This window comes from Streptomyces sp. NPDC057253 (genome assembly GCF_042669125.1).
Lineage (GTDB): Bacteria > Actinomycetota > Actinomycetes > Streptomycetales > Streptomycetaceae > Streptomyces.
In genome coordinates this window covers 1-54,827 of the sequence record NZ_JBHUXV010000031.1, presented here as the reverse complement: position 1 = coordinate 54,827, position 54,827 = coordinate 1, and the positions used below count along the sequence as shown (strand labels likewise).

Genomic DNA, 54,827 nt, shown 5'->3' with positions numbered 1-54,827 from the left:
CTGGATCCCGTACGCCCTGGAACGCGCCGACGACGTCTGGGAGGAGCACCGGGCCTGGGGCGGGGTCAGGGACCTGATCCCGGAGCCGCCGTCGACGTACTACTACCGGCAGATCTTCTGCTGCTTCTTCCGCGACCGGCACGGCATCGAGGCCATCGAGACCGTCGGCGTGGACAACGCGACCTTCGAGACCGACTACCCGCACGTCGACTCGACCTGGCCGCACACCAAGAAGGTCGCCGAGGAACACGTGGCCGGCCTCCCGGACGACGTGGTCTACAAACTGATGCGCGGCAACGCGATCCGCATGCTGGACCTGGACTTCGACCGCTAGCCGGGCACCACAGCACATCGAGACAAACGCTCACCGCACACACGCCGCGGGGGCGCGGGACGGTACCCCCAGCCCCCAGCCCCAGCCCCCAGACACCCGCACCCCCTCACCGGCTCCAGTCCAACGCAGCCAACGCCCGAGCCCGCGCCTCCGTCACCGCCACCCGTGCCTCCAGTTCCACCGAGTCCACATGCGCCGGCTGCCCCGTCACCTGGCCCTCCCACTTGCGGTACAGGAGGCCGGGCTCGGCGGTGAACCAGCCGGGGCTGACCGCGTCCAGGGCCAGCAGCAGGCCGGTGTCCTCGGAGGCGGGCAGGGCCATCCAGCCGCCGAGGGCGAGCAGCAGCTCACGGCGGACGAAGAGGGTCCCCGGCACGACCCGCGGAAGGGCGTGCGCCTTCCAGTGCGCGAGCAGCGCGCCGGGCTCCAGGGGACCCTCGTCGGGGTCTCCGGGCAAGGCGACGGTGGAGCCGTCGGGGAGCCGGTCCAGCGCGCGGGAGGTCACCCAGCCGAGCGCGGGATCGGCCTCCAGCACGGCCAGGTCACGGGCGAGCGCGCCCGGGGTGAGCAGGTCGTCGGCGTCCAGGACCTTCACGTACGGCCCCGTCGCGTGCGCGAGTGCAATCGTGCGGGCGACGCCCGGCCCGCCGGGGCGCCCCTGACGGAAGGTCACGCGCGGGTCGTCGGGGACGTACGGGTGCACCTCGTCGGTCCGGCCGTCCTCCTGTAAGACCCAGCGCCACTCCCACCCTTCGGGCAGTTGCTGTGCGCACAGTGAGTCGTAGGCCTCCGGCAGGAAGCGGGCGGAGGGGGCGTGGACGGCGGTGATGATCGTTATGTGCACCGGCACAGCCTAGAACTTGGGCCATGCACGAAAAGACCCGACCGCTGGCGACGGGGGATGCACCAGCGGTCGGGCTGTGGCCAAGACTAACAAGGCAAATGGAACAGCGGGAGCGGACTGCTGAGCCGGGGGGAGAAGTTGTGAGCGGGATCACGTAATGCGCTTCAGTCGCACGGAGGATCGTACGAGAGCCGCGGCAGGTACTCCTTCCACTCCTGGCGCGTCAGGACATTCCCGGTGGTGGCACAGATGTGGCGAATCGCGTCGTCGACGTCGAGGTCCCACAGCCGGATCGTGTCGGAGCCGCTGGACACCCCGAGCATGCGGCTGTTGGGGCTGAAGGAGAGGAAGTTGCCGGTCTTGGCGTTGGGGCTCATCGACCGCCCGATGGGGCCGGCCGCGGACGGATCGGCCACGTCCCACAGCCGGACCGTGTTGTCGTTGCCGCCGCTGGCCAGCCTCGCGCCGTCGCGGCTGTACGTCAGCGACACGACCGCCTCGGTGTGCCCGGTGAGGGCGGCGCCCGCCCGCTCGGCGTGCGCGGGGTCGGTCACGTCCCACAACCTGACCGTGTCGTCGTCGCTGCCGCTGGCCAGCGTGTGCCCGTCCGGGCTGAAGACGAGCACGTTGACGGGCCCGACGTGCCCGGTGAGCGGCGCGCCGAGCGAGGCCGTACGGGCCGGGTCCGTCACCTTCCACAGCCGGATCGTGCCGTCCGCGCTGCCGCTGGCCAGCGTCCGGCCGTCCGGGCTGAAGGTGAGGCTGTCGATGTACCCCTTGTGCCCGGCGATCGGGCCGTGGGAGACCGGGTGGGCCGGGTCGGTGACGTCCCACAGCTGGAGGTTGCGGCTGTCGTAGGCGGTGGCCAGGGTGCGTCCGTCCGGGCTGAACGCCAGCGCGTCCGGGCCCATGAACCGGGAGCGCAGGACGAGCGCGGGGCCGTAGGGGACGGGGTGGGCGGGGTCGGTGACGTTCCACAGGTGGACCCGGCCGGTGGCGAGCACCGCGAGGATGCGGCCGTCGGGGGAGAACTGCACCTGGGAGTCCGGGTCGCGCACCTCGGGGGTGAACGGCTCGCCCAGGGCCACCGGCCGGTCCGGGTCCGTCACCTTCCACAGCCGGATCCGTCCGTCCCGCCCGGCCGTGGCGAGCACCTTGCCGTCCCGCCGGAACGCCCCGCTGCCGCCCACCATGTCTCCCTGCGGGATCGACCACAGCCGCACCTTGCTGTCGCCGCTGCCGGTCGCGAGCGTACGGCCGTCCGGGCTGAAGCCCAGCGCGTACATCTCCCCGCTGCTCCCGGCGAGCGGCTCGCCGACCTGCGAGGGGTACGCCGGGTCGCTCACGTTCCACAGGCTCGCCGTGCTGTCCGCGCTGGCCGCGGCGAGCGTGCCCCCGTCGGGGCTGAAGGCCACGGACCAGATGGGACCGGTGTGGCCGGTCAGGGGCGGGCCGACGGGACCCGCCCGGGACGGGTCGGCCACGTCCCACAGCCGGACGGTGTCGTCCGAGCTGCCGCTCGCGAGCTCGGTGCCGTCCGGGCTGAAGGCGACCGAGTGCACCAGACCGGAGTGCCCCGCGAGGGCCCTGTCGTAGGCCTTCGGGTGCCGCGGATCCGCGGTGTTCCACAGGCGGATCGTTTTGTCATCGCCCCCGGCCGCCAGCGTGCGCCCGTCGGGGCTCCACGCCACCGACCGCACGGCCGCCCCGGCACCGGTCAGTGTGTCGAGCGGCTCGGGCCGCGCCGCGTCGCGCATGTCCCACAGGCGTACGGTCGTGTCCTCGCCGGCGGAGGCCAGCGTGCGCCCGTCGGGGCTGAACGCGATCAGGTAGATGGTGCCGTCGTGGCCGGTCAGGGGAGTGCCGAGGGACTTCGGGTGCCGGGGGTCCCGGACATCCCACAGGCGGATCCTCCCGTCGTCCCCGGCACCGGCCAGGGTGGTGCCGTCGGGGCTGAAGACGGCGCTGCTCATCCAGCTCGTGCCCCCGGCGAGCGGCTCGCCGAGCGCCTTGGGGTGCCGGCGGTCGCTCACGTCCCACAGCCGCACGGTCCGGTCGTAGCTGGCGGTGGCCAGGAGCTTGCCGTCCGGGCTGAAGGAGGTGAGGTACACGGCACCGGTGTGGCCGGTGAGCGGGGTGGCGAGCGGCGCGTTGACGATGGAGATCAGCCGGGTGTTGGTGCCCTCGTCGTCGGGTCGCAGGGCGTGCGCGACCAGGTCGATCCGGGCCGACAGCGAGGGATCCGTGTACTGGACGCGGTCCGCCTCCGCGACCACCTGCTCGAACACGGCGTCGTTGCGCTGCTGCCAGGCCACCACCGCCGAACCCACGGCCACCATCGCGAGCACCACCAGGGCCGACACCGCGCCCCGGGCGATCAGGACGGTACGCCGGCGCAGCCGCACCGAGGCTGCCAGGAACTCCACCGCGCTGCGGGTCAGATAGGTGTCCCCGGCGGACTTCGCCCAGGTGCGGGCCTGCTCCAGCCGCGAGCCCCGGTACAGCAGCGAGGAGTCGCGGTTCGAGCCCTCCCAGGAGCGGCCGTCCTCCTCGATGCGCTGGCGCAGCAGATGGTCGCTGCGGTCCTCGTCGATCCACTCGCGCAGCCGCGGCCACGCCGTCAGCAGGGCCTCGTGGGTGATCTCCACGGTCTCCGCGTCCAGCGTCACCAGCCGGGCGCGCACCAGCGCCTCCAGCGACTCCTCGGTCTTGCCCGGGTCCGTCGACTCCGCGGCCAGCTGACGCCGGGTGCCGCGCCGGCGGGTGGCCTGGGTGTCCTCGCCGAGCCGCACCAGACGCAGCAGCAGCAACCGGGCCGCCGTACGCGCCGCCGGGTCCAGAGCGGACCAGGCCCGCTCGGCCGTCGCCGCGACCGCGCCCTGGATCCCACCGGCCGCGCGATAGCCGGCCACGGTCAGCCGGCCGCCCCTGCGGCGCTGCCAGGTCGCGAGCAGGGCGTGCGAGAGCAGCGGCAGCACGCCCGCGTCATGGGCCCCGCGCGGACCGTCGGCACTCACCTCGCGCACGATCAGCTCCGCGAGCCCCGGCTCCAGCTCCAGCCCCACGGCCCGGGCCGGACCGGTCACGGCCTCGCGCAGCTCGCCGCCGGTCAGCGGCCCGAGCACCATGTGCCGGTGCTGGAGCGCGTCCGCCAGCTCGGGGTGGTCGAGACAGCGCTCGTAGAAGTCGGCGCGGATGCCGAGGAGCACCAGGGCGGGGGCCTCGGCGTCCGGCCCCGCGGGCGTGCAGGCCGCGTGCAGCAGCCGCACGAAGGTGCGCCGGGCGCTCTCGTCCGAGCAGAGGGTGAACGCCTCCTCGAACTGGTCCACGATCACCACGGGCCGGGCGGCGGTGCCCTCGTGCTGAGCCCACGAGGCGATCGCTTTCCGGGTGGCGGCGGCGAGGTCGGGAGGGGGGTCCGTGGTGTGGCCGGAGGCTGTGGCGGTATCGGCCGTACGGCTGTCGGCTGCACCGTCACGGGCTGTACCGCCGTCGGCTCCACGGCCGTCCGACGCGCCGCTATCGGCTCTACGGCCGTCGGACGCGCCGCTATCGGCTCTACGGCCGGTATGGGCCCCGGCGACGACCGGCGCCAGCTCGGGTATACGGCGGGTCAGTTCCGCGAGCGGATCGGCGCCCGGCACCAGGTGCAGGACGGGCCGGTGCCGCGGGACGGCCCCGCCGCTGAGCTCCCCGTCCAGCGCGCCATCCTCCAGCGCGGTCACGAGACCGGCGTTGAGCAGCGAGGACTTGCCCGCGCCCGAGGCGCCCACGAGCATCACCAGACCGCCCGTGCCGGTCTCGGTGGCCGAGCGGAGCAGCTTGACGAGCGCCTCAGTGCTGCGCTCCCGGCCGAAGAACCAGCGGGCGTCCTCCTGCCGGTAGGAGGCCAGACCGCGGTAGGGGCAGACGCCGGCCGGCGCCTCCGCCTGCTGCGGACCCTCGTCCTCCTCGGGCGCCACCGCCCGCTCCCACAGCCGCTGCCACTGGCCGAGGTCGTACAGCCCGGCCGAGACGGGGGTGGGACTGATCCGCCGCGCTTCGGGAATGAGGATGTGCAGCACGGCCGCGAGCGCGGTGAACTGAGCGGGTACGTTACGGGCCCGCCGCCAGTCGCTGATGCGCTGCGCGGACACCCGCACGGGCCGCCCGCGCTCGTCGACCCGCTGGAGCCGGCCGACTCCCTCGGACACCCGCTTGAGGGGCGGATTCCCTGCCTCTCGGTACAGCAGGGCGAGACGCTCCGCGAAGGCCGTGCGTGCCCCTGAGTCGGAACTCAAGGTCTTCCACCCCTTACTTCCCTCGCGGTTGAATCCGGACCGGAAAACTCACCCTATACGGCTGACCTGCGCTAACGCACTGCCTCCAGCACCGGAACCTCCTCTTCGCGCCCCTTCGCTGGCAGGATCATGACCTCGCGGCCCAGCCATCGGCGACGCCATGACAGGCCACCATTCCGACGCCCCGCGCGCCAACCAGCGCGCCGGAAGACCTCGGACGCATTCCCCCCACGGTCACCGCTTCCTCCGGTACCGGTCCCCACGAGGGGAGGGACCGGTACCGGACGAAGCGGGACGATCACTGTGCCGCGCCTACACTTGGGCAGCGCTGGTGAGTACCGGTGGGTGCGGTGGTCGGTGCGCGGTGCGCGGTGCGCGGTGCTCGGTGGTCGGTGTGGTCGTGCGGGAGGACGGGAGCGGGCTGTGGCGAAGGGCGTCGGGATCGTCGGCGGAGTCGTCGGCGGAATTCAGGACCCCTCGGCGGAGGTGCTCACGGAGGCGGCCGCCGCGTTCGGACTCCTCGCCTCCTCGGCCCGGCTGCACCTCATGTGGGCGCTGTCCCAGGGCGAGAGCGATGTCACCCACCTCGCCGACCGGGTGGGCGGCGCGCTCCCCGCGGTCAGCCAGCACCTGGCGAAACTGAAGCTCGCCGGGCTGGTCCGTTCCCGCCGTGAGGGCCGCCGACAGGTCTACTACGTCGACGACCCCGACATCGTGACCGTCGTCCGCGTCATGCTCGGCCAACTGACCGCCCGCGAAACCGCCACCCCGACCCCGCCCCGACTCCACGAGGCCGGTGTCTGACCACCCGAAGGCCGGCCCCGCCCCCACACCGAAGCCCCGGCCTGAAGACACGGTCCCCGGGCGGAAGCCTGGGCCGGGGGTGCCTGGTGAGACGGGTCGGGTGGGGGCGTTGAGCCCCCCTCCGGACTCCGCTCCACCCACCTCTCCGGCGCTTCGCGTTCTCCCCGCTGCGGGCGGAACCGCAACGGACGCCGATCCGGCCGACCCCCCTTCCGGACCCGCCCCCGAACTCGCCCTCTCCGCGCCCCTCACCGCAACGCTCCTCGAAACCTTCCGTCGTCTCGACACCGGCCCCCGAGGTCTGACCGAGGCCCAGGCCGAGTCGCGGCTGGCCCGGTTCGGGGAGAACCAGGTGCCGGACGCCCGGGACCCGTCCTGGGCCCGGCTGTTCGCCCGGAGCGCGCGTGACCCCTTCACCGCGGTACTGCTCTGCCTGGGACTGGTGTCGGCCGCCGTCTACGCCTGGGGCACCGCCGCGGTGATCCTCCTGCTGGTCGTCGTCAGCTGTGTCCTGCGCGCCTCCGGCGAACACCGCGCCGACCGCTCCACCGCGGCCCTGCGCCACCTGGTGGCCACCACGGCGACCGTCCAGCGCCGGACCGACGAGGACGCCGCCCCCGCAACCCGCGAGATCCCGGTCGAGGAACTCGTCCCCGGCGACGTCGTACGGCTGGGCCCGGGCGACCTGGTCCCCGCGGACGTACGACTGCTGCGCTCGGCCGGACTCACCGTCCACCAGGCCGCCCTGACCGGAGAGTCGGCCCCGGTGCCGAAGTCCGCCGCGGAGCACGACCCCGCTGACCCCGAGCCGGCCGAGCCGGCCGGGCCCACCGAGCCCGACGGGTCCGAACTCAAGGGCACCGCCGCCTTCCACCACCCCCACCTCTGCTTCCAGGGCACCAGCGTCGCCGCAGGCAGCGCCACCGCCGTCGTCACCGCGACCGGCGCCGACACCCGTTTTGCCGCGGCGCACCGCCGCACCGGAAAACCCCCGGCGACCACCTTCGAACGCTCCGTCCAGGGCGTCTCCTGGATCCTGATCCGCTTCGCCCTGCTGACCCCGCCCCTCGTCCTCATGGCGAACGCCGCCCTCCGCGGCCGGGGCCTGGAGACCCTCCCCTTCGCCGTCGCGGTGGCGGTGGGCCTGACCCCCGAGATGCTCCCGGTCCTGGTCACGACCTGCCTGGCCCGCGGCGCCGCCCTGCTCGCCCGCAGCCACGACGTGATCGTCCGACGGCTCCCCGCCCTGCATGACATCGGCGCCATGGACGTCCTGTGCGTCGACAAGACCGGCACCCTCACCCAGGACCGCCCGGTCGTCCACCGCGCGCTCGACGCCGAGGGCCACGACGACCCCGAGGTACTGCGCTGGGCCGCGGCCGCCGCCTGGTGGTCCCTCCAACTCGCCGACCTCCCCGCCCCCGACGCCCTGGACGAGGCCCTCCTCACCGCCGCCGACGAGGCCGCCCTCATGGAGTACGACGGCGTCACGGCCCTCCCCTTCGACCCGGCCCGCCGCCTGGCCACCGTCGTCGTCCGCACCCCCGGCCGGCTCGGCACGCACACCCTGATCACCAAGGGCGCCGCGGAGGCCGTACTGCAACGCTGTTCCCTCTCCGACGACGAACGCTCCCGCCTGCGCGCCCTGGCCGAGGCCCAGGCCGCCGACGGACTGCGCGTCCTCGCCGTCGCCACCGCCGAACGCCCCGCAGGGACCCGACCCCACGAACACGGCCTCACCTTCCGCGGCCTGATCACCCTCCGGGACGACCTCGCCCCCACCGCCGCCGAGGCCCTCGCCGGACTCGCCGCCCGGGGCGTCACCGTCAAGGTCCTCACCGGCGACCACCCGGGCACCGCGGTCCGCGCCTGCCGTGACCTGGGAATCCCGGTGACCGGCGTCCTCACCGCCGACCACCTCGACACCCTCACCGACGCCGAACTGACCGAACTCGCCTGCCGTACGACCGTCTTCGCCCGCTGCACCCCCGAACACAAGACCCGGATCACCCGGGCCCTCCAGGCCGGCGGCCACACGGTCGGCTTCCTCGGCGACGGCGTCAACGACCTGCCCGCCCTGCGCACCGCCGACGTAGGCCTCGCCCCCCGCGACGCGGCCGGGGTGACCAGGGACAACGCCGACCTGGTCCTCGCCGGGAAGGACCTCACCGCGATCGGCCACGCGGTCGCCGCCGGCCGTCACGCGGGCGGCAACATCGCCTCGTACCTGCGCATCACGCTCTCCTCCAACCTCGGCAACGTGATCGCGATGCTCTCCGCGGGCCTCCTCCTGCCCTTCCTGCCGATGCTCCCGGCCCAGGTCCTCGTCCAGAACCTGTGCTTCGACGCGGCCCAACTGGCCTTCGCCTACGACCGCCCCGCCCCGTCCGCCCTGCGCCGCCCCACCGTCCTGGACCCCAGGGCGCTGCTCCGCTTCATCGTCGGCTTCGGCGCCCTGAACGCCGTGGCGGACCTGGCGACCTTCGGCGTACTGGCCTTCGCCCTGCGAGGCCCGGGCGACGACGAATCACTGTTCCACTCGGGCTGGTTCACGGAGAACCTGCTGACCCAGGCCGTGGTGATGGTCCTGCTGTCCCTGGGCGCACGCGGCACGAGCGGCCGGCGCCCGGGCCCGGTCACCTGGTCCGCGGCGACCCTGGCCGCGACCGGCCTGTTCCTGCCCATGTCGGCGCTGGGCCCCCCGCTCGGCCTGAGCCCCCTGCCAGGCGTCTACTACGGCCTCCTGGCGGCGGTCCTCACCCTGTACGCCGCGGCCCTCATGACGGCAAGAACCCACCAGGACCGCCGTTTGCGCAACCCGAGGACTGAATCGCAGGAGACGTCCGACTGAGGTCAGGGACAGGCGATGTCGAACCCGTACCGCAGAGGTTCCTCGCCCACCCCGTGATCGAGCCGATAGACATAAACCGCCTCGACCCGCACCCCGGCCTCCGCCCCCTCGGCCCGGCAGGGATACGTCACCTGCACCACCCGAGGCCGATCAGCGACCTTCACCCGCATCCCGTCAGCCGGCCCACCATCGAGCACGGCAACTTCCCACCCGCTCACGCCACCCGACCCCACTGTCTCCGCTGCGTCCACGCCGACAGTTTAAAGCTTGCGCAATCTTCCGATCGGCGGACTCCGCGACTCATCAGTGCGGGACGCGCGGGACGTGCGGGACGGCATCAGGGTGCGCGTCGGGGGCTCCGGGCCGGCGGTCGGTCCGTAGATGTCCGCCCTTAAATTCTGTGTCAGTGAGGCATTGGTTCCGATGAGCGGGCGAGATCTTCGATTCTCAGGCACCGCATATTCAATCTTATCGAGATCTAAGGCTGGATGGCCTTTCCGGCGACAGGAATGCCGTAGTGTTTTCCATGTCGACAGCGAACGACGCAAACGCAAAGGAGAACACGATGAGCTTCCACAAGATCGCCCCGGTGAAGAAGACCCGCAAGGCCGCTCCGGCCCCGAAGAAGGCCCAGCCGAAGAAGCCCACTCCGAAGCGCCGCCCCATCGGCCACAAGTAACCATCGCGGTAAGCGCTGCCTAAAACCTGCGAAAACTCTCCGAACGAAGGACGTGACCATGAGCTTCCACAAGATTGCCCCCGTCAAGAAGGCCGCCAAGCCCGCCCCGGCGCCGAAGAAGAAGCCCGCGAAGAAGGCCGCCCCGAAGCGCCGCCCGGTCTCCTGTAAGGGCTGACAAAGAATTCACTGAAGTAAATCACATTCATTCATAAGTAGTTGCAGCAGATCGGTAGAGGAACTGTTGCAGAACCAGGACAGTGAGGGATTCAGACATGAGCTTCCACAAGATCGCCCCCGTCAAGAAGGCCGCCAAGCCCGCCCCGGCGCCGAAGAAGAAGCCGGCGAAGAAGGCCGCCCCGAAGCGCCGCCCGATCGCTCACAAGGGCTGAGGCACCAAGTCACGAGGCGGAGCCACCGGTGAGCGAGCGGGTCTCGCACCGGGGGCCCGCCTCCGCCCTGTCCGCCCGCCCGCCGCGACCGCCGTACCCGAGAGCCTGAGAGCCTGAGAGGGAGTCGTCATGAGGGAAGTCCGTGAGGCCTTCCGCCGTTTCTGGCCGCTGACCCGCGGCGACCGCAGGTGGCTGGCGGCGATCGTCGCGTGCGTGGTGGTGTCCGCGCTCGCCGAGACCGCCGCGATCCTGCTGTTCGCGGAACTCACCGACACCGCCCTGAAGGCCGGTTCCCTGTCCGCCTTCTGGGGCCCGGCCGGCGCCTGGCTCGGGGTCGCCGTGCTCGGCGCGGTCGTCGGCTACCTCGGCAACTCGCTGGCCACCTGGACCGCGGAGAGATTCGTCCTGCGACTGCGCGCCAAGGTCTTCCGGCACATCCAGGACCTGCCCCCGCACTTCTTCCAGCAGCACCGCCGGGGCGACCTGGTCGAACGCCTCACCGGTGACGTCGAGGCCATCGAGCAGATGGTCGTGTCCGGTGTCGTCGGCACCGTCGCCGCCGCCTTCTCAGCCGTCTTCTACTCGGCGGCCGCCCTGTACCTGCGCTGGGACCTGGCCCTGGCCACCTTCGTCCTCGCGCCCCTGTTCCTGTTCGCCGCACGCCGTTTCTCCGGCCGCGTCAAGGAGGCCTCGCAGGACGAGCGGCTCGCCGACGGCGCCATCACCTCGGTGGTGGAGGAGTCACTCGGCAACGTCGTGCTCACCCAGGCGTACAACCGCCGCCGGGACGAGGAGAAGCGCCTGGACCGCGAGGCCCGCGCCTGGATGAGGGCCAGCGTCCGGGGTGCCCGCCTCAGCGAGATGTACGAGCAGTTCGTCGAGGTCGTCGAGACGCTGTGCGTGCTCGCCGTGATCGGCCTGGGCGTCTGGGAGATCTCGGCCGACCGTATGACCCTCGGCCAACTCCTCGCCTTCGCCGCCTTCATCGGCTACCTGTACCCGCCCGTGCGCAACCTCGGCCAGCTGGGGCTGACCCTCACGGCCGCCACCGCGGGCGCCCAGCGCCTGAACGAGATCCTGGACGTGCGACCGTCGGTCATCGACCCGGCCGAACCCGTCCCCGCCTGGCCGGTCCGCGGCTGGATCGGCTTCCACGACGTGGGCTTCCGCTACCCGACCGCGCACCGCGACTCACTCACCGACGTGTCCTTCTCGGCCGCGCCCGGCGAGCTGGTGATCATCACGGGCCCGAGCGGCGCCGGCAAGTCCACCCTGTCCAAGCTCGCGACCCGCTTCTACGACCCCTCCTCGGGCGTGATCACCCTGGACGGCGTCCCGCTCACGCACCTGAACCTGGAGTTCCTGCGCGAACAGGTCGCCCTGCTCCCCCAGGAGACGCTGATCCTCAACGGCACGATCCGCGAGAACATCGGGGCGGGCCGCCCGGGAGCGAGTGACGAGGAGATCGAGCAGGCGGCCCGCGCCGCAGCGGCCCACGACTTCGTCGCCGCGCTCCCCGAGGGCTACGACACCGAGATCGCCCCCGGCACCGCGGCCCTGTCCGGCGGCCAGCTCAAGCGGATCACCATCGCCCGCGCGATGCTCCGGGCCGCACCCGTCCTGATCCTCGACGAACCCACCGCGGGCCTCGACTCGGTCTCCGCCCGCCAGGTCGTCCAGCCCCTGCGCCGCCTGATGTCCGGCCGTACGACCATCATGATCACCCACGATCTGAGCCTGGCCCCGGACGCGGACCGGATCCTGGTCGTCGACGGCGGCCGCCTCGTCGAGACGGGCACCCACGCCGAACTGGTCACCCACCGAGGCACCTACGCCCAGCTGCTCGGCCCGCTCCCGGAAAACACGATGGTGCTGCGCAGGCTGTAACCCGCCCAGCTCTCTGCACAGGTACATCACATACACGTCGAGGGTGTCGAAGGCGGCCTCAAACCCGAAGCCCCAGACCACGCGCAACAGATGGGCACGCCCGAGCAGGCTGCGGAGGCCGACGAAGAGGGAGGCGTGGTGGCCTGATCGAATTCGTTCGGCCCCCAAGCACGACAGAGACCACATACGGAAATCCGTACGTGGCCTCTGCACAGAGTCGGGGTGGCGGGATTTGAACCCACGACCTCTTCGTCCCGAAGCAACTTGGGTGGGGGCTGTGCCTTGGGTTGGGACCCCTCTCACCTGTGCTGATGGTCCGCAGACGTTCGCGCTCGTCCGCCGCTGTTCGTCGGCGTTGTCACGCAGTTAGACACTCACTGCGCTAGGCCCATCAAGCTCAGAGTTGGTGCTGGATCGCGTACAGCAAAGCCTGGACGGCGATGGTGCCCAGTGCGCTGCAAGCCCCTCCGACGATCTTGATCGTCAGGAAGCGACGGTAACGGGCAAGGAGTCGTGGCTGATCGAGCCTCACAGCCTTAGAGTCGAACTGCATAGAACTACCTCCTCTGAAGGTCGGTTCGTGTGTGGGCACCCCGCAGGCCTGGCCAGCAAGCTTCTGGCCTGCGGGGTTGCTTTCTGTCTTAGACGTTAGTGAGGAGCGCGCCTCCGCGTCTGCTTCTGGTGGACCGCGCTTGGCATGGATCCGATGTAATTTCTGAGCGTGGAGCAGCCATGGGAGACGGTGACCGGGCCGGGCACCCTTGAGGACATGGTCGAAGACGCACGCGCAGCTGGCTTCGACATCCAGAAGCGCACTGTTACTGACTGGATCGCGCGGGGACTTTTAGACCGTCCCTGTCGGCGTGGAGCTGGGCGGGGCTCACGCCCAGGGCGTCACTCCAAGAATCAGCGCAAGCTCTTCCTGCTCCTGCTGACCAAGCGTGAGGAGACGCCGAAGCTGCCGGCGCTCGCGCTGATTCCGCTGACCATCTGGTTGTGGTGGGGCGACGATTGGGTTCCACGCCGACAAGCACTCAAGGCATTGATGACCTGGTTCGGGGACGGTGCCCGAAGTAAGGAGGTGTGTCATGAGGCAGCCCGGGGGCTACTTCAGCAGCTCGACCACCCGATGGCCTCGGGTACCGCTCGAAGCCGACTGCTTCGGACCTTCGCCGACATCAGCTACCGGGGAGGGATGAACGACACTGTCCGTACGGAACTTGAGACTGCCGTGCGGGCGGTGTTTGAGCCACCGAGTGTCTTCAGGATCACGGGGATGGCGCGGGCGGTTGGTCCTCACACTCTGCCTCTCACCATTGAGGCGGTTCTGGGGAGGGCGTCAGCCTTGGCCTCAGCCGTGCAAGCGCTGAGGGGCAATCACGTGACGGAAGAACTGCTTGGTCGCGCGAAGGCGCTGTACCAGCAGTCCAAGCGAGAGTATGCGGAGCTTCGCCCCGTCCTCGCAGCGCACACGGATGGTCCGCTATCGGGGCTCTTCTCTGAGCGTACGGTGGAAGAAGAGGTCAACAGCGTAGGGAACGATCTGGTCCTCAGTATCGGGTTGCTGCTGACTAGCCCACGAGCACAGGCGGAGTTCGCTAGCGCTCTGTGATGGGCCGGGGCCCAATCTCGCACCGGTGTGAGCGCCATCAGCTTGGGAAGCTGCGGGCATTTGCGGTTGGTTAGACCGCTGAACTGGGCAAACGGCAGGGGTGAGTCCTGGCTCGGCTGCGTTGCTTTCCGTGATTCCCCGCTGTTCCCAGCCTGATCTGGTGCACTTGTGGTGCAGGGCGAACGGCAGCTCATCGTCATGGGTCCTGCCCAACCTGCCCTTAGCTCACCGAAGGAACGGCAGACGGCGACGATCGGCACCAGTAGCCCGGCTACGTAGGTCCGCGTAGCGGGTCACTGATGTCTGGCTGGCGGTTCGCACCCAGACAGGAGCCCCAACCAGAATTCGCTGTGCCCCGCTCATGCTGCCTCTGAGGCGCCAGCGATCCTCGGTCAGCACAACGTCGGTGTAGATCTGGGCGAACCACTCGCTGTCATCGGTATGCCCGAGCGTGTAACCACGCGTCCAGGGCTGGCCGTCCTGCTCTCCTTGATCACCGGAGCTCCCCTGGTATAGCGCTACCTTCAGGGCTTCGACAGACAGCGACTCTGGATCGTCCCACTGCGAGGTGTTCTCTCTACCTCGACTCTCCAGCAACTCGGCAATGGCGTACCAGGCGGACGAGAACCAACCCGTCTCAGGCGCATCTTCTGGACGAAGTACTCGGCCAAGGAAGTTGTCCATGCTGCCGAAGAGCACGAGATCGACCTGCTGGCCTCTGACACTGGCCGTCCTGATGTGGAAAAGTGCTCCCTTGTCGCGCTCGGGTCCCGCCGTGAACCTGGCCATGTGGACCTGTCCAACACCCTTTGCGAAGCGGGCACGTGGCGGTGCGTCGAAGGCAACGACGGCTTGAGAACCGAGGGCTTTCTCGATCTTGCGCGCCGTTTCGAAGCGCGATTGGTCTCCACGGTCCTTGTTGCTGACCTCTGCCCCAACACCCTGCGGGGCGGCCTTGACCGCCCAGTTAAACCGACCTTTGAAGTTGATGCCGTTGTCAGATGCAATCGCAGCCACACGGCGATCTGACCAGTACAAGTAGCTGCCCACACCGTCTCCGCGCACCGCTAACTCTCCCTGCGTCATTGTTCACGTCCACCGGGCTGGCTCGGACACATACGTACTATCCCAGTAAGGAGCTGTAGTTGCGGCGTCCTTGGTCAAGACGCTCTCTGACTGGCATGGTCCAAAACCGCTTTAGGAGAGAGGCTGGGGTGTCGTGCCGGTTACCTGGGGCTTCGCTGACTGGTGAGGTGTCTGCAACTCAACCGCGAGCCACCCTCGTCGACCGTGGCTGACCGCGGCATCTGGCACGACAGTGGCACGAACCTCAGCCGACGACAGTCAGCCACGGCGGCGGGTGCCGCCGAACGACTAGGCGCGCGTATGCCTCGCTGTATCCCCACCGGCCTTAGCCACGCTATCGAGGCTTGTCGTCACTGACAGACAGCAAGTTGCTCCGGCTGGCCCGCGACAACGGCGTGATCCCTCATCTCGGGAATGGGCGACCATTCGCGACAGTCAGGCGCTGACCTGGTCGAACGAAGAAGGCAGTGGCTTCGTGGGACAAGGCTGCCACCCGCTGTGGCCCATTCGATTTGGTGCTCTCAGGTGTGAGGCTGACTCTGGCTCGAGCCAACAAGTCAACTGTCATTACCTGCAGTTACTAGCATCAGAATTTTCCTGGATTCTTTATCTCCCTTTTCTGCACCCTTCTGGAACCAATCTTTTGCCGACTGCCAGTCATGCTGACGTAGGTACAACATGCCGAGTCTAGACGCCGCCTCGAAGTCCCCAGAAGCAAAGGCTTGTTGGTACAGCTCTTTGGCTTTGTCTATGTCGCGACGCTGTTCGAAGATCATGCCCAGATGGAGGTAGGCGTGAGCATCTCCCGCCTCTGCGGCGACCCTGTAATAAGGTGTCGCCTTCTTTGGCTCACCGCGCCTTTCGTAAATATACCCTAGGCGGATTCCGGCATTCTTGTCCCCCAAGTCCACCGCTTTCCGGAGCCAGAGGATAGCCAAATTTGTTCTACCAAGATCCTCTTGCACGCGCCCCATCTCCTTGAAAGCGGCTGCGTTCCCTTCGCGAATGGGATCATGAAGAATGCTGATCGCTTTAGAGAAACGTCCCATTCCTCGATATAGGTGCGCCAGGCCACCGGGTGCCTTGGAATCACCCTTCGTGATTGCGGTACTATAAAGCTCTTCTGCCTCCTCTGTGCGCTCACTGTCCGACAGCAAATTAGCAAGATTCGTCATTGCCTTTACATCGTCCAGGTCAACCGCCTTCCGGTAATTGAGTTCTGCCTCCTCCAAGTTGCCAATTCTCTGGAGATAGAAGGCGAGGTTAAAGTAACCGGTGGAGTCTTCTGGGTGCACATTTACGTAGCGTCTAGTAACCGATGCCGCTTCCTCGTAGTCGTTCAGTTCTGAGTAGCACCGAGCCATGCTAATAAGCGCCCCGTGATCGCCCCCCGTGAGAGCCGTTTCGAATTGAGATATAGCTTCCCTGTATTTCTCCCTCTCCATATTAACCAGGCCTAGTCCCATGGCCACCTTGTGCGGGAACTTATCCCGCATTCTCAGGTAGAGCGGCTCAGCTAGATCGATATTCCCTCTAGCCATATGAATGTCTGCCCGCAAGACGCTAGCGTCGACAAGCCCCTTTTCCTCTGCGACGGAGCACCATGTGTCAGCTTCGTTAAGCCTCTGTTGCTTGAGAAGAAGCGTGGCAAGCCCTAGGGCTGCCTTTTCGTCACCTTTCTGGGCAGCTTCGCCGAAATATCTCTCGGCTTGCTGGAATTCACGCTTCCTTACATGGACGTACCCTAGATTTGCGAGAGCACGAATGTTTCCATTTTCCGCAGACTTTGTGTACCAGTTTACAGCCTGGTCATAGTTGCCGGCGGTGGAAAATACGTGACCGAGTCGAAAAGCGTCCTGCCCCTGCGAGTCCGACCCTTCCGCAAGCCGGTATGCTCTTTCTGCAAGGTCTGTGCGACCTGTCTTCGCGGCGTACTCGCCCACCGTATGAAAATCGAATTCGAGTTTCCCTGCGAGGACCTCATCCCACACGACGTCAGGAATTTCGATGAAACTCTCCGAATTCGCTACGCGGTCCACCAGGTAGTCAAAGGCCTTATAAGTGCCCGATTCGTACGGTACGAGTAGGCTGGTGGTCGCGTGAAGAGGGGAAGTGGCCCACGAAATTGCTTCTTCGAAAGTTTCCGGACGGAGACGCACTCCTCCCTTTTCTCGCAAGTAGTGCTCGTGTGCGGAGAGCAAAACTCCGATTCCAACAGGCTTGTTAATCCCTGCACGCTTGAAGTCGATAGCAGAAGCGACTAATGCGGCTGCACGAGGGTGGGCTCCTGGAGACCACGCATTGCGCCATTCGTCGTAAAGCTGAGGTCCAGCAGCAAGATATTCAGCGACTCCGTACTCGTCCGCGTGACTTACTGCATCCTTGAGTCGCGGGTCGGAACTGGTGTTGGCCTGGCTAACCTCTCGTTGCGACCATCGGCGGTCAAGGAAGAACTTTTCGGCCCTACTCATGATCTGGCGCGCATTCCGAACCAATAGGCGCTCGGTATCGAATGCGGAACGTTCTTGACGGAGAGACAATTCATTGAATCGCTCAGCTCGCAGAGTGGCGAGAATGATCCCATTTCTGTTTGTGATCTCGTCTATTACGCGAACAGAAACGGCAGGCGGAGCAAGAAAAACGTCTAGATCGTCGAGCCATAGAAGCACTCTAGGGTCATGCTGGACCAACTCGTGGGCAATTGCAGCCTCGTTGCCGTCGAATGGCATTAGGACTCGGTAATCACTCAGAAGGCGCTGAGCTGCTTCGAATGCGGTCCTGGATTTCCCTGCCGTTGAGTCGCCAACGAGCAAGATAAAGCGCCCTGGCTTGAGTGCCTCCAGGAATTCTGTATCTATGTCGCGACTTACATACTCGACATACCTTATCTGCTGCCGCGCTGGTGCAGGATGTACACCCCACTTGACAGGGTCGGACACCTCCCCGACGAGCGGCCAGAAACTCAAACTGGAGAGGCGGGCATGGGTGATCGCGGCCCCAATACTCTCCCCGCCCCCAGCTCCAACGTAGACCTGTACGCCATGTTCCTGCTGGAAGGATGTTGCATGGTCATGAGCGTGGATTAGCTTCCCTGGTCCACTACTCAATCCTTGGTTTACGGCTTCACTGGTCATTGGTGTCTGATGAGCCGTAGTAGTTCTGCGTGCCGGAACCCTGCTGGAATGCGACGGCGTGATCCCGCGCTACCATGCTTTGATTCACCGTTTGGCTTTGTGTGTTGGGGGTTTCGATCTCAGCTAGGAGGTCACGCAGTTCTCGGGCCATTTCAGGATTGATTAGAAGCGCTTGCCGGAAACGGGCTTTCCATACTTCGGTGGCGATCGTGCTGCTGGAATCACCATCGACTACAGCGCTACGTGACTCTTCCAGATCGGCATCGATTGCACTTTCATGCTCCTCATTGCCACGGCCCAGAAGGCGGGCAAACCTTTCCTTAGCGGCTAGCCACGTGTCTGTAACCATGCATGAGACAAGTGCCTGTGCAGCAGGTGCTGCCAACTGAAGGACCTCAAGATCGCTCATACGCCCCCCTGTAGCTCTATCGTTCCTGGTCTACCAGCTGTTGCCCGCTGGCACCACCGGTTCCGGCCATCTGCTGAGTCATGAGCTTCGCGTGGGGCGGGTTGGCGGGCAGCCTGCCAAATTTGCTCGACGTGGACCCGGCGCAGAGGGCGTCGGCAGCTGCCGCTTAAGAGCGCGGCACGGGCGCCGGCCGGGCTGGAGCGGGGCGTAGACAGGAGCGCAGGCCCGGCCGGGGGCCGGGCCGCGCGCGGTGAGCGGAGCGAGCCGCCTTGAACCAGTAGAGAAAGTTGTAACTCAATGGCAGTTGGCGTTATCGGTGTCCGCTCTTGCGCTTCGAGCTTCGGCGATACGGCGGCCATGCTCGGCGGCTCTCAAGAGGGCGTGCGCCACGCGCTCGGCGTCATCAGGGCGCAGGCAGATCACATCGGTCCACAGCACTGACAGGCGCACGTTGCCGTTCAGCAAGTTGGTTGCGACGTCTACCTCGGCGTCTTCCCCGGTGGCATCGGTGACGTTCAAGTCCTGGTCGCTGCTGTAGGCGCTCATGCAGCTGAGCATGCCTGAGGACTGTCGGGAGGTGAGACCCGGGCCGTCAGACGGTCTTCCAGGGCCCGAATGGTTCAGGCAGGTCACGTCACTGCGCGCCGGTCCGCACCCGGTGCGGAATCCTGTCGATCACACGGGCAGGAACGGCCGAAGCCGTTCCCACTCCGCCTCACTCAGATCACCCCGCCCCATGGCAGGAAGAACGACACGGACACACGTCGATCACAAGATCACGTGAACGCTGACCCCTATTCCGCGATGAACGGTGCATGTCCAACCGCGACCTCGCTCACCTGAAGGTCGGAGAAGAGCAAGGTCAGGTTGTGCGCGTTGGTCTCGATGCGTACCTCGTGGAAGCCGATGCCGAGGGCGTTCGACCAGCGTCGCGTGGCCTCCGACTCGGGGAGAAGCTTGGCTCCCGGGTAAAGGCTGTGCCACTTCACGCCCCAGACGTATCCGTCTAGGTCGGCACCGGGTTCGTCGTCGATGAGCCGGTCGTCCAAAGACACCCGCCAGGTCTCCGCCGGCACTGACGTCTCGCACCGCGCCTCAACGCAGTACCTGAACAGATACCTCAGATGGGACGGCGTGATGCCGGTACGGGGGTCAGCCGTTGCGTAGACGAAGACCTCGTAGTCGCGCATGTAGTTGGTGTATCCGTGGTGCACGACAGCGTGATCGAAGATCTCATCCAGCATCTGTTCAAGTACGGCAGTATCCATGGCGCCCTTCTACCTCACTCGATAAGAGCTTCGACAACGAGATTTTCGACTGTCAGTCACCGCTCCGTCGGAGATCGCTCGAACAAGTCCTAGCTAGTCGGAGTGGGGCTTGAACTCGTGTGCACAGCGCGGCAACTCGCTGCCTTGTCGGTGTGCCAGGGGTAGGAAGACCACGGGTCGGATCGTCCAGGTGATGCAGGTCCGGGTCTGGGTGAGTGTGACCGTGCAGGGCTCGGCGCGTAGGAGGGCCTGCCTCGTGGTGATGCGGCCGTGGTACAGCCACTCCCACGCTTCCTGGGAGGCGTCGGGGTCCAGTGCCGGTGAGATGGTACGTAGCGCGACCGCTACCCATCTGTCGGCCTGCGGTGCCGAGTAGGCGTCGAAGGAAGCTCGGAGAACCGGCTGCGTCTCGTCTGTGAGGTCCTGGGTCCAGCACTCGCACCAGTAGCCCCGTTGCGGCTTGTCCATCAGCACGGGTGACCTCCCGCGGGGGGGTCCGTGTAGAGCTCCGCGGTGACCGTGTGGCCGCCGTCGCTCTCGTGGACCAGGACCCGGTGAGCGATCACGCTGACCATGCCCAAGCCCCGGCCGTGCTCGGCGTCCTGGTCCTGGCGCTCGACCTTCGGCGCTGTGCCGGCGCCTCCGTCGTCTGTGACTGACAGCGCGATGGCCTGGGCCGATACCGCCAGGGCCAGGTGGAAGCTGCCCGAGTCCTGGCCGCTGGCCGTGTGAAGGATCGCGTTCGCGCTCAGTTCGCTCACGATCAGTTCGGCGTCCTCTGCCCATGGCGATCCGTGCAGGATGTCGCGGGTCCAGCGGCGGGCCCGGCTGACCTCTTCCGGGAAACCTGGGCAAGTGAGTCCCCAGACCCGGGCTGTACTCGTATACTCGTGCATACAAGTTCCTTCACACTGGTAGGCCGCCATGTGCAGCGGGTTCGGGCTAGACGAGTTTCACGCCGTCGTGGGCGCGGATGGCAGGTGGAGACGCCGCGTCCATCGCGTCCAGGACGCGAATGGCGTACGCCTCGTCGGCAAGCTCGGAGACTTCTTCGCGGGTGGCCCAGCGCAGTGCGCGGGTCTCGTCGCCGGTGGTGGGCGTGCCGTCGGCGGCCTGGCAGCGGAAGACCAGGGAGACGATCAGGCCCGTCATGTTCTTGTAGACGCCGGTCAGGGTCGCCGGGAGGGCGATCTTGATGCCGGTTTCTTCGAGGACTTCGCGTTGCAGGGCCTCGGGGACGGTCTCCTCGCGTTCGAGGACACCGCCCGGGGGCTCCCACTTGCCGTTGTCGCGGCGCTGGATCAGGAGGGCCCGGCCCAAGTCGTCGATGACGACTCCGGCCACGCTCACGGAGTGCGGGCGTTCTGTGCTCACGTTCCTCGGCCCTCTCGGATGGCTAGGCTCTCCACCGTAGCAACAACACTCGCCCACACGTCTAGATACCTAAAGGAGTGCACTCGTGACCCCTGCTCTTCCCTCCGGCCTACTCGGTGATCTCGACCCCACGAGCGATCGTGCGGTCTTCCGGCAGATCGCCGACCAGCTGCGGGAGGCCATCGACCGCGGGCGATTCAGGGAGGGCGAGAAGCTGCCCTCCGAGGCGGAGCTAGTGGACCACTATGGGGTATCCCGGATGACCGTCCGCAACTCCTTCTCCATCCTCCAGGGGGAAGGACTCGTCCACGCCGAACACGGCAAGGGTGTCTTCGTCCGACCCCGGCCACCCGTACGGCGGCTCGCCTCCGACCGGTTCGCCCGCCGGCATCGCGAGCAGGGCAAGTCCGCCTTCATCGTCGAGGCGGACACGGTCGGCAGCCACCCCCAGGTCGACAGCCTTGAAGTCAAGGAAGAGAAGGCCAGTCAGGACATCTCCACCCGGCTCGGGTCTGTGCGGCGGGTGCTCGCCCGACGGCGCCGCTATCTCCTCGACGGCCGACCGGTCGAGTTCGCCACCTCCTACCTCCCCCTCGACATCGCCCGCGGCACCCAAATCGCCGAACCCAACCCCGGCCCCGGCGGCATCTACGCCCGCCTCGAAGAACTCGGTCACCGCCTGGACCACTTCGAGGAGGAGATCCGGGCCCGGATGCCCTCGCCGGATGAGGTCAAGACGCTCCGGTTGTCCTCCGGCGTGCCCGTCATCCATCTCGTCCGCACCGCCTTCGACACCGAGGGGCGAGCAGTCGAGGTGTGCGACACGGTCATGGCGGCAGACGCCTACGTCCTGTCGTACCAGCTCCCCGCGACCTGATCGCATGATCGTCAGGAGTGCGGCTCTAGGTAGTGGGTTACTCCGGGGCTTCGGTGGTCGGTGTGGGGAACATGGCGCCGATGTTGTCCCATGTGAAGCCGCTCTGCCAGTCCGGCTTGTCGGCTGCCCAGTCGACGAGCGTCTGACCGACCTTCTCCTGAGAGGTGGTCAGTGTCTGGTAGTGCTCTGCGGGGACGCCGTTTCGGAACTCCAGTTGGTACGTGGTCTCGTCGCGGAACCAGACCTGGATGTACCAGTCGCCCTTACGGTTCTCGTCCTGCCGTTCAACGAGCATGTGGTCGCCAGGCTCCAGGTCGGCGAGCATCGTGCCTATCGCAGGCATCGACGGGTGCTTCAACGCATGGCCTCGACTGTCGGTCGCAATCAGCATGGGCAGAGCATGCCGCAGGGGACTGACAGCGGTCCGGTCCGTGAGGCTTCCCGAACTCGTACACCCCGTCATGCATACTCGTATAGACGAGTGGGCAAGTTGTATGGCAGGGTGATCGTCGTGGGCCCGGGGGATGGGGTTCGCAGATCGCTACATGTATAGACGAGTAGATAGGAAAACTGCTTTGCGCACCATCCGTGTTGAGACCTCCGCCGCCACGATCCTCCTCACCGAGGCTCCCGAGCCCAAGGTCCGCGACCGTCAGACCGGCGAGATCGCCAAGGACGCCGTCAGCGGTGAGGCGCTGATGACGATCGGCGTCGTCTACATCGAGGACGGCCAGTCCTCGCTGATCAAGGTCACCGTGCCCGAGGGCGGTGTATCCGAGGGCCTGAACCTGGGCGCTCCGGTCTCGCTGCCGGGGCTCGTTGCCCGGCCGTGGGAGTCCGTGTTCAACGGGCAGCAGCGTCACGGCATCGCCTTCCGGGCCGCCGCCGTCACCCCGGCCGCGTTCCCGGCCGCCATGGGGGCCACCGCCTGATGACCGACCTGACGACGCTCCTGGAGGTGGGTGGTCCCCTCGCCGCGCTCGGCGGCGGGACCGCCTACACCCGGGCCAAGTACCCGGCCGTCTACTGGTCCGCCGTCGGCGGCCCGATATCCACCGCCCGCCTGCTCAGCTCGTACAGCTCCGTCATGGAGGCCTGCGGCCTGACCGTCGCCCCGTCCCGGCTGCGGGTCCTCGCCGTCAAGGCCACCACCCGGCGTGAGGTCCGGCCGATCCCGCCCCGCCGGGGCATCATCCGGCCCACCTCGACCGGGCTGCGCATCCGGCTGCGGCTCGCCCCCGGCCAGGAACCCGCCGACGTCGCCGCCTCGGCCGAACGGCTGCGGCATGCCTGGGGAGTTCACGCCGTCTACGTCACCACCGTCAAGCCCGGTGTCGTCGAGCTGCGGCTCGTCGGCTACGACGTGCTGCGGCGGGTGCGCATGCCCCGTAAGACCGGCTCCGGGTTCCTCAAGGTGCCGGTCGCCCTGCGGGAGGACGCCATGCCCTTCGTGCGGGTTTACCGGACCGTTCCCCACCAACTGACCCTCGGCGCCACCCTGTCCGGCAAGTCCATGTACCTGCGCCACCTCATCGCCGGACTGGCGCCACAGTCGGTCGCTCTCGTCGGGATCGACTGCAAGCGGGGCGTGGAACTGGCGCCCTTCGCCGCCCGCCTGTCCGCTCTCGCCACCGACCCGGACGAAGCCGCCGAACTCCTGCCCGCCCTGGTCAAGGAAATGGAGGACCGATACGACCTGATCAAGGCCCGGCAGGGCATCGCACCCGACACCCCCGACGAGGAGATCACCTCCGACATCTGGGGCCTGCCCGAGAGTGAACGGCCCACCCCCGTCGTCCTGTTCGTCGACGAGGTGGCCGAACTCTTCCTCACCGCCACCCGCAAGGACGAAGAACGCCGGGACGAGATGGTCACCCAGCTCATCCGCCTCGCCCAGCTCGGCCGCGCGGCCGGCATCTACCTGGAGGTCTGCGGGCAACGCTTCGGTGCCGAACTCGGCAAGGGTGCCACCATGCTCCGTGCCCAGCTCACCGGCCGCGTGTGCCACCGCGTCAACGACGAAGCCTCCGCCAAGATGGCTCTCGGCGATATCGCCCCGGAAGCGGTCTCCGCCGCCTGCGCCATCGCCCCGGAACTGCCCGGACTCGCCGTCGCGGGCGACACCTCCGGCGGCTGGTCCCGCATCCGCACGCCCTACCTCTCCCTCGGCGACGCTGCCGAGATCTGCCGCGAGTCGGCGCACCTGGTGCCCGACCTGGCCACGCTCAAGCCCTTCCGGCCCGCCATCCCCGTACGCCCCGTCGAGACCCCGGCCCCGGCAGTCCTGCCACACCCGGCGACCGACTGACGCACCCCCTCTTCACCCGGTCGGCGTGACCGCCTCACGCCACGTCCGTACCCCGCCATGCCCGAAACCGAAAGGAGCCGGACCGTGCGCGCCCATCTGGCCCGTGTCGACGCGGTGTTGGTCCAGGCGCTCATCGCCGCCGCACTGTCCTTCGCCCACATCCACGACATTGCCATGGCGGCCGGACAGGACGGATGGAAGGCGTGGGCCTACCCGATCAGCGTTGACCTGCTGCTCGTCGCCGCATGGCGCCGACTGCGCACCGGCACGGCCAAAGCGGCGGCCTGGTGCTGGTTCGTCATCGCCCTCACCGCCTCCCTCGGCGCCAACGTCGCCACCGCCGGACTCCTCGACATGACCGACGTGCCGGCCTGGCTGCGCATCCTCGTCGCGGGCTGGCCCGCGGTCGCCTTCCTCGGCGGAACCCTCCTCGCCCATACGGCGACGAAAACGCACAGCGACGAGAACAGCACGGACCTCATCGAGGACCAGGAGGACGAGCCCGAAGCCACACCCGAAACGCCCGCCCAACCCGCCGCCATCGAGCCAGCACCGACCACCCCGCCCGTTCCGGTGCCGACCGCCCTGGTCGACCACGCCCGCAAAGTCGCCGCCGATCACCACACCCGCACCGGAACACCAATCGACACCCCTACCCTCCGCGCCCGCCTCGGTGTCCCGGCGCCACTCGCCGAAGCCATCGCCGCCCAACTGTGAAGGGAGAACCCTGCATGACCGCCAACCGCCGCTTCCGCAACCTCACCCGCATCGGCCCCGTCCAGGTCGCCACCTCGTACGACGGCCGGGGCCGCGAGAAGCACACCGCCGCCTGCACCGCCCCACGCTGCAACTTCTCCGCCGACTACGACAGCCGCGCCGCCGCCGAACTCGCCGCCCGCACCCACCGCTGCCCCGTCCGCTGAAAGGACCCGCACCCCGTGACCGTCAGCCTGCCCCTCGTCGTCGTCCTCGGTTTCTTCGCCTGGGGAGCGATCAAGTTCCTCGGCGTCCGCACCTGGATCGTCGTCCTGATCGCCCTCTTCGGCTTCTGGCTCTCCCACACCTTCCTCGCCCCCGCCATCGAATCCGGCACCCGCTCCGGCGTAACCGTCATAAATGGCCAGCACGTCTAGACGAGTAGATAAGGAGTCTCCGCCGTGTTCCTGCCCAAGTACCCCGACAACCCCACTCCGCCGCCCGCACACACCCACACCGCAACGACTGACCTGGCGCCCGCCCGCCGCTCGCTGCCCTCGGTGTCCATCGATCAGAAGACGGTCGTCGCCCTGGTCGTCGGTGGAGTCGTCCTCACCGCGCTCCTGGCCGCCGTTGCTGTCACGGCCATCTCGGTAGCCGTGGCCGCCGTGGTCCTGCGCTCCCTGCTCCGCGACCACCACCGCCGCTGAAACAACGCCCGGGCTCCGGGGCGACGGCACACGACCAAGCATTACGCCGCCCGGGGCCTTCCTCCCGACCGAGCCAGTCAGAAGGGAAACGCCATCTTCACCCGCACCACCCCGGCCCCCGTGCCGGAACTCGCGAACCTGGCCGCCCAGGGCACCCTCCCCGGTATCCTCCGCCAGCTCTCCAGCCTCGGCGGCTGCACCCACCCCATCCGCCTCGACGGCCACCGCACCGAATACGACGTCGACACCGCCACCGGAGAGATCGGCCGCATCCTCCAGCACCTCGACTCGACCAGCCTCCCCGCCGGCCAACTCCTCGTCCGCTGCAACAACCGCCGCACCACCCGCTGCCCGGCCTGCGCCGAGGTCTACCGCCGCGACACCTTCCACCTGATCACCGCCGGACTGCGCGGCGGCAAAGGCACCCCGGAACAGGTCGGCACCCACCCCCGCGTGTTCGCCACCTTCACCGCCCCCGGCTTCGGCCCGGTCCACAACCGCCGCACCGACGGCCGCCCCTGCCGCTGCGGCCTCCACCACGACCAGGACGACGAAGCCCTCGGCACCCCACTCAACCCCGACACCTACGACTACGAAGCCGCCGTTCTCTGGAACGCACACGCGGGCGCTCTCTGGCGGCGCTTCTCGATCTACCTCCGCCGGGAGGTCGCCAAGCGCGCGGGCCTCTCACAACGGCGCCTCCGCGACTACGCGCGCGTGTCGTTCGCCAAGGTCGCCGAATACCAAAAGCGCGGCGCCGTCCACTTCCACGCAGTCATCCGCATCGACGGCCCGGAAGGCGGCAACACCCCACCCCCCGCATGGGCCACAGCCGAACTCCTCACCGACGCCATAGAAACCGCCGCGACCAAAGTCCGCGTCGACGGCCCGGTCATCGACGGCCGCACCCACACCTTCACCTTCGGCCGCCAACTCGACGTCCGCACCATCCGATCCGCCGACTTCAACGACGGCCAGGAACTCACCGAACGCGCCGTCGCCGCCTACATCGCCAAGTACGCCACCAAGGGCGCCGAAACAGCCACCGGCGCCCTCGACCGCCCCCTCAAGTTCGTCGCCGAACTCGCCCAACTCGACATCAGCGACCACGCCCGCCACCTCATTCGTACCGCCTGGACTCTCGGCGCCCGCCGGAGCCTCGAACACCTCCGCCTACGCGCCTGGGCCCACATGCTCGGCTTCCGCGGCCACTTCTCCACCAAATCCCGCCGCTACTCCACCACCCTCGGCGCCCTCCGACACGCCCGCGCCGAATGGCGCCGAGCCCAAGCCTCAACCACGGCTAACGGGCCCGAGCCCGACACGACGTACGTCCTCGCACATTGGGTCTTCGCCGGTACTGGTCTGTCCTCCGCCGAAGCCTGGCTTGCCGCATCCCTCGAACCCGCCCCCGGAACAGAAGGAGAGCCAACTCATGTGTGACGACGAGCTGTTGACGGTGCCCGATGTGATGGCGCGTCTCAAGCTCGGGCGGTCCACGGTCTACGACCTGATCCGCTCCCGTCGCCTGCCCTCGATCACCATCGGCCGGTGCCGTCGCATCCCGGCGCGGGCTGTCCGCGAGTACATCACCAACGAACTGGAGGCGGCGGCCTGATGGCGCAGCAACGCAAGCGGAACCCCAACGGCGCCGGCACGATCACCAAGCGCAAGGACGGCCGCTATCAGTGCGCGGTCTACGTCCTCCAGCCGGACGGCACCCGTGCCCGCAAGTTCGCGTACGGCAAGACCTGGCAGGAGTGCGACACCAAGCGCCGCGAGCTGCTGGCCAAGGTCGACCAGGGCGTACCCGTGCCCACCCGCTCGGCGAAGCTCTCCGACTGGCTGCCCTACTGGCTGGACAACATCGTCAAGCCCCGCCGGAAGCTCAGTACCTACGACAAGTACGAGACGCACGTCAGGCTCTACCTCGTGCCCATGCTCGGCTCCAAGCGGCTCGAATCCCTCGGCGTCGCCGATGTCCGGCGCTTCCTGACCCAGTTGGAGAACAGGACGACAGCGGCCACGGCCAAGGAGTCGCACCGGGTGCTGCGTACGGCCCTGTCCGCTGCCTGCCGGGAAGAGCTGATCACACGGAACGTTGCGGGCCTTGTCGAGCCGCCTCGGGCCTCGTCGCGCGAGCTGAGCCCCTGGACCCTCGACGAGACCTTGGACTTCCTCGCCGCCTCCCGGAAGGACCCGCTGTACGCGGCCTTCGTCCTCGCCATCGCCATGGGACTGCGGCGCGGTGAACTCGTCGGGTTGCGCTGGACCGACGTGGACCTGGACAAGCGCGTCCTGTACGTCCGCCAGCAGACCCAGCGCAGGCGCGGGGTCCTCTACGACGACGACACCAAGAACCGCCGCAACCGCGCCCTTCCGCTCCCGGCCATGTGCGTCGCCCCGCTGCGCTGGCACCGGATGCGGCAGGTGGCTGCCAAGCAGCGTGCGGGGGAGTCGTGGGATGACGGCGGCTACGTCTTCGCCACCCGGAACGGACGGCCCGTCGAGCCGCGCAACGTGTACCGCTCCTTCACCCGCGTCGCCCAGTCCGCCGGCCTCCGCGTGATCCGGCTGCACGACGCCCGGCACGGGTGCGCCACGCTGCTCACCGCTGCCGGGGTGGCTCCTCGCGTCGTGATGGAGATCCTCGGGCACAGTCAGATCAGCATCACCATGGACGTGTACACGCACGTCGTGCAGGACACCCAGCGGGAGGCCATCAGCCACATGGATCGGTTGCTCAAGAGGCGGCCCGGTCGTGAGTGACCGGTCGTGAGTGACCACCCGCGTTGATGTCAGATGTGGATGTCAAAGGCCCCGGACCATGATCGGTCCGGGGCCTTTTGGCTGGTGCCCCCGGCAGGATTCGAACCTGCGACACCCGCTTTAGGAGAGCGGTGCTCTATCCCCTGAGCTACGAAGGCCGACCAGGGACAGGGTAGCGGATGTGGGCGGGTGTGGGTTTCGGAGATCGGGTTCGGAGGCGTCGGCGGCGGGGGTGGAGGGGCGTGAGGGGTAAGCGGGCCCGGGGGCGCCGCCGTTCACCGCGTTCAGGGGCCGGGCGTACCCCTACTAACCCGCCACAATCGGCACCCCCCACACCAACCTCGTCCCGCCCCCCTCCCGCTCACCCAGTTCCAGTTCGCCCCCCAGTTGCCGGGCTCGTTCCGCCATGTTGCGCAGGCCGCTGCGGCGGCCGTCAGGTGGGATGCCGACGCCGTTGTCGGTGACCGTGAGGCGCACTCGGCCGGAGCCGACCGTGAGAGCGACGTCGGCACGGTCGGCGTGGGCGTGGCGGGCGATGTTGGTGAGGGCCTCGGAGAGTACGGCGATCACGTGGTCGCCGGTCTCGCGCGGGACGTCGGTGTCGATCAGGCCCTCCATCCGCACGCTGGGCGCGAAGCCGAGCACCGGCGCCGCCTCGCCCGCGATCCGCACTACGCGGGCCCGCAGGCCGGTGTCGTCGACACCGTCACGGGAGCGGAGTCCGAAGATCGTCGACCTGATGATCTTGATCGTCTCGTCCAGGTCGTCCACCGCGCGCACCACCCGCTGGGAGGCCTCCGGGTGCTCGATGAAGCGGCCGGCGCTCTGGAGGGTCATGCCGGTGGCGAAGAGCCGCTGGATCGCCAGGTCGTGCAGGTCACGGGCGATCCGGTCGCGGTCCTGGAGCACCGCCACCTCCTCGGCGTCCGCGCGCCGCTCCGCCAGTTCGATCGCGACCGCCGCCTGCGCCGCGAAGCCCTTCAGCGGTTCGATCTCCTTGCCGGAGAACACCGCACGACCCGCCTCCCGGACCAGCAGCACGACTCCGCGGACCGCGCCGGGGTTCGTCCCGATCGGCACCGCCACGGCGGGACCGAGCCCGGCGAAACGGGCGGGCTCGGGGGACACGCGCTCGTCGTGGGACACGTCACCGCTGGTGACGGGCGTGCCGGAGGAGAAGGCCGCGCCGATCAGGCTGCCCTCCCCGGGCACCACCAGGCCCCGGTGCGCCTCCGCGTCCTTGCCCACGGCGAGTTCCATGACGAGCGAACCGGTGTCCGCCATCGGCACCGCGACCACGGCCAGCGCCGCGCCCGTGATCTCCCGGGCGCGGTCGGCGATCAGCCCGAGGACCTCACCCTGTTCGCCGCCGGACATCAGGGTGTGGGTGATCTCGGCGTTCGTCCGCAGCCAGCGCTCCCGCAGCCGCGACTCCTCGTACAGGCGGGCGTTGTCGATGGCGACACCGGCCGCCACCGCCAGCGTGGACGTCACCGAGACGTCCTCCTCGTCGAACTGCGCCCCGCCCCGCTTCTCGGTCAGGTACAGGTTGCCGAAGACCTGCTCGCGCACCCGGATGGGCACCCCGAGGAAGGTGTTCATCGGCGGGTGGTTGGGCGGGAAGCCGTACGACGCCGGATGCTCGGAGATCTTCGCCAGCCGCAGCGGCTCGGGGTGGCGGATCAGCTCGCCGAGGATGCCGTGGCCCTCCGGGAAGGGACCGATCCGGGCGATCTCCTCCTCGCCCACGCCGACCGTGTGGAAGGCGGACAGCCGTCTGCCGTCGGGGCCGATCACGCCGAGGGCCGCGTACTCGGCGTCGACCAGCACGGCCGCGGCCTCGACGATGCCGCGCAGGGCCTGTTCCAGATCGAGCTCCCGGCCGACGGACAGCACCGCCTCCAGCAGGCTGTGCACCCGGTCGCGGGTGCCGCGGGCCGCGTCCAGGCGCGCCTGGAGCTCCTCCAGCAGTTCGTCCAGCCGCAGCTGCGGCAGCCGTACCCGGGCCTGCCGGATCTCCCGGGGCTCTTCGTGGCTTCCCACCTGCGTCTCCTCGGTCCCTCGGCGGGTGGACACCGGCCGCTCCCGGTCACTTGTCACGCTACCGGCACGCGGCGCGCGACGTTACGGAATCAGAGGCCGTTCACCCGGCGCCGAGGGCGCGCCGACGGGAGAGGGGGCGCTCCCCGCCGACCTTCCGCTCCGGGGCGCCGGCGCCCTGCGCGGGCCGGCTCCGGGGCTCCGGCAGCGCCCTGTACGGATCCGCTCCGGGGCACCGGCGCCCCGTGCGGGCCGGCGCAGCGGTCAGGCACCCGGCCGCCACACCCCCACGTCGAGGCGGCCGTACGCACTGTGCCCGCCCACGAGTTCGCGGCCCGTCACCAGCTCCGGCTCGACACGGACGTAGACCTCCTCGGGCGCGGGCACCCAGGAGCGCGGGCCGGTGCGGGCCAGACGGGCGTGTTCGGCCGGGTCGGTGACGACGCTCGCGGTGCCGGTGACGACGACGCTCCAGCCGGAGCGGCGGACCGCGTCGACGGCGTCCGCCTCGAAGGCGACGATCGCGCCGTCGACCGCGCGCACCAGCTCCGACGCCGCCGAGGTGCACAGCACCACCGCTCCGTGCTCGTCCAGCGCGAAGTTGACCGGCAGGACCGCGGGCAGGGCCCCGCGGGTGTGCACGATACGGCCGACCGGCGCGCCCGCCAGCAGCCGCAGGCACTCGTCCCGGTCGAGTTCGCGGAATCCGTCGTTGGCGTACATGGGCCGTTCAGCCGCCCGCGGCCACGACGTCGTGCCGTTCGCCGCCGAGCACGACCTTCTCAGTGGGCAAGACCTTCATGAGGTCCAGGGTGGTCGTCGTACGACGATGCCGCTTGGGCCGGTCGGGTCCTGCTCGCGGGCCGGGCGGGGGCCCGCCGCGACCGCCGGACCAGGGCCTGCCGGACCAGGGCGATGGGACCGTTCGGCCCTTCCGTACCGGCCACCGGCGCGGCTTGGATCTGACCATGAACGACATGCTCACGAGGCCTGTGCCGGCCCACGCGGTCCGTACCGTCGCCGGAACGACCGTCGTGACGCCGCGCGGTGAGATGGACCTCGTGACGGCCGTCCCGCTGACGGTCCTGCTCGACTCGCTGACCTACGGCCCGCACCCGGACCTGGTGGTCGACCTGACCGAGGTGTCGTTCATCGACTGTGGCGGACTGGCGGTCCTGTGCCGGGTCCGCAACCGGGTCCTGGCCCGCCGCGGACGGCTGCGGCTGGTCAACGGCGACGGCCGCTTCCCGCGGCTCCTGCGCGCCGCGGGTCTCGCCGGGGTCTTCGAGATCCACCGGGAGCTGTCCGAGGTGCTCCCGAGCCGGGTGGTGATCTAGGGCCGGGTGGTGATCTAGGGCCGTTCGGCCCTGATGCGGCACCCGGTCGGCCCGCGTCGGGCACCCGGCGGGGCTGCGACCTTCGAGGGGGGACGAAGGACCGGAGGAGGTGCGGCACCATGCGACGTGGCAACCCCGGGAGGCAGCGGTTCTGGCGCTGGCGGAGCAACCCCCTGCGCCGCCGCGACGACGTCGTCGAGGCCTGGGTCGTCCTGGCGGTGTGGACACTCACCGTCGTGGGAGGCACCACCGTCGGCCTGGTCACGGCGCACGCCACCGAGGCCGAGTTCGACCGGCAGCGCGCGGACCGGCACGCCGTGAACGCCGTCCTCCTCGCCGACGTGCCGAAGCCGGCGTCGGGGAAGTGGTCGTCGGGCGACACGGATCTCGCGCAGGTGCGCTGGAGGGCTCCCGACGGCTCCACCCACGTGGACCGCACCCTGGTCACCGTCGGTCTGAGGTCCGGCACCCGTGTCGTGGTCTGGCAGGACGGCCGGGGCGCGCTGGTCACCGAACCACCGAGCGCCACGGAGGCGGGCGTCGAGGCGGCCGTGACGGGCGGCTTCGCGGGACTGGCCCTCGCCGGCGGCGTCCACACCGCCGGAGCCCTCGCCCGCTGGCGGCTCGACCAGCGCCGCATGGCGGGCTGGGACCGGGAATGGGACCTGATCGGCCCGAAATGGGGGCACCGCACCGGCTGAGGTCCGCCAGGACGGCAGATCGCCAGGAGGGCCAGGTCACCAGATCCCCAGGAAGGCAGACCACCAGGAAGGCAGACCCTCAGGAAGGCAGCGCACATGGAACGTGTCATCGTCGCCCACGTCGGCCCCTCCGCGCCCTCCCGGGCCGCCGCCCGCTGGGCCTCCCGGGAAGCGGCCCGACGCGGGCTCGCGCTCCGGGTGAACCGTCACTGGACCCCGGCCGTCCCCGAGGGCGCGGAGCTGGTCGTGGCCGACGCGGGGGACCTGGACGCCGTCTCCGGTTCGGCGTGCCCGGTCGTCCTGGTCCCCGAGGGGGCCGGGGAGCCCGTCGCCGCGGAGACGGTCCTCGGCGTGGACGCCCGCGACCCCGCGGCGGCGGCCGTCGGCTTCGCCTTCGACACCGCCCGGCGCTGGGGCGTACGGCTGCGGGCCGTGCACGCCTGGCAGCTCCCGTCCCGCGCCGCCGAACTGCCCTTCGGGGTACCGGAGGAGGACCGCGGAGCCTGGGAGGACCAAGAGGTGCAACTGCTGTCCGACGCCCTGCGGCCATGGCGGGAGAAGTATCCGGGGGTGGAGGTCCTGGAGGACGTCCGGGCCCTGCCCCCCGTCCACGCCCTGGTGCAACTCTCGGCGAACGCCGGGCTGGTGGTCGTGGGCCGCGAGGCGCGGGGCAGGCTCGGCGAGAGGACACGCGCACTCGTGACCGAGTCCCTGTGCCCCGTCGCCGTGGTGCCCTCACAGCCGTAGGTCGCACAAGCCCTCAGCGCCGTACTCGAAGTCGCCCAACCCGTGCGGGTGTTCCTCGCGCGGCAGCAGCCGGGTCATGTCGACGACGTTGACCACCCGGACGGCCAGGTGGGGCAGGCGGATCTGTCCGGTGGCCAGGTGGTCGGCGACCCGCCAGTGGGCGTCCAGGGTGCGCAGTTCGTCATCGGAAAGTACGGTGGCGTCCAGGTGTTCGACCGCGACCATGGGGTGGCTGAAGAGGTCGTCGGAGGGTGGAGGCGGCATGGCCGGGAAGGACGCGGCGAAGCTGTCGCGCAAGGCGTACGAGAAGGAACTGCTGCGTCTTCAGACGGAGTTGGTGAAGCTCCAGGAGTGGGTGCGCGCGACGGGCACCCGGCTCGTGGTGGTCTTCGAGGGCCGGGACGCGGCGGGCAAGGGCGGCACCATCAAGCGCGTCGCCGAGCACCTCAACCCCCGGGTCGCCCGCATCGCGGCGCTCCCGAAGCCGACCGAGCGCGAGCGCACGCAGTGGTACTTCCAGCGGTACGTCGAGCATCTGCCGGCGGCCGGCGAGATCGTGCTGTTCGACCGGTCCTGGTACAACCGGGCCGGCGTCGAGCACGTGATGGGCTTCTGCACGCAGGAGGAGTACCGGCTGTTCCTGCGCCAGTGCCCGATCTTCGAGCGGATGCTCGTCGAGGCCGGGATCGTGCTGCGCAAGTACTGGTTCTCGGTGAGCGACACCGAGCAGCAGGAGCGCTTCCGGCGGCGTCTGGAGGATCCGCTGCGGCGCTGGAAGCTGTCCCCGATGGACCTGGAGTCCATCAGCCGCTGGGAGGCGTACTCCCGGGCCAAGGACGAGATGCTGGTGCACACGGACATATCGGAGGCTCCCTGGTACGTCGTGGAGAGCGACGACAAGCGGCGGGCCCGCCTGAACATGATCGCGCACCTGCTGGACTCGGTGCCCTACGCCGACGTCCCGCCCCCCGTGCTGGAGCTGCCCGCGCGCCCGCCGTCGACCGGCTACCAGCGCCCGCCGCGTGATCTTCAGACCTACGTCCCCGACCATGCGGCGAGCCTCTGAGCAGCCGGTGATCTCTCACGCCTGTTCGGGCACGATGACGACCGGGCAGGCCGAGTGGTGCAGCACGCCGTGGGCGATCCGGCCCAGCTGGAGTCCGAAGTGCCGCTGCCGGCGGCGGGCCCCGAGGACCAGGAGGTCGGCGTCGCGCGAGGCTTCCACCAGCACGGTGCGCGGCTGTCCCTCGACCGTGCGGCGGCGCACCGCGACCCCGTCGGGGACCTCCTGGAGCGCCTTCTCCAGCGCCTCCGCCGCCTGCTGCTCGTGCAGCCGGGCGGGCTCCCCGGCGAGCAGCGGATGGTCGGTGGTCTGGTGTGCCGGGCACCGCCAGGCCCGTACGGCCTCCAACTCGGCGCCTCGCCGCCGCGCCTCCTCCGCGGCGAAGCGCACCGCCGCCGAGGTCGCCGGCTCCTCACCGACGCCGACCACCACCCGGTGGTGGGGTGCGGGAGGGGCGTCGCCGCGTACGACGACCACCGGGCAGTGGGCGTGCCCGGCCACCAGCAGGCTCACCGAGCCCAGCACCGCCCCGGCGAGACCGCCGCGGCCGCGGGTCCCGGTCACCAGGAGGGACGCGCTGCGGCTCTCCCGTACCAGCGCGTACTCGGGTTCCTCGGGCTGCACGTCGGTGGAGACGGCCACCTCGGGCCGCCGGGCCGAGGCACGCCGGGCGGCGCTCGCCACGACGTCCTCGGCCCGCACCTGCTCCGACGGCTTGCCGAGATCCTCGGCGAGCTGCGCGCCCTCGTACCGCTCCCACAGCGACGCGTACACCAGCCGCAGCGGCAGCCCGCGCCGGGCGGCCTCGTCCGCCGCCCAGTCCACGGCCCGCAGCGCGGGCTCGGAGCCGTCGACGCCGACGACGATGGTGCGGGGCATGGTCTCGCGGGGCATGGTCTCCACCTCTTGACTCGGGGGCTCCGACACGAGCGTCGTCCGCGGACGAGGCCCCCGGCAGGGGCCGCAGGTCCCTGGCAGGGGCCGACCGGCCCAACCGGCCGGTGTCGGGGTTGGCCGGTACCTGACGACGCCGCGGACGGTGGTGGATCCTGAGGCCGGACCTGGCGCCGGACCTGGGGCCGGACCTGGCGCCGGACCTGGGGCCGGACCTGGGGCCGGACCTGAGGCCGGACCTGAGGCCGGAACTGGGGCCGTACGAAAGAGGTGCTCATGGCACGCGACACAGGCGGACACGGGACGCGCCGGCGGCCCCTGGCCCCCGGCGCCGCCGTCCTGCTCGGCTACCGGCGCGCCTGGCTGCGCGGCGACCTGCTGGCCGGCCTCACCGTGGCCGCGTACCTCGTGCCGCAGGTCATGGCGTACGCAGGGGTGGCCGGACTGCCGCCGGTCGCCGGGCTGTGGGCGATCCTGCCCGCCCTCGCCCTGTACGCGCTGCTCGGCTCCTCACGCCTGCTCTCGGTCGGCCCGGAGTCCACGACCGCCCTCATGACGGCCACCGTGGTCGCCCCGCTCGCCGCCGGTGACCCCGGCCGCTACGCGACCCTCGCGGCCACGCTCGCGGTCACCGTGGGCCTCCTGTGCCTGCTCGCCCGCGCCGTACGCCTCGGCTTCCTCGCGGACCTGCTCTCCCGCCCGGTCCTGATCGGCTATCTGGCGGGCGTGGCGTTCATCATGGTGGTGGACCAGCTGCCGAAGCTCACCGGCGTCGGGACGACGGAGACCCGGTTCTTCCCCCAACTGTGGTCCTTCGTGAAGGACTTGCCCGAGGCCCACCCGGCCACCGTCGTCCTCTCCGGCGCCGTGCTGGTGCTGCTCTTCGTGATGGCGGGACACGTCCGTGCCGTGCCCGGACCGCTGCTCGCGGTCGTCCTCGCCACGCTCGCCGTGGTGATCCTCGACCTCGACGGCCGCTACGGCGTCAAGGTGATCGGCGAGGTGCCCTCGGGCCTGCCCACCCTGGCGTGGCCGGACTTCGGCGAGATCCCGGGTCTCGTCCTCCCCGCCCTCGGTGTGCTCCTGGTCGCGTACACGGACTTCATCCTCACCGCGCGGGCGTTCGCCCCACGTGGCGACGAGGGCCCCGGGCTCGACGCCGACCAGGAGTTCCTGGCCCTCGGCGCGGCCAACCTCGGCGCGGGCGTCCTGCACGGCTTCCCCGTCAGCAGCAGCGCCAGCCGCACCGCGCTCGCCTCTTCGGCGGGCGCCCGCAGTCAGGCGTACTCCCTGGTCGCCGGGGCGGCCGTGCTGGCCGTCCTGCTCTTCCTCAGCCCTCTGCTCAGCCGGATGCCCTCCGCGGTCCTCGGCGCGCTCGTCGTCTACGCCGCCGTCCGCATGGTCGACCTCGCGGGCTTCCGCCGCCTCGCCGCGTTCCGCCGCCGCGAGTTGCTGCTCGCGCTCGGCTGCCTGGCCGGGGTCCTCGCCCTCGACATCCTCTACGGCGTCCTCGTGGCCGTCGGCCTGTCGGTCGCCGAGCTGCTGAGCCGGGTGGCCCGCCCGCACGACGCGATCGAGGGCGTGGTGCCGGGGGTGGCCGGCATGCACGACGTCGACGACTACCCGACCGCCCGCACGATCCCCGGGCTGCTCGTCTACCGCTACGACTCCCCGCTCTTCTTCGCCAATGCCGAGAACTTCCGCCGCCGCGCCCTGGCCGCGGTCGACCAGCAGACCGCGCCCGTACGGTGGTTCGTCCTCAACACCGAGGCCAATGTGGAGGTCGACATCACCGCCCTCGACGCCGTGGACGAACTGCGCCGCGAACTCACCGCCCGGGGCATCGTGTTCGCCCTGGCCCGCGTCAAACAGGACCTCCTGGACGACCTCAGGGCGTACGGCCTCGCGGACTCGGTGGGCCCGGACCTGATCTTCCCCACCTTGCCGACCGCGGTGGCCGCGTACCGCCGCCGGCCCCAGGCGGACGCCGAGTAGCAGCGCTTCCAGGGGAGGGCGATCCGCCGGGCCGGCTCGAAGGCGCGCACATCGACCCGCTCGCGCCGACCCGGAGGTCTCCGCCGCGGAGCCGTGTGGCCCGGCCCCGGGGCCGGGTGGCCCATGGCTCGCGCTCGGGCTGCGGACCCACGCTGGAGTCGGCAGTTCCGGGATCCCGCAGGGAGGCACGTCATGATCACGACCCCCACGCCCAGCATGCTGCGGGCGCTGCCCGCCGAGCACCGGCAGCGCCTCATGCGCGTCGCCCGCGAGGTGTCCGTCCCCCAGGGGGCGCGGCTGTTCGAGGAGGGCGGCAAGGCGGACCGGTTCTGGATCATCCGCACCGGCACGGTCGAGCTCGACATGCATGTGCCCGGCCGCCGCGCGGCGGTCATCGAGACCCTCCGGCACAACGAACTCGTCGGCTGGTCCTGGCTGTTCAGCCCGCACGTCTATCATCTGGGCGCCGAGGCGACGACGCCGGTGCGGGCGTACGAGTTCGACGCCACCGCCGTCCGCCTGATGTGCCAGGACGACCCGGCGATGGGCAACGCCCTCGCTCAGTGGGTCGGCGACGTGCTCGCCCACCGCCTGCGCTCGGCCCGGACCCGGCTGCTGGACCTGTACGCGCCGTACGGCGCCGGCAGCCCCGTCTGAACCGCGAAGGAGTCCGAGCCCTAGTAGGGCCGGTCGGCCCTAGTGCGTCCGGGCCCCGGCACGCGATGATCGTCGTCACGGGTGACGCGCAGCCCGTACGCCACCGGGACGAGAGGTCGTCATGACCGAGACACGCACCTTCACGGAGCAGAACCCGATCCGCGTGTTCCTGCTGGACGACCACGAGGTGGTACGACGCGGTATCACCGACCTCCTCGACGCCGAACCGGGTATCCGCGTGGTCGGCGACGCCGACACCGTCGAGCACGCCCTCGTCCGCGCTCCGGCGCTGCGCCCCGATGTCGCCGTCCTCGACGTACGCCTCCCGGACGGCGACGGCATCACGGTCTGCCGGGAGCTGCGCAGCCGCATGCCGGAGCTGGCCTGTCTGATGCTGACGTCGTTCGACGACGAGGACGCCCTGCTGGACGCCATCATGGCCGGGGCCGCGGGTTACGTCCTCAAGCAGATCAGGGGCTCCGACCTGGTCTCGGCGGTCCGCACGGTCGCCTCGGGCCAGTCCATGCTGGACCCCGCGACCACGGCCCGTCTGATGCGCACCCTGCGCGCCGACCCCGCCGAGACACCGGCCCTGTCGCCCGAGCTGGCGAGCCTGTCACCCCGCGAGCGGGACATCCTCGCCCTGATCGGCGACGGCCTCACCAACCGCGAGATCGGCAAGAAGCTCTACCTCTCCGAGAAGACAGTCAAGAACCACATCTCCCGCCTGCTGGCCAAGCTCGGCGTACAGCGCCGCGTCCAGGCCGCGGTCCTCGCCTCCCAGCTGGAGCAGCCGGAAACCGACGACCACTCGGCCAGGTGAGCCCGTCACAGCAGCGGGACCCGGGTGAAGCGGCTCGCCGCGTGGAGTTCCCGCTCGACGTGGGCCGCCGTGCGGCGCAGTTCCGGGAGGATCTCCTCGACGCACTCCCGTTCCGTGCGGCCCGCCGCGTGCAGGGCCACGCCCAGCGCGGCGACCGCCCGGCCACCACGGTCGCGGAGCGGGACGGCGAGGGTGCGCAGGCCGTCCTCCCAGTCCTCGTCGAGCAGGGCGTGGTCCGTGGTGTCCGACAGCAGCACCCGGCCCAGCGAGGTGGCCGCGGCCGGCAGCCGGGTGCCGACCCTGATGTCCACGCCCATGATCCGCGGGGACACCGCCCGTGCCGTGTACTGGATCTCCGCGTCCGGGCCTCCGGAGACCAGGATCGCGAGTGCCGTCGACTCCCTCACCCGGGCCGAGAGGTCCGCCAGGTGCGGGGCGGCGATGCGGGGGAGGGTCGTACGGGACAGGGGCGGGAAGCCCAGGGACAGGACCTGGGGGGTGAGGGTGAAGGTCCGGGACTCCGGCTGCTGGCGGACCAGGCCCAGGTGTTCGTAGGTGATCAGGGCCCGGCGGGCGGTGGCCCGGGCCAGTCCCGTCGCCCGCGCCACGTCCGTCAGGGTCAGCGCCGCCCGGCCCGCGCCGAACGCCGTGAGGACCGTGAGCCCCCGGGCGAGGGACTCGATGAACTCCCGGCCCAGTTCGTGTTTTGACGCGCCGATCCAGGAGGCCAGGTCCACGGGGGGCGGGCCCGGGTCCGGCTCGGGGACGGTGGCGAGTTCGTGCTCCATCTCCGCCACCGTGGCCCGCAGCCGGGGCAGCAGGGTGTCGCGCAGGTCGGTCGCCGTGTGCCGGCTGGTGTGGCTCACGACGTTGGCCACGCAGGCGATCCGGCCCGTGCGCGGATCCCTGACCGGGACGGAGACCGCGACCAGGCCCGGCTCGATCAACTGGTCGTCCAGCGCCCAGCCGGTGCGGCCCGCCGCGTCCGCCCGCTGCTCGAACTCCGCGTCCGGGAAGGGCAGTTCGCGGGGCGGTACGGCGGTGAAGGCCCGGTTCTCCGGATCCGCCGCCCGGCGCGTCCGCCAGGCCCGCCACTCGGCGTCGGTCCACTCGGAGGCGAACAGGGGGCCCGGCGCGGTGCGTTCGGCGGGGAGCAGGTCGCCGATGCGGAAGCTGAGGGACATCGCGCGGCGGCGGGTGGCCTGGTGGATGAAGCGGATGCCGTCCCGGTCGGCGACCGCCAGCGACACCGACTCGTCCAGCTCGTCGGCGAGGGCGTCGGCCCGTGCGGAGAGCAGTGCGGGCAGGCGCAGGGCGGCGAGATAGGCGTTGCCGAGTTCCATGAGACGGGGGGTCGCCACCGCGTCCCGGCCGTCCAGCCGGACGTACCCCATGCGCTGGAGCGTCGAGGTGATCCGGTCGACCGTGGAACGCGCCAGCCCGGTGGCCCGCTCCAGCCCGCTCAGACTCAACGTCCCACCAGCCTCGCTCAACTCCCGCAGCACCCCGACCCCCCGGACCAACGGCGCAACCACCTCGACGGGCACAGCGGACTCCGGTGCCTCCGGTGAAGGGGGCGTCTCAACGGGCATCGGTTCTCCGGTACGGCGATCGGGACACGCCTACGGTAGTCCGCCCCACCCCCGGTCACGCCGCTGAGACCGGCGAGGACGGCCCCCAGGGGCGCGGGGCTGTGTCGATGTGCGGCTCCGCCGCGTGGGCGCGACCAGCCACGACGAACCCGCACCCACTCCCCAGCCGAGCCCGGCACCGCCCCCCCAGCCCTACCCCCGCGTGACCCCGACCCGGACGTTCCCCTCCCCATCCACCGTCTCCACCCGCACCCGAACCCCCCTGCGCGGATCCCGGAACTCCTCGCCCACGATCAGCGGCGCGTCCGAGAGTTCCGCGTGGACGTTGGGGGAGCGGGTGCAACCCCCGCTGTCGGGGTGGGAGTCGTACACCCGCACCGGTCCGCGGCCGGTGTCCACGTTCGCGTCGACCCGGTAGACGAGGACCCCCGGCCGGCACACCGTCTCGTCGTTGCCCTCGCGGGTGCGCAGCTCGACCGCGTAGCCGGTGCGCCGGCTGAGCGGGACGAAGAGGAGCTTCGTGCCGAGCCCCGGCCGGGCCAGCGGGGTCAGCGTGTACTGCGTCGTGCCGCGCTCCGCCACACAGGAGACCTGCGCCGCGTCCAGCCACCCCAGCTTCCACTTGTGCCAGCCGAGGAGGTCGTTGTCGGCCCCCCAGTCCTCGCTCATGATGTCCCAGTGGCCGACCGCACCCCCGCCCTGCTGGGTGTACAGGTCCGGCAGCCCGAAGACATGGCCGTTCTCGTGCGGCAGCACCCGGTAGCCGGTCCGGTCGTAGGAGCCTGAGCCGTCGTCCTGGCGCGAGTACACGAAGGACGCGTTGGCCACCGGCACCCCGTCCGCGACCGGCGCGTCCGTGTTGCCGGCGAAGGTCACCGACAGGACCGTGTCGAGGGCGGACGGCCCGGCGTTCGGGGTCACCAGCACGTTCAGGAAGTCGTACGAGCGGAAGTCCACCCTGGGATCGGCGGCGGCCACGATGTCCTGGACCAGCCGCCGGTAGCCGGGGTCGAAGGGGGCGCCGCGCTCTATGCCGTAGGACCGGAACGGCCTCGGCATGCGCAGCCAGTCGGGGATCGGCGTCTCGGGGCGGTAGTCGAGACGGCCGTAGGAACTCGTGCGGAACCAGTCCTGGGTCTGCGGGAAGAACTCACGGAACCGGCTCTGCGCGGTCCCCGAGCCCGGCGCGTCGGAGAAGTCGACCATCAGGGTCAGCGCACGGACCGTGCCGGTGGAGCGGGAGTAGCCGCCGGGCGTGGGCAGGCCCTCGGACATCTGGACGGCCGGGCCGCCGCTGAGCAGACAGGCGCCGTGGGAGTCGGAGCGGGCCAGGGCGGCGGGACCGGCCGCGGTCGGGGCCTTCGCGGTGAGCCGCCCGCCGGGGGCCGAGGTGCCGACCGCGAGGGTCAGCGCGGTCACGGAGACGAGGGCGGCGACCCGGCGCGGGCGTATGCGACGGCTGGTCCACGGCATGCGGGGGCACCCTTCGGAGCGCGGCAGCCGCTGGTCAGAAGGCTGCACCTTTTCGATCACCCTCTGCCGGAGCAGGGGCGGGCGCGCGCTGGAGGAGACCGAACGTGGGTACCGAAGGAGATGTGACTCAGGTCACAACATGTTTTCTCCTCAACCCGAAATAACCGGGGAGCGTCTCCCCGTTTAGACCTGTGTCCGAGCGAAACGGGGAGCAGTTCCCCGGATCGCCGAAACCAGACCTGGAGGGGAGTACACCGTGACCGCCACGACGACCGCACCGCGCAAGGTGACCCGGCCCCGCGCCGACGCCCTGCGCAACCGCGAGCGGATCGTCACCGCCGCCCGCGAGATGTTCGTCGAGTTCGGCCCGGATGTGCCGCTCGACGAGATCGCCCGCCGGGCCGGCGTCGGCAATGCCACGGTGTACCGCAACTTCCCCGACCGCGACGCGCTCGTCCGCGAGGTGGTGTGCTCGGTCATGGACCGCACCACCGAGGCGGCCGAGATCGCGCTCGCCGAGACCGGGGACGCCTTCGAGGCGCTGGAGCGTTTCGTGCACACCGCCGCCGACGAGCGGATCAGTGCGATGTGCCCGATGATCCAGAGCACCTTCGACCAGCACCACCGGGACCTGGAGGCCGCACGCGTGCGGTGCGAGGAGCTCGTCGTCGAGCTCATGAACCGCGCGAAGGCGGCCGGCCAGCTCCGTACCGACGTGGACTCAGGTGACCTGCTGCTCATGGTCGCCCAGCTCAGCCGGCCGCCGGCGGGCACCGCCTGCTTCCAGGTCGACCGGTACGTCCACCGCCATCTCCAGCTGTTCCTGGACGGACTGCGGGCCCCGGCCCGCTCCGTCCTCCCGGGCGCGGCCATGACCCTGGAGGACCTGCGCCGGGCCTGACCCGATCCGGCGCCGATGAGTTCAGAACACCAGACCAGTCCCTAGTACGTCCTCGAAGACCTTTTCCGAACCGAAGTCCCGAAGTGGGTACCCCCATGTCTGAAACAGCCGCCAAGGCTCCGAGCGCACCGGCACCGTCCGGTGACGCCAACCGCTGGAAAGCGCTCGTCTTCATCGCGCTCGCCCAGCTGATGGTCGTGCTCGACGCGACCATCGTGAACATCGCCCTGCCCTCCGCCCAGACCGACCTCGGCATCTCCGACGGCAACCGGCAGTGGGTCGTCACGGCCTACGCCCTCGCCTTCGGCGGACTCCTGCTCTTCGGCGGCCGCATAGCCGACCTGTGGGGCCGCAAGAACGCCTTCGTGGTCGGCCTGATCGGCTTCGCCGCGGCCTCCGCGCTCGGCGGTGCCGCCACCTCCGGCGCCATGATGTTCGGCGCCCGCGCCCTCCAGGGCGTCTTCGGCGCGCTGCTCGCGCCCGCCGCGCTGTCCCTGCTCGCCGTGATGTTCACGGACGCCAAGGAGCGCGCCAAGGCCTTCGGCATCTACGGCGCCATCGCCGGTGGTGGCGGTGCCGTGGGCTTCATCCTCGGCGGTGTGCTGACCGAGTACATGGACTGGCGCTGGACCTTCTTCGTGAACATCCCGTTCGCGATCGTCGCCGCGCTCGGCGCGTACTTCGTCATCCGTGAGCCCGAGGGCGGCCGCAACCGCAACCCGCTCGACATCCCCGGCGTCCTGCTGTCCACCCTGGGCCTGGTCGCGCTGGTCTACGGCTTCACCCGCGCCGAGTCCGACGGCTGGGGCGACACCGTGACCGTCTCGATGTTCGTCGCGTCGGCCGTCCTGCTGATCGCCTTCGTCGTCACCGAGGCCAAGGTCAAGGCCCCGCTGCTGCCGCTGCGCGTGGTCACCGACCGCAACCGCGGCGGGATCTACCTCTCGCTCGGCATCGCGATCATCGCGATGTTCGGCACCTTCCTGTTCCTCACCTACTACCTGCAGATCGTGAAGGGCTTCTCGCCGATCAAGACCGGCTTCGCCTTCATGCCGATGATCGTCGGCATGATGGTCGGCTCGACCCAGATCGGCACCCGTCTGATGACCCGGCTGCCGGCCCGGCTGCTGATGGGCCCCGGCTTCCTGGTCGCCGCGGTCGGCATGCTGCTGATGACGCAGCTGGAGATCGGCTCGTCGTACGTCTCGATCATCCTGCCCGCGATGCTGCTGCTCGGTCTCGGCATGGGTACGGCCTTCATGCCCGCCATGTCCCTGGCCACCCTGGGCGTCGAGCCCCGTGACGCCGGTGTCGCCTCCGCGATGGTCAACACCTCGCAGCAGGTGGGCGGCGCGATCGGCACGGCCCTGCTGAACACGATCGCCGCGTCGGCCACGACCGCGTACATCAAGGACCACATCGGGTCCGCGGCCTCCAACTCCCAGCAGCAGCTGGTGACGCTGGAGGGCCAGGTGCACGGCTACACCAACGCGATCTGGTTCGCCGTCGGCATGCTGGTGCTGGCCGCGGTCATCGTCGTGACCCTCGTCAACGCCGGCCGTCCGGACACCACCGCGGTGGCCTCCGGCGAGGGCGCCGAGGAGGATCTGGCGGTCCCGGTCGTCGCCCACTGACGACGACCGTCCGGTCGTACCCCTTCGGATCTGTCGTACGTACGGGGATGGGGACGCTCCGCACGTACGACAACCAAGGACCTGCCCTGGCTCAGCGGAGCCAGGGCAGATCCGCACCCGCTTCGTTCGGCTGGAGTCCCTCGGCGACGATCTGCATGATCTCGCCGAGGGACTTCTGCTGTTCCGGGGTGAGCCGGTCGAAGACGGCGTTGCGCACGGCCCGCACATGGCCCGGCGCGGCGCCCCTGAGCATCTCCAGGCCCGGGTCGGTGAGCACCGCGAACTGGCCGCGCTTGTCGTCGGTGCAGTCCTCCCGGCGCACCCAGCCGTTGCGCTCCAGGCGGGCGATCGCGTGCGAGAGCCGGGAGCGGGTGATCTTCGCCTTCATGGCCAGTTCGGTCATCCGCAGCCGCCGGCGCGGGGCCTCGGCGAGGCCGACGAGCAGCCCGTAGTAGATGTGCGGCATGCCGGCGTCCCGCTGGAGCTGGCGGTCGAGATGGTCCTCGAGGAGGGTCGTGGCGTGCACGTACGAGCGCCAGATGCGCTGTTCTTCGTCGTCGAGCCACCGGGGCTCTTCATCGGGGACGGGTGCCGTGTTCATGTATCCCACTCTACGAGCTCTCTCCTTGAAGCTTAAACAAATGAGGCGTACAGTCATGCAGGAAGAAGCTTTAAATTTGAAGCATCAGTTGCATCGGAAGTACCGGAGGAGTCCCCACCATGTCCGCCGACACGCTGGAGCGCATGCCCGCCCTGTACCTGAGCCACGGGGCCCCGCCGCTCGCCGACGACCCGATCTGGCCCGGTGAGCTCGCCGCCTGGTCCGCGGACCTGCCCCGGCCCAAGGCGATCCTCATGGTCTCCGCCCACTGGGAGGAGGCCCCCCTGGCCCTCGGCGCCGTCACCCGTGTCCCCCTCGTCTACGACTTCTGGGGCTTCCCCGAGCACTACTACCGGGTGACCTACGACGCCCCCGGCGCCCCCGAACTCGCCGAGTCCGTGCGCAAGTTGCTGCGCGCCCCCGGCATCCCGGTGCAGGACATCCCGGACCGCGGCCTGGACCACGGCGCGTACGTCCCGCTCGTCGAGATGTTCCCCGAGGCCGACATCCCCGTCCTGCAGATCTCCATGCCGACCCTCGACCCGGTCAGGCTCATGGAGATCGGCCGCAAGCTCGCCCCGCTGCGCGAGGAGGGCGTGCTGATCGTCGGCTCCGGCTTCTTCACCCACAACCTCGCCGCCCTGCGCCACACCGGGCCCGGCGTGCCCACCTGGTCCTCCGAGTTCGACGACTGGGGCCGGCGGGCGCTGGAGGCGCGGGACGTGGACTCCCTGCTCGACTTCCTCCACAAGGCCCCGGCCGGGCGCTACGCCCACCCGCGCACCGAGCACTTCGCGCCGCTGTTCGTCACCATGGGCGCGGCCGACGTGAGCGGCGAGCTGGACACCCAGAAGTCCGTCATCGACGGGTTCTGGATGGGGATGGCGAAGCGGTCGGTGCAGTTCGGCTGAGCTACAGGTCCTTCTCGTACCAGGCGACGTCCCAGTAGCGGCCGAACTTGCGGCCCACCTCCCGGTAGGTGCCGACGTACCGGAACCCGAAGCGTTCATGCAGCCGCGTGGACGCTTCGTTCGGCTGGGCGATACCCGCATAGGCGCGATGCAGATCCTCCCCCGCGAGGGCCTCGAACAGAGCCTTGTAGAGAAGGGTGCCGATGCCGCGGCCGCCCGCGTCCGGGGCGAGGTAGATCGTGACCTCCACCGAGGTCGCGTACGCGGCCTTGGCGCGGAAGGGGCTGGATGTGGCGTAGCCGAGGATCCGCTGTGAGCTTCCTGTCGAGTCCGTGTCGGCGGCAACCATCAGGCGGTACGGGCCGTCTTCAGGGTGGGAGAGCAGCCAAGGGCGGCGCTCTTCCGGGGTGAGGACAGCGGTGTCGAATGTGATGGGCGTCTCACGAACGTAGTGGTTGTAGAGGGCGGTGAGGGCGACGAGGTCACCTTCGACTCCCGGCCTGACCTGCACCTCTGTACCTTCCGAAGACATCACGCCTCCTCGTGTGACCGGGCAGGATACTGCAAGATCAGAAAAATAGGGGGACGGGTTGGGAATTCTGTCCGGTTTCCAGTCGTTGTTTCCATCGGATGCAGGGCACCCGAGGAGAGTCCGGAAAGCAACCGGAGCCGGGACCCAGCGTCCAAGGACCACCCGCTGACCCCACCATCGCAAGGGAGCACGCATGGCAACCCGTGCCGTCGCCCGTCGTACGTCCGCCACCGGCGGGTCGACCGACGCGGCCCGCAGTGTTCGCGTCCATGGCGGCGAGATCGCCGACCGCGACCTGGTCGGCATGTACCTCGACGAGATCGCGCGTACACCGCTGCTCGACGCCGCCAAGGAAGTCGAGCTGTCCCAGATCATCGAGGCGGGTGTGTTCGCCCGACAGGTCCTCGACGGGTTCGAGGAGGCCAAGGCGGACGCGACCCGCGAGGAGCTGGAGGCCCTGGTGGAGGAGGCGGAGCGCGCCAAGGACGTGTTCATCCGCTCCAACCTCCGCCTGGTCGTCGCCGTGGCCCGCCGCTACCCCCGCAGCGGACTGCCCCTGCTCGACCTGATCCAGGAGGGCAATGCCGGCCTGGTGCGCGCGGTCGAGAAGTTCGACTACCGCAAGGGCTTCAAGTTCTCCACGTACGCGACCTGGTGGATCCGTCAGGCCATCACCCGCTCCATCGCCGACCAGTCCCGCACCATCCGGCTGCCCGTCCACCTCGTGGAGGAGCTGGGCCGCATCCGCCGCGTGCAGCGCGAGTTCAACCGCGAGCACGGCCGCGACCCGGAGCCCGCGGAGATCGCCGCCGAGCTCGGTTCCAACGCCGAGCGGGTGACGGACGTCCTGGACTGGGCCCGTGACCCGGTCTCCCTGAACATGTCGGTGGACGACGACGGCGACACCCAGTTCGGCGACCTGCTGGAGGACACCTCGGCGGTGTCCCCGGAGCAGTCGGTGCTGACGCTGCTGCGCAGCGAGGAGCTGGACGACCTGATCGGCCGCCTCGACCAGCGCACGGCCTCCATCATCAAGATGCGGTACGGCATCGAGGACGGCCGGGAGCGCACACTGACCGAGGTCGGCAAGGAGCACGGCCTCACCCGCGAGCGGATCCGGCAGATCGAGAAGCACGCGCTGCTGGAGCTGAAGAAGCTGGCGCGCAGCACCGGGTTCGACGCGGCGGCGTGAGCGGGGTATGCCGCCCGCGTACGCCGGGTGGCGAAAGAGCGCTCAAACATGGCCGTACTCGGTCGCTTCAACCCCCTGGACCCTGGGAACAAGACTTCAGGGTCCAGGAGTTCGGGTCCGGAGGCCTCGCCTCCAGGCCCGCCTGAACCAAGTCCCGTCGCACCCCCCCGGCGCCGGGACTCTCCCAGAGCCGGACTTCGGTGCCCCTCCCCCCGGGCGCCGGGGTCCGGCTCTTTTTTCTGCCGGTGCGCGGGACGCGGGGCGCGGGTCGGTGGGGTCGGTGGGTCACCCCGTACCTGAACCACGGGGTGGCCCACCGGATGGCAGATTGTGTCACATCGGCATAGCGTGCAGATCGTGAGCAGCGCGTTGTCCGATTCCTCGGCCGCATTCCCGGCGGCCGCCTCCCTGACCGAGCGGCGAAAAGCGGCGACCCGGATGGAGATCGCCCGGGCCGCGGGGGAGCTGTTCGTGCGGCAGGGGCTGCGGGAGACCCGGGCGGAGGACATCGCGCTCGCGGCCGGGGTGGCTCCGCGGACCTTCTACCGCTACTTCGCGACCAAGGAGGAGGCGGTGGCGCCGCTGTACGCGGCCGGGGCGCAGCTGTGGGCACAGGCGGTGCTGTCCGCCCCGGCTGAGCTGTCGGTCGCCGAGGCCCTGGCCCACGGCGTGCGGCGGACGCTGACACCGGGGGACCAGGTCTCCGTCTCCTCCTGGACCTTCGTCCGCACCCTGATCCGCCTCGCGGACTCCGACCCGGGGCTGCGGCGCGTGTGGGCGGAGGTCTGCCGCTCGTCGGAACGCCGGTTGGCGGAAGTCCTCACGCAGCGCACGGGCCGCGAGGACGTGCGCCTGCTGGCGGCAGTGGCCAGCGCAGCCGTCCGAACGGCCGTCGAGGCATGGGCGGCGGGCGAGGAACCGACGGAGGGGCTGCTGGGGGTGGCCGTGGGCAATCTGGGGGCGGTGGGGGAGTTTCTTGGGGGTGCGTGAGGGGGCTTTCTCGGGACGCCTGAGGCTGGGTCCAGGGCCAGGTCAAGGCGCTGGGCCCGCCGCCACGAGGTCAGAGCGCCGCGAGTCGGTTCACCAGTAGCTCCACCCTCGGCTCGATGTCCGCCGGGGGCAGGCGGCCTGCTCGGGTCAGGGTGGCCAGGCCGTGCAGGGACGCCCAGAACAACTCGGTGAACAGGCCCGGGTCGACGCCGTCCCCGGCGACCTCGCCCAGGCTCTCCAGCAGTGCGGCGAACGCGTCCTTCAGGGCTTCCGGGGTGTCCTCCTGGGCGAAGGCCAGGCCGCCGTCGAGCTGGAACAGGGCGTCGTAGACAGCCGGGTTGCGGGCGGCGAAGTCGAGGTAGGCACGGGCGAGGGCGGCCACCCGCTCACGCGCACTGCCCGCGCCGGAGGTCGCGGCCCGCACCGCCACGGCGATCTCGGCGGCGCCCTGGACCGCGACGGCCCCGATGATCTCGCGCTTGCCGCGGAAGTGGCTGTAGAGCACGGGCTGGCTGTATTCGATGCGCTCGGCGAGCCGGCGGGTGGTGACCGCGTCCCAGCCCTGCTGCTCGGCGATCTCGCGGGCGGTCGCCACGATGAGGCGCTCGCGCTCCGCCCGCTCACGTTCCTTGCGTTCCTGTACCGACATGACCTGATCCTAGCACCGCTAGACAATCGAGCGGCAGTAGGTCTAGCGTTGCCTCATCGGCTAGCAATGCTAGATCCCGGGAGGATCATCATGCTCAACTCGCTGGAGGTCATCGCCACCGTGGTCGTCGGCCTGATGGTGGGGGTGGAGTTCGCCGTCGCCTTCGTCCTGGGCCCGATCCTCAACGCCCTGCCCGAGGACAGCGCCCAGCTCGGCCACGCCCACGGCGGCCGGATGCTCGGCGCCGTCATGCCCGTCTGGTACATCACCTCGCTCGTCCTGGTCGCCGTCTGGGCCGTCGCCGGACGGCACCACGACGGCTCCGGCCTGGTCGTCACCGCCGGCGCGCTGCTGCTGCTCAGCGTGGTCATGTCGATTCTGCTGCTGGTCCCGATCAACAACCGCAACAAGACCTGGACCCCCGAGAACCGCCCCGCCGACTGGAAGCAGCAGCTGAACCGCTGGAACCGCTGGCACTACGTCCGAGTCGCCGAGATCATCACAGCCTTCGCCCTGCTGGCAGTCGCCCGCGCCTGACACGCAAAGGAAGGGAACGTTGTGGCGCACGTGCCCTTCACCCACCAAGGGGCGCGGGGAACTGCGCGACCAGCCCCCACCAACCCGCACCCGCCCACCAACCGCCGCCCCACCCCCCTCACGCGCCCGACGCCCGAACCAACCGCCCCCCCAACTCCCGCACCGCAGCCACCAGTTCCGCCGGCTCCTCCACCCGAAACTCCACCCCCGTCATCGCCAACCGCACCGCCATCCACTCCACCGCGTCCCCGACCGAGCTCCGCAACCGGCACCGGCCCTCGCCCAGGGACTCCGGCACCCCCAGCCACCCCGGCACCCGCGCCCCCACCACCGACACATCCGCCTCGAACGTCACGACCAGCTCGTACGTCTCCTGGCGCCGGTACATCGACTGCCGCAGATACTCCGCCGCACTCCCCGTCGGCAACTCCCGCGGAGCGAACCGCGCACCCGTGGCGAACGGCTCGCTCACCCGGTCCACCCGGAACGTCCGCCAGTCGCCGCGGTCGAGGTCGTAGGCGACGAGGTACCAGCGCCGCCCCGTGGAGACCAGCCGGTACGGCTCCACCACGCGGCGCGACCCCGCCCCGTCCTTCGCGCGGTAGGCGAACCGGAGCCGCTCGTGACCGGCCACCGTGGACGCCATCACGGTCAGCGTCCCGGTCGGGATGCTCGCCCCGTCCCCGCTGGTCAGCGGAGTCGTCGCGGCCTGGAGGGTGGACACCCGGTGCCGCAGCCGGGAGGGCAGGACCTGTTCCAGCTTCGCCAGGGCCCGTACGGACGCCTCGTCCACCCCCTCGACCGCGTGCCCCGCCCCCGCCCGCAGGCCGACCGCGATCGCCACCGCCTCCTCGTCGTCGAGGACCAGCGGTGGCATCGCCTTGCCGGCGACCAGCCGGTAGCCGCCCTCGGAGCCCTTCGTCGCCTGGACGGGATAACCGAGTTCACGGAGGCGGTCGATGTCCCGCCGGACCGTGCGGCGGGAGACCTGGAGGCGGTCGGCGAGCTCGCCGCCGGGCCATTCGCGGGGCGTCTGGAGGAGGGAGAGGAGCGTCAGGAGCCGTGCCGGGGTGTCCGTCGTCATGAGTTCGAGGATGCCGCAGAAGTAGGACACGATCTGACCTATTGGGGTCGTAGCTTCGCTGCATGACCTCCACCGAGACCACATCCACCGCTGTACCGCCCGCCGCGGGCGACCGGCGTCGCTGGTTCGCCCTCGCCATCGTGATGACCGCGGCCTTCATGGACCTCGTCGACGTCACGATCGTCAACATCGCCATCCCGTCCATCCGGCAGGACGCCGGCGCCTCCGTCAGCCAGATCCAGTGGATCACCGCCGGTTACGCCCTCGCCTTCGCGGCCGGCCTGATCACCGGCGGGCGGCTCGGTGACATCCACGGGCGCAAGCGGCTGTTCCTCGTCGGCATCGGAGGCTTCACGCTCGCGTCGGCGCTGTGCGGCTTCGCGGCGAACCCGGAGATGCTGGTCGCGGCCCGGATCCTCCAAGGCGGCATGGCCGCGATGATGGTTCCGCAGGTCCTGTCGATCGTGCACGCGACCTTCCCGGCACACGAGCGGGGCAAGGTGTTCGGGCTGTTCGGCGCGATCGTCGGGCTCGGGGCCGTGTCCGGTCCGCTGCTCGGCGCGCTGCTGACCGAGTGGAACCTGTTCGGGCTCGAATGGCGGCCGATCTTCCTGATCAATCTGCCGGTCGGGATCGCGGGCCTGGTGCTCGGCAGCCGTTTCATCACCGAGTCCAAGGCTCCGCGGGCGCTGAAGCTGGACCTGGTGGGTGTGGCCATGGTCGTGCTCGGGCTGCTGATGCTGCTCTACCCGCTGACCCGCGGCGAGGAGCTGGACTGGCCGCTGTGGGGGTACGTGTCGATGGCCGGCGCGCCCCTCGTCTTCGCCGCGCTGGTGGCGTACGAGAAGCGGAAGGCCGCGCGGGACGGGTCGCCGCTCATCGAGCTGTCGCTGTTCCGGGTCAAGAGCTTCGCGGCCGGGATCGCGGTGCAGACCGTCTTCGGTGTCGGGCTCGGCATCTTCTTCCTGGTGTGGACCCTCTACATGCAGACCGGCCTCGGCTGGAGCCCGCTGAAGGCGGGGCTGACTGGGGTGCCGTTCTCCCTCGCCGTCTCCACGGCCGCCGGTCTCTCGGTGCAGCAGCTCGTGCCCCGCTTCGGGCGCAAGGTCCTCCAGGCCGGCGCGCTGCTGATGGCGCTCGGCGTGCTGCTCTACCTCTGGGAGGCCGAGCGGTACGGCATGGCGATCAGCTCCTGGCAGATGGCGCTGCCGCTGGTCGTGATGGGCGTGGGCATGGGCCTGATCGTCGCGCCGCTCACGGACGCGGTGCTCTCGGAGGTGCCGAAGGAGCACGCCGGGTCGGCGTCCGGGCTCATCAACACCGTGCAGCAGATGGGCAACGCGCTCGGGCTCGGACTGGTGTCGGTCGTGTTCTTCGGGGTGATCGGCGACCGGCTGCGGCCGGAGCAGGTGGGCCCGGCCTTCGTGGACGCCTTCCAGCACGCGCTCGGGTGGGTCGCGGCGGTGATGGTCGTCATCTTCCTGCTGATGTTCGCGCTGCCGAAGCGGCCGGCCCAACATGTGGAGGGGGCGGGCGAGCTTCCCGTGGTGGAGGAGAAGGAGCCCGAGCTGGTCTCCTGACCGGTCGAGCGAACAGGCCCGGTACCTGCTCAGGTACCGGGCCTCTGCCGTACTCGGACAGGACCGGAAGTCCGTTCATGCCCGAATGACGCCCGAACCTGTTTACTTTCCCGAAATCCGCGCGTAGCCTCCGAACTGAAACCACACGTTCGGGCATGGATCGGAGGTGAGCGGACATGTACGCACCGGAGCGGCAGCAGGAGATCCTCCGGCTCGCGCGGGACGGCGGGCGGGTGGACGTCGTCTCGCTGGCCGAGGAGTTCCAGGTCACGGCCGAGACCATCCGCCGCGACCTGAAGGCCCTCGACCGCGCGGGCCTGCTGCGCCGGGTGCACGGCGGGGCCATCCCGGCCGGGCGCCTCGACTTCGAGCCGGACCTCGCCGAGCGCGAGACCACCGCGGCCGACGAGAAGGACCACATCGCCAAGGCGGCCCTCGCGGAACTGCCGACCGAGGGCACCCTGATCCTCGACGCCGGCACCACCGTGGCCCGCCTCGCCGCCGCCGTCCCGCTGGAGGCCTCGCTCACCGTCGTCACCCACAGCCTGCCGATCGCGGCCCGCCTCGCGGACCACCCCGGCATCCAGCTGCACCTCGTCGGGGGGCGGGTACGGCACCGTACACGCGCCGCCGTCGACGCCTGGGCGCTGCGGGCGTACGGCGAGATCCGGGCCGACGTCCTCTTCGTGGCGGCCAACGGCTTCTCCGCCGACCACGGCCTGACCACCCCCGACCTCGCCGAGGCCGCGGTCAAGCGCGCGGCGATCGCCGCCGCCCGCCGAGTGGTCCTCCTCGCCGACTCCGCCAAGCACGGCCAGGAGCACTTCGCCCGCTTCGGCGACCTGGGCGATGTGGACCTGCTGATCACCGACAGCGGTCTGAGCCCCGAAGACGCCGCCGCCATCGAGCGCGGCGGCACGGAAGTAGTGCGCGCATGATCCTCACCGTCACCCCCAACCCGTCCCTGGACCGCACCTACGAGGTCCCAGCCCTGGAGCGCGGCGAGGTCATCCGCGCCACCGGCGAGCGCATGGACCCCGGTGGCAAGGGCGTCAACGTCTCGCGCGCGGTCGCCGCCGCGGGCCGGCGCACGGTCGCCGTGCTGCCGCTGGGCGGTGCGCCGGGCGCGCTCGTCGCCGACCTGCTCGACGCGCAGGGCATCGAGGTCGCTCCGGTGCCGGTCGCGGGCGCCACCCGCTCGAACATCGCGCTCGCCGAGTCCGACGGGGTGCTCACGAAGATCAACGCACCGGGTCCCGAACTCTCCGTCGAGGAGCAGGAACTCCTCCTGGAGACGGTTCGCGCGCAGTCGCGGGACGCCTCGTGGATCGCCTGCTGCGGCAGTCTGCCCCGGGGGCTCGCGCCCTCCTGGTACGCCGAGGTGGTCGCGCGGGCGCACGCCGGGGGCGCCCGGATCGCGCTGGACACCTCGGGGCGCGCCCTTCAGGAGGCCCTGCGGGAACGGCCCGACGTGGTGAAGCCGAACGCCGAGGAGCTCGCGGAGGCCGTCGCACGCCCTCTCGCCACGGTGGGCGACGCCCTCAAGGCCGCCGAGGAGCTGCGCGAGATGGGCGCCCGCGCCGTGCTGGCGAGCCTGGGCGCGGACGGGCAACTGCTCGTGGACGGCTCGGGCGCCTGGTTCGGCAGCGCGCGCGTGGACGTCGTACGCAGCAATGTCGGCGCCGGCGACTCGTCCCTGGCCGGCTTCCTGATCGCCGGCGGCAGCGGCCGGCGGGCCCTCGCCTCCGCGGTCGCCCACGGCGCCGCCGCCGTCCAGCTGCCCGGCAGCGTGATGCCGACCCCGGCCGACCTGGACCCCGCGGCGGTCACGGTCACGGCGGAGGTCCCGGTGGACCGCCCCCTGCAGGAGCCGGTGTCATGAGCGGCCCGGTCGCGGTGACCGCCCCGCTCCCCTCCGGTACGGCCGTCCCCGCGCTGTTACTCCGCGCCTCCGCCCCCCTCCCCCCGAACCCCCGCTCCACCCCCGTCCCCTCCCCATACGCCCACTCCACTCCCCGGGCGATACGCGTGCGAAGGAGCCCGCGATGAGCGAGATGATCACCGCGGACCTGGTCGACCTCGACCTGTCCGCCGACACCAAGGAAGCGGCGGCACGTGCCCTCGCCGAGCGCATGGTCGCCCTGGGCCGGGTGACCGACCTGGAGGGCTTCCTCGCCGACGTGGCCGCCCGCGAGGCCCAGATGCCGACCGGCCTCGACGGCGGCATCGGCATCCCGCACTGCCGCAGCGAGCACGTCACCGAGCCGACGCTCGCCTTCGGGCGCAGCGCCGCCGGTATCGACTTCGGCGCGCCGGACGGCCCCGCCGACCTGATCTTCCTGATCGCGGCCCCCGCGGGCGCCGACGACGCCCACCTGACGATCCTGTCGTCCCTGGCCCGGCAACTGATGAACACCGAGTTCACGGACGCGCTGCGGTCGGTGGGGGACGCGGCGGGCGCGGCGGCGCTGATCCGCGGGGACGAGGCGGCTGCGGCTGCGGCGAGCGCGGGTGCTTCCGCGGGTGCGGGTGGCGCCGGGGGCGCTTCCGGGGCAGCGGTCGGCGCGGAGGGCGCTTCGGCGG

54 protein-coding genes, 1 tRNA gene and 1 pseudogene (1 of these 56 running past the window's edge) are annotated in these 54,827 nt (G+C 70.1%); 32 read left to right on the top strand and 24 right to left on the bottom strand.

Translation table 11 applies throughout. The annotated features are described in order from the left end of the window. Positions 1-334: the 3' portion of an amidohydrolase family protein gene (locus tag ACFULQ_RS19140; protein ID WP_383545261.1), read on the top strand. 902 nt of this gene lie to the left of the window's left edge; 334 of the gene's 1,236 nt are visible here — the last part of the coding sequence; the start codon falls outside the window, past its left edge; it ends in the stop codon at positions 332-334. 106 nt (positions 335-440) lie between these two features. On the opposite strand, the gene ACFULQ_RS19135 is transcribed toward ACFULQ_RS19140, so the two are convergent. Further along, on the bottom strand, positions 441-1,184 hold the full coding sequence (locus ACFULQ_RS19135) for a glycosyltransferase family 2 protein (protein WP_383545258.1): 744 nt from the start codon (positions 1,182-1,184) through the stop codon (positions 441-443). Positions 1,185-1,342: 158 nt separating this feature from the next. After that, a complete protein-coding gene (locus ACFULQ_RS19130; RefSeq protein WP_383545255.1) occupies positions 1,343-5,458 on the bottom strand; it encodes an AAA family ATPase in 4,116 nt (1,371 codons plus the stop codon). 423 nt (positions 5,459-5,881) lie between these two features. On the opposite strand from ACFULQ_RS19130, the gene ACFULQ_RS19125 reads away from it, so the two are divergent. Then, positions 5,882-6,262, top strand: a complete 381-nt coding sequence (locus tag ACFULQ_RS19125) for an ArsR/SmtB family transcription factor (RefSeq protein WP_383545252.1) — start codon at positions 5,882-5,884, stop codon at positions 6,260-6,262. A gap of 109 nt (positions 6,263-6,371) precedes the next feature. Beyond that, positions 6,372-9,113 (top strand): magnesium-translocating P-type ATPase, encoded by a 2,742-nt coding sequence (gene mgtA, locus ACFULQ_RS19120; protein ID WP_383545249.1) that lies wholly within the window; start codon positions 6,372-6,374, stop codon positions 9,111-9,113. A 2-nt stretch (positions 9,114-9,115) separates the two neighbouring features. On the opposite strand, the gene ACFULQ_RS19115 is transcribed toward mgtA, so the two are convergent. Continuing rightward, the gene (locus ACFULQ_RS19115) at positions 9,116-9,364 is read right to left on the bottom strand and encodes a hypothetical protein (protein WP_383545369.1); all 249 of its coding nucleotides are present in this window, start codon (positions 9,362-9,364) and stop codon (positions 9,116-9,118) included. A 946-nt stretch (positions 9,365-10,310) separates the two neighbouring features. Here ACFULQ_RS19115 and ACFULQ_RS19110 point away from each other — a divergent pair. Beyond that, positions 10,311-12,068: an ABC transporter ATP-binding protein gene (locus ACFULQ_RS19110; protein ID WP_383545246.1), complete on the top strand. Its 1,758-nt coding sequence runs from the start codon at positions 10,311-10,313 to the stop codon at positions 12,066-12,068. Positions 12,069-12,465: 397 nt separating this feature from the next. Here the strand turns inward: ACFULQ_RS19110 and ACFULQ_RS19105 are convergent, their stop codons facing one another. Then, the gene (locus ACFULQ_RS19105; RefSeq protein ID WP_383545244.1) at positions 12,466-12,621 is read right to left on the bottom strand and encodes a hypothetical protein; all 156 of its coding nucleotides are present in this window, start codon (positions 12,619-12,621) and stop codon (positions 12,466-12,468) included. Between the two features lie 168 nt (positions 12,622-12,789). On the opposite strand from ACFULQ_RS19105, the gene ACFULQ_RS19100 reads away from it, so the two are divergent. Then, positions 12,790-13,680 (top strand): hypothetical protein, encoded by an 891-nt coding sequence (locus tag ACFULQ_RS19100; RefSeq protein WP_383545241.1) that lies wholly within the window; start codon positions 12,790-12,792, stop codon positions 13,678-13,680. Between the two features lie 225 nt (positions 13,681-13,905). Here ACFULQ_RS19100 and ACFULQ_RS19095 read toward each other — a convergent pair whose 3' ends face one another. The 8 genes from ACFULQ_RS19095 to ACFULQ_RS19060 form a co-directional block, all read right to left on the bottom strand. Beyond that, positions 13,906-14,766: a DUF7019 family protein gene (locus ACFULQ_RS19095; protein ID WP_383545238.1), complete on the bottom strand. Its 861-nt coding sequence runs from the start codon at positions 14,764-14,766 to the stop codon at positions 13,906-13,908. A 557-nt stretch (positions 14,767-15,323) separates the two neighbouring features. Further along, on the bottom strand, positions 15,324-17,900 hold the full coding sequence (locus ACFULQ_RS19090) for a tetratricopeptide repeat protein (RefSeq protein WP_383545235.1): 2,577 nt from the start codon (positions 17,898-17,900) through the stop codon (positions 15,324-15,326). Beyond that, entirely contained in the window at positions 17,890-18,309 is a 420-nt protein-coding gene (locus tag ACFULQ_RS19085; RefSeq protein ID WP_383545232.1) for a hypothetical protein, read from the bottom strand. The genes ACFULQ_RS19090 and ACFULQ_RS19085 overlap by 11 nt, the downstream gene beginning before the upstream one ends. Before the next feature lie 294 nt (positions 18,310-18,603). Further along, a complete protein-coding gene (locus ACFULQ_RS19080; RefSeq protein ID WP_383545229.1) occupies positions 18,604-18,855 on the bottom strand; it encodes a hypothetical protein in 252 nt (83 codons plus the stop codon). Between the two features lie 248 nt (positions 18,856-19,103). Further along, a complete protein-coding gene (locus ACFULQ_RS19075; protein WP_383545225.1) occupies positions 19,104-19,577 on the bottom strand; it encodes a hypothetical protein in 474 nt (157 codons plus the stop codon). A gap of 93 nt (positions 19,578-19,670) precedes the next feature. Then, positions 19,671-20,045, bottom strand: a complete 375-nt coding sequence (locus ACFULQ_RS19070) for a hypothetical protein (RefSeq protein WP_383545360.1) — start codon at positions 20,043-20,045, stop codon at positions 19,671-19,673. Beyond that, positions 20,045-20,473 (bottom strand): ATP-binding protein, encoded by a 429-nt coding sequence (locus ACFULQ_RS19065; RefSeq protein WP_383545223.1) that lies wholly within the window; start codon positions 20,471-20,473, stop codon positions 20,045-20,047. The genes ACFULQ_RS19070 and ACFULQ_RS19065 overlap by 1 nt, the downstream gene beginning before the upstream one ends. Before the next feature lie 46 nt (positions 20,474-20,519). Next, positions 20,520-20,927, bottom strand: coding sequence for an NUDIX hydrolase (locus tag ACFULQ_RS19060; protein WP_280900578.1), 408 nt, complete (start codon positions 20,925-20,927; stop codon positions 20,520-20,522). A 109-nt stretch (positions 20,928-21,036) separates the two neighbouring features. Here ACFULQ_RS19060 and ACFULQ_RS19055 point away from each other — a divergent pair, with 109 nt between their 5' ends. Then, positions 21,037-21,828 carry a GntR family transcriptional regulator gene (locus ACFULQ_RS19055; protein WP_383545220.1) on the top strand — a complete coding sequence of 264 codons (792 nt, stop codon included), beginning with the start codon at positions 21,037-21,039 and terminating at the stop codon, positions 21,826-21,828. A gap of 37 nt (positions 21,829-21,865) precedes the next feature. Here the strand turns inward: ACFULQ_RS19055 and ACFULQ_RS19050 are convergent, their stop codons facing one another. Beyond that, the gene (locus tag ACFULQ_RS19050) at positions 21,866-22,219 is read right to left on the bottom strand and encodes a hypothetical protein (protein ID WP_383545217.1); all 354 of its coding nucleotides are present in this window, start codon (positions 22,217-22,219) and stop codon (positions 21,866-21,868) included. Between the two features lie 184 nt (positions 22,220-22,403). Between ACFULQ_RS19050 and ACFULQ_RS19045 the strand changes: the two genes are divergently transcribed. The 9 genes from ACFULQ_RS19045 (at position 22,404) to ACFULQ_RS19005 (ending at position 28,311) form a co-directional block, all read left to right on the top strand. Beyond that, positions 22,404-22,760: a hypothetical protein gene (locus ACFULQ_RS19045; protein WP_383545214.1), complete on the top strand. Its 357-nt coding sequence runs from the start codon at positions 22,404-22,406 to the stop codon at positions 22,758-22,760. Then, positions 22,760-24,136, top strand: a complete 1,377-nt coding sequence (locus ACFULQ_RS19040; RefSeq protein WP_383545212.1) for an FtsK/SpoIIIE domain-containing protein — start codon at positions 22,760-22,762, stop codon at positions 24,134-24,136. The genes ACFULQ_RS19045 and ACFULQ_RS19040 overlap by 1 nt, the downstream gene beginning before the upstream one ends. 84 nt (positions 24,137-24,220) lie before the next feature. Further along, positions 24,221-24,853, top strand: a complete 633-nt coding sequence (locus ACFULQ_RS19035; RefSeq protein ID WP_383545209.1) for a DUF2637 domain-containing protein — start codon at positions 24,221-24,223, stop codon at positions 24,851-24,853. A gap of 14 nt (positions 24,854-24,867) precedes the next feature. Beyond that, positions 24,868-25,059 (top strand): mobile element transfer protein, encoded by a 192-nt coding sequence (locus ACFULQ_RS19030; RefSeq protein WP_383545206.1) that lies wholly within the window; start codon positions 24,868-24,870, stop codon positions 25,057-25,059. 15 nt (positions 25,060-25,074) lie between these two features. Next, positions 25,075-25,269 carry a hypothetical protein gene (locus ACFULQ_RS19025; RefSeq protein ID WP_383545203.1) on the top strand — a complete coding sequence of 65 codons (195 nt, stop codon included), beginning with the start codon at positions 25,075-25,077 and terminating at the stop codon, positions 25,267-25,269. A 24-nt stretch (positions 25,270-25,293) separates the two neighbouring features. Next, positions 25,294-25,542 (top strand): SpdD protein, encoded by a 249-nt coding sequence (locus ACFULQ_RS19020; protein ID WP_383545200.1) that lies wholly within the window; start codon positions 25,294-25,296, stop codon positions 25,540-25,542. A 120-nt stretch (positions 25,543-25,662) separates the two neighbouring features. Further along, positions 25,663-26,985, top strand: coding sequence for a replication initiator (locus ACFULQ_RS19015; protein WP_383545197.1), 1,323 nt, complete (start codon positions 25,663-25,665; stop codon positions 26,983-26,985). Further along, positions 26,978-27,160: a helix-turn-helix domain-containing protein gene (locus ACFULQ_RS19010; protein ID WP_383545194.1), complete on the top strand. Its 183-nt coding sequence runs from the start codon at positions 26,978-26,980 to the stop codon at positions 27,158-27,160. Before ACFULQ_RS19015 ends, ACFULQ_RS19010 begins: the two co-directional genes overlap by 8 nt. Further along, a complete protein-coding gene (locus tag ACFULQ_RS19005; protein WP_383545191.1) occupies positions 27,160-28,311 on the top strand; it encodes a tyrosine-type recombinase/integrase in 1,152 nt (383 codons plus the stop codon). The genes ACFULQ_RS19010 and ACFULQ_RS19005 overlap by 1 nt, the downstream gene beginning before the upstream one ends. A gap of 82 nt (positions 28,312-28,393) precedes the next feature. Here ACFULQ_RS19005 and ACFULQ_RS19000 read toward each other — a convergent pair. From ACFULQ_RS19000 to ACFULQ_RS18990, 3 genes are all read right to left on the bottom strand, one after another. Next, positions 28,394-28,469 (bottom strand) — tRNA-Arg (locus tag ACFULQ_RS19000). A 148-nt stretch (positions 28,470-28,617) separates the two neighbouring features. Continuing rightward, complete coding sequence (locus tag ACFULQ_RS18995; protein WP_383545188.1) at positions 28,618-30,354, bottom strand: GAF domain-containing protein; 1,737 nt, start codon at positions 30,352-30,354, stop codon at positions 28,618-28,620. Positions 30,355-30,615: 261 nt separating this feature from the next. Beyond that, the gene (locus ACFULQ_RS18990; RefSeq protein WP_383545185.1) at positions 30,616-31,074 is read right to left on the bottom strand and encodes a pyridoxamine 5'-phosphate oxidase family protein; all 459 of its coding nucleotides are present in this window, start codon (positions 31,072-31,074) and stop codon (positions 30,616-30,618) included. 254 nt (positions 31,075-31,328) lie between these two features. Between ACFULQ_RS18990 and ACFULQ_RS18985 the strand changes: the two genes are divergently transcribed. From ACFULQ_RS18985 to ACFULQ_RS18975, 3 genes are all read left to right on the top strand, one after another. Next, the gene (locus ACFULQ_RS18985) at positions 31,329-31,688 is read left to right on the top strand and encodes an STAS domain-containing protein (RefSeq protein ID WP_383545182.1); all 360 of its coding nucleotides are present in this window, start codon (positions 31,329-31,331) and stop codon (positions 31,686-31,688) included. 119 nt (positions 31,689-31,807) lie between these two features. Then, positions 31,808-32,389 (top strand): hypothetical protein, encoded by a 582-nt coding sequence (locus ACFULQ_RS18980; RefSeq protein ID WP_383545179.1) that lies wholly within the window; start codon positions 31,808-31,810, stop codon positions 32,387-32,389. A gap of 96 nt (positions 32,390-32,485) precedes the next feature. After that, positions 32,486-33,136: a universal stress protein gene (locus ACFULQ_RS18975; RefSeq protein ID WP_383545176.1), complete on the top strand. Its 651-nt coding sequence runs from the start codon at positions 32,486-32,488 to the stop codon at positions 33,134-33,136. Between the two features lie 21 nt (positions 33,137-33,157). Here the strand turns inward: ACFULQ_RS18975 and ACFULQ_RS18970 are convergent. Then, positions 33,158-33,253: pseudogene (locus ACFULQ_RS18970) on the bottom strand (hypothetical protein); the annotation flags it as partial. Between the two features lie 145 nt (positions 33,254-33,398). Between ACFULQ_RS18970 and ppk2 the strand changes: the two are divergent. Then, positions 33,399-34,202, top strand: coding sequence for a polyphosphate kinase 2 (gene ppk2, locus ACFULQ_RS18965; protein WP_383545173.1), 804 nt, complete (start codon positions 33,399-33,401; stop codon positions 34,200-34,202). 15 nt (positions 34,203-34,217) lie between these two features. Here the strand turns inward: ppk2 and ACFULQ_RS18960 are convergent, their stop codons facing one another. Further along, positions 34,218-35,093, bottom strand: a complete 876-nt coding sequence (locus ACFULQ_RS18960) for a universal stress protein (RefSeq protein ID WP_383545170.1) — start codon at positions 35,091-35,093, stop codon at positions 34,218-34,220. A gap of 276 nt (positions 35,094-35,369) precedes the next feature. On the opposite strand from ACFULQ_RS18960, the gene ACFULQ_RS18955 reads away from it, so the two are divergent. The 3 genes from ACFULQ_RS18955 (at position 35,370) to ACFULQ_RS18945 (ending at position 38,568) form a co-directional block, all read left to right on the top strand. Further along, positions 35,370-37,088: a SulP family inorganic anion transporter gene (locus ACFULQ_RS18955; RefSeq protein WP_383545167.1), complete on the top strand. Its 1,719-nt coding sequence runs from the start codon at positions 35,370-35,372 to the stop codon at positions 37,086-37,088. 192 nt (positions 37,089-37,280) lie between these two features. Next, complete coding sequence (locus ACFULQ_RS18950; RefSeq protein ID WP_383545165.1) at positions 37,281-37,745, top strand: cyclic nucleotide-binding domain-containing protein; 465 nt, start codon at positions 37,281-37,283, stop codon at positions 37,743-37,745. A gap of 121 nt (positions 37,746-37,866) precedes the next feature. Further along, on the top strand, positions 37,867-38,568 hold the full coding sequence (locus tag ACFULQ_RS18945; RefSeq protein ID WP_383545162.1) for a response regulator: 702 nt from the start codon (positions 37,867-37,869) through the stop codon (positions 38,566-38,568). A 5-nt stretch (positions 38,569-38,573) separates the two neighbouring features. Here the strand turns inward: ACFULQ_RS18945 and ACFULQ_RS18940 are convergent, their stop codons facing one another. Then, positions 38,574-40,160 (bottom strand): helix-turn-helix domain-containing protein, encoded by a 1,587-nt coding sequence (locus ACFULQ_RS18940; protein WP_383545159.1) that lies wholly within the window; start codon positions 40,158-40,160, stop codon positions 38,574-38,576. 192 nt (positions 40,161-40,352) lie between these two features. After that, positions 40,353-41,633: a M6 family metalloprotease domain-containing protein gene (locus tag ACFULQ_RS18935; protein WP_383545156.1), complete on the bottom strand. Its 1,281-nt coding sequence runs from the start codon at positions 41,631-41,633 to the stop codon at positions 40,353-40,355. 256 nt (positions 41,634-41,889) lie between these two features. Here ACFULQ_RS18935 and ACFULQ_RS18930 point away from each other — a divergent pair, with 256 nt between their 5' ends. Further along, the gene (locus ACFULQ_RS18930) at positions 41,890-42,534 is read left to right on the top strand and encodes a TetR/AcrR family transcriptional regulator (RefSeq protein ID WP_383545153.1); all 645 of its coding nucleotides are present in this window, start codon (positions 41,890-41,892) and stop codon (positions 42,532-42,534) included. A 95-nt stretch (positions 42,535-42,629) separates the two neighbouring features. Next, on the top strand, positions 42,630-44,168 hold the full coding sequence (locus ACFULQ_RS18925; protein ID WP_383545150.1) for an MFS transporter: 1,539 nt from the start codon (positions 42,630-42,632) through the stop codon (positions 44,166-44,168). A 91-nt stretch (positions 44,169-44,259) separates the two neighbouring features. Here ACFULQ_RS18925 and ACFULQ_RS18920 read toward each other — a convergent pair whose 3' ends face one another. Next, the gene (locus ACFULQ_RS18920) at positions 44,260-44,769 is read right to left on the bottom strand and encodes a MarR family winged helix-turn-helix transcriptional regulator (protein ID WP_383545147.1); all 510 of its coding nucleotides are present in this window, start codon (positions 44,767-44,769) and stop codon (positions 44,260-44,262) included. 119 nt (positions 44,770-44,888) lie between these two features. On the opposite strand from ACFULQ_RS18920, the gene ACFULQ_RS18915 reads away from it, so the two are divergent. Further along, the gene (locus ACFULQ_RS18915; RefSeq protein ID WP_383545144.1) at positions 44,889-45,680 is read left to right on the top strand and encodes a dioxygenase; all 792 of its coding nucleotides are present in this window, start codon (positions 44,889-44,891) and stop codon (positions 45,678-45,680) included. 1 nt (position 45,681) lies between these two features. On the opposite strand, the gene ACFULQ_RS18910 is transcribed toward ACFULQ_RS18915, so the two are convergent. Continuing rightward, on the bottom strand, positions 45,682-46,212 hold the full coding sequence (locus ACFULQ_RS18910; protein WP_383545140.1) for a GNAT family N-acetyltransferase: 531 nt from the start codon (positions 46,210-46,212) through the stop codon (positions 45,682-45,684). Positions 46,213-46,405: 193 nt separating this feature from the next. Between ACFULQ_RS18910 and ACFULQ_RS18905 the strand changes: the two genes are divergently transcribed. Together ACFULQ_RS18905 and ACFULQ_RS18900 are read left to right on the top strand one after the other, a co-directional pair. Beyond that, positions 46,406-47,404, top strand: coding sequence for an RNA polymerase sigma factor RpoD/SigA (locus ACFULQ_RS18905; RefSeq protein WP_141205477.1), 999 nt, complete (start codon positions 46,406-46,408; stop codon positions 47,402-47,404). Positions 47,405-47,842: 438 nt separating this feature from the next. Next, positions 47,843-48,394: a TetR/AcrR family transcriptional regulator gene (locus tag ACFULQ_RS18900; protein ID WP_383545357.1), complete on the top strand. Its 552-nt coding sequence runs from the start codon at positions 47,843-47,845 to the stop codon at positions 48,392-48,394. 70 nt (positions 48,395-48,464) lie between these two features. Here the strand turns inward: ACFULQ_RS18900 and ACFULQ_RS18895 are convergent, their stop codons facing one another. Beyond that, complete coding sequence (locus ACFULQ_RS18895; RefSeq protein ID WP_383545136.1) at positions 48,465-49,043, bottom strand: TetR/AcrR family transcriptional regulator; 579 nt, start codon at positions 49,041-49,043, stop codon at positions 48,465-48,467. 90 nt (positions 49,044-49,133) lie between these two features. Between ACFULQ_RS18895 and ACFULQ_RS18890 the strand changes: the two genes are divergently transcribed. Next, on the top strand, positions 49,134-49,580 hold the full coding sequence (locus ACFULQ_RS18890; RefSeq protein WP_383545133.1) for an anthrone oxygenase family protein: 447 nt from the start codon (positions 49,134-49,136) through the stop codon (positions 49,578-49,580). A 118-nt stretch (positions 49,581-49,698) separates the two neighbouring features. Here ACFULQ_RS18890 and ACFULQ_RS18885 read toward each other — a convergent pair whose 3' ends face one another. After that, positions 49,699-50,664, bottom strand: coding sequence for a helix-turn-helix transcriptional regulator (locus tag ACFULQ_RS18885; RefSeq protein WP_383545130.1), 966 nt, complete (start codon positions 50,662-50,664; stop codon positions 49,699-49,701). Positions 50,665-50,726: 62 nt separating this feature from the next. Here ACFULQ_RS18885 and ACFULQ_RS18880 point away from each other — a divergent pair, with 62 nt between their 5' ends. The 4 genes from ACFULQ_RS18880 to ACFULQ_RS18865 form a co-directional block, all read left to right on the top strand. Then, positions 50,727-52,244, top strand: a complete 1,518-nt coding sequence (locus ACFULQ_RS18880; protein ID WP_383545127.1) for an MFS transporter — start codon at positions 50,727-50,729, stop codon at positions 52,242-52,244. Positions 52,245-52,420: 176 nt separating this feature from the next. Continuing rightward, entirely contained in the window at positions 52,421-53,182 is a 762-nt protein-coding gene (locus tag ACFULQ_RS18875; RefSeq protein ID WP_383545124.1) for a DeoR/GlpR family DNA-binding transcription regulator, read from the top strand. Beyond that, on the top strand, positions 53,179-54,126 hold the full coding sequence (pfkB, locus tag ACFULQ_RS18870; RefSeq protein ID WP_383545121.1) for a 1-phosphofructokinase: 948 nt from the start codon (positions 53,179-53,181) through the stop codon (positions 54,124-54,126). The genes ACFULQ_RS18875 and pfkB overlap by 4 nt, the downstream gene beginning before the upstream one ends. A gap of 163 nt (positions 54,127-54,289) precedes the next feature. After that, a partial coding sequence (locus ACFULQ_RS18865; RefSeq protein ID WP_383545118.1) for a PTS sugar transporter subunit IIA occupies positions 54,290-54,827 on the top strand: 538 nt, incomplete at its 3' end.

What these genes read in the sequence shown, in the direction of transcription:
- ACFULQ_RS19110 (WP_383545246.1), top strand. Translation starts at nt 10,311, where the DNA reads ATGAGGGAAGTCCGTGAGGCCTTCCGCCGTTTCTGGCCGCTGACCCGC.
- ACFULQ_RS19105 (WP_383545244.1), bottom strand. Translation starts at nt 12,621, where the DNA reads ATGCAGTTCGACTCTAAGGCTGTGAGGCTCGATCAGCCACGACTCCTT.
- ACFULQ_RS19095 (WP_383545238.1), bottom strand. Translation starts at nt 14,766, where the DNA reads ATGACGCAGGGAGAGTTAGCGGTGCGCGGAGACGGTGTGGGCAGCTAC.
- ACFULQ_RS19090 (WP_383545235.1), bottom strand. Translation starts at nt 17,900, where the DNA reads ATGACCAGTGAAGCCGTAAACCAAGGATTGAGTAGTGGACCAGGGAAG.
- ACFULQ_RS19085 (WP_383545232.1), bottom strand. Translation starts at nt 18,309, where the DNA reads ATGAGCGATCTTGAGGTCCTTCAGTTGGCAGCACCTGCTGCACAGGCA.
- ACFULQ_RS19080 (WP_383545229.1), bottom strand. Translation starts at nt 18,855, where the DNA reads ATGAGCGCCTACAGCAGCGACCAGGACTTGAACGTCACCGATGCCACC.
- ACFULQ_RS19075 (WP_383545225.1), bottom strand. Translation starts at nt 19,577, where the DNA reads ATGGATACTGCCGTACTTGAACAGATGCTGGATGAGATCTTCGATCAC.
- ACFULQ_RS19070 (WP_383545360.1), bottom strand. Translation starts at nt 20,045, where the DNA reads ATGGACAAGCCGCAACGGGGCTACTGGTGCGAGTGCTGGACCCAGGAC.
- ACFULQ_RS19065 (WP_383545223.1), bottom strand. Translation starts at nt 20,473, where the DNA reads ATGCACGAGTATACGAGTACAGCCCGGGTCTGGGGACTCACTTGCCCA.
- ACFULQ_RS19050 (WP_383545217.1), bottom strand. Translation starts at nt 22,219, where the DNA reads ATGCTGATTGCGACCGACAGTCGAGGCCATGCGTTGAAGCACCCGTCG.
- ACFULQ_RS19040 (WP_383545212.1), top strand. Translation starts at nt 22,760, where the DNA reads ATGACCGACCTGACGACGCTCCTGGAGGTGGGTGGTCCCCTCGCCGCG.
- ACFULQ_RS19030 (WP_383545206.1), top strand. Translation starts at nt 24,868, where the DNA reads ATGACCGCCAACCGCCGCTTCCGCAACCTCACCCGCATCGGCCCCGTC.
- ACFULQ_RS19010 (WP_383545194.1), top strand. Translation starts at nt 26,978, where the DNA reads ATGTGTGACGACGAGCTGTTGACGGTGCCCGATGTGATGGCGCGTCTC.
- ACFULQ_RS19005 (WP_383545191.1), top strand. Translation starts at nt 27,160, where the DNA reads ATGGCGCAGCAACGCAAGCGGAACCCCAACGGCGCCGGCACGATCACC.
- ACFULQ_RS18990 (WP_383545185.1), bottom strand. Translation starts at nt 31,074, where the DNA reads ATGTACGCCAACGACGGATTCCGCGAACTCGACCGGGACGAGTGCCTG.
- ACFULQ_RS18985 (WP_383545182.1), top strand. Translation starts at nt 31,329, where the DNA reads ATGCTCACGAGGCCTGTGCCGGCCCACGCGGTCCGTACCGTCGCCGGA.
- ACFULQ_RS18980 (WP_383545179.1), top strand. Translation starts at nt 31,808, where the DNA reads ATGCGACGTGGCAACCCCGGGAGGCAGCGGTTCTGGCGCTGGCGGAGC.
- ACFULQ_RS18975 (WP_383545176.1), top strand. Translation starts at nt 32,486, where the DNA reads ATGGAACGTGTCATCGTCGCCCACGTCGGCCCCTCCGCGCCCTCCCGG.
- ppk2 (WP_383545173.1), top strand. Translation starts at nt 33,399, where the DNA reads ATGGCCGGGAAGGACGCGGCGAAGCTGTCGCGCAAGGCGTACGAGAAG.
- ACFULQ_RS18960 (WP_383545170.1), bottom strand. Translation starts at nt 35,093, where the DNA reads ATGCCCCGCGAGACCATGCCCCGCACCATCGTCGTCGGCGTCGACGGC.
- ACFULQ_RS18955 (WP_383545167.1), top strand. Translation starts at nt 35,370, where the DNA reads ATGGCACGCGACACAGGCGGACACGGGACGCGCCGGCGGCCCCTGGCC.
- ACFULQ_RS18950 (WP_383545165.1), top strand. Translation starts at nt 37,281, where the DNA reads ATGATCACGACCCCCACGCCCAGCATGCTGCGGGCGCTGCCCGCCGAG.
- ACFULQ_RS18945 (WP_383545162.1), top strand. Translation starts at nt 37,867, where the DNA reads ATGACCGAGACACGCACCTTCACGGAGCAGAACCCGATCCGCGTGTTC.
- ACFULQ_RS18940 (WP_383545159.1), bottom strand. Translation starts at nt 40,160, where the DNA reads ATGCCCGTTGAGACGCCCCCTTCACCGGAGGCACCGGAGTCCGCTGTG.
- ACFULQ_RS18935 (WP_383545156.1), bottom strand. Translation starts at nt 41,633, where the DNA reads ATGCCGTGGACCAGCCGTCGCATACGCCCGCGCCGGGTCGCCGCCCTC.
- ACFULQ_RS18925 (WP_383545150.1), top strand. Translation starts at nt 42,630, where the DNA reads ATGTCTGAAACAGCCGCCAAGGCTCCGAGCGCACCGGCACCGTCCGGT.
- ACFULQ_RS18920 (WP_383545147.1), bottom strand. Translation starts at nt 44,769, where the DNA reads ATGAACACGGCACCCGTCCCCGATGAAGAGCCCCGGTGGCTCGACGAC.
- ACFULQ_RS18915 (WP_383545144.1), top strand. Translation starts at nt 44,889, where the DNA reads ATGTCCGCCGACACGCTGGAGCGCATGCCCGCCCTGTACCTGAGCCAC.
- ACFULQ_RS18910 (WP_383545140.1), bottom strand. Translation starts at nt 46,212, where the DNA reads ATGTCTTCGGAAGGTACAGAGGTGCAGGTCAGGCCGGGAGTCGAAGGT.
- ACFULQ_RS18905 (WP_141205477.1), top strand. Translation starts at nt 46,406, where the DNA reads ATGGCAACCCGTGCCGTCGCCCGTCGTACGTCCGCCACCGGCGGGTCG.
- ACFULQ_RS18900 (WP_383545357.1), top strand. Translation starts at nt 47,843, where the DNA reads ATGGAGATCGCCCGGGCCGCGGGGGAGCTGTTCGTGCGGCAGGGGCTG.
- ACFULQ_RS18895 (WP_383545136.1), bottom strand. Translation starts at nt 49,043, where the DNA reads ATGTCGGTACAGGAACGCAAGGAACGTGAGCGGGCGGAGCGCGAGCGC.
- ACFULQ_RS18890 (WP_383545133.1), top strand. Translation starts at nt 49,134, where the DNA reads ATGCTCAACTCGCTGGAGGTCATCGCCACCGTGGTCGTCGGCCTGATG.
- ACFULQ_RS18885 (WP_383545130.1), bottom strand. Translation starts at nt 50,664, where the DNA reads ATGACGACGGACACCCCGGCACGGCTCCTGACGCTCCTCTCCCTCCTC.
- ACFULQ_RS18880 (WP_383545127.1), top strand. Translation starts at nt 50,727, where the DNA reads ATGACCTCCACCGAGACCACATCCACCGCTGTACCGCCCGCCGCGGGC.
- ACFULQ_RS18875 (WP_383545124.1), top strand. Translation starts at nt 52,421, where the DNA reads ATGTACGCACCGGAGCGGCAGCAGGAGATCCTCCGGCTCGCGCGGGAC.
- pfkB (WP_383545121.1), top strand. Translation starts at nt 53,179, where the DNA reads ATGATCCTCACCGTCACCCCCAACCCGTCCCTGGACCGCACCTACGAG.